50 protein-coding genes and 1 tRNA gene (2 of these 51 cut by a window edge) are annotated in these 57460 nt (G+C 64.2%); 27 read left to right on the top strand and 24 right to left on the bottom strand.

The genetic code is table 11. The annotated features are described in order from the left end of the window. The 3 genes from rplJ to GVM20_RS03760 all read left to right on the top strand — a co-directional run. Window positions 1–70: the 3' portion of a 50S ribosomal protein L10 gene (gene rplJ / locus GVM20_RS03770; protein WP_166545968.1), read on the top strand. The gene continues 443 nt to the left of window position 1, outside the view; the window shows 70 of its 513 coding nt (coding positions 444–513); its start codon lies off the left edge, out of view; it ends in the stop codon at window positions 68–70. Window positions 71–141: 71 nt separating this feature from the next. After that, window positions 142–513 carry a 50S ribosomal protein L7/L12 gene (gene rplL / locus GVM20_RS03765; RefSeq protein ID WP_101794661.1) on the top strand — a complete coding sequence of 124 codons (372 nt, stop codon included), beginning with the start codon at window positions 142–144 and terminating at the stop codon, window positions 511–513. A 220-nt stretch (window positions 514–733) separates the two neighbouring features. After that, the gene (locus GVM20_RS03760; protein ID WP_166545967.1) at window positions 734–2131 is read left to right on the top strand and encodes an MATE family efflux transporter; all 1398 of its coding nucleotides are present in this window, start codon (window positions 734–736) and stop codon (window positions 2129–2131) included. On the opposite strand, the gene GVM20_RS03755 is transcribed toward GVM20_RS03760, so the two are convergent. Continuing rightward, window positions 2128–2988 (bottom strand): mechanosensitive ion channel family protein, encoded by an 861-nt coding sequence (locus GVM20_RS03755; RefSeq protein ID WP_166545966.1) that lies wholly within the window; start codon window positions 2986–2988, stop codon window positions 2128–2130. The genes GVM20_RS03760 and GVM20_RS03755 overlap by 4 nt on opposite strands. Window positions 2989–3233: 245 nt before the next feature. Here GVM20_RS03755 and groES point away from each other — a divergent pair, with 245 nt between their 5' ends. The 3 genes from groES (at window position 3234) to GVM20_RS03740 (ending at window position 6565) form a co-directional block, all read left to right on the top strand. Then, window positions 3234–3521, top strand: a complete 288-nt coding sequence (gene groES, locus GVM20_RS03750) for a co-chaperone GroES (RefSeq protein WP_166545965.1) — start codon at window positions 3234–3236, stop codon at window positions 3519–3521. Between the two features lie 57 nt (window positions 3522–3578). After that, the gene (gene groL / locus GVM20_RS03745) at window positions 3579–5210 is read left to right on the top strand and encodes a chaperonin GroEL (protein WP_166545964.1); all 1632 of its coding nucleotides are present in this window, start codon (window positions 3579–3581) and stop codon (window positions 5208–5210) included. A 209-nt stretch (window positions 5211–5419) separates the two neighbouring features. Further along, complete coding sequence (locus GVM20_RS03740) at window positions 5420–6565, top strand: phytanoyl-CoA dioxygenase family protein (RefSeq protein ID WP_166545963.1); 1146 nt, start codon at window positions 5420–5422, stop codon at window positions 6563–6565. Window positions 6566–6571: 6 nt separating this feature from the next. On the opposite strand, the gene glpX is transcribed toward GVM20_RS03740, so the two are convergent. Further along, window positions 6572–7588: a class II fructose-bisphosphatase gene (glpX, locus tag GVM20_RS03735; protein ID WP_166545962.1), complete on the bottom strand. Its 1017-nt coding sequence runs from the start codon at window positions 7586–7588 to the stop codon at window positions 6572–6574. A gap of 262 nt (window positions 7589–7850) precedes the next feature. Between glpX and GVM20_RS03730 the strand changes: the two genes are divergently transcribed. Then, window positions 7851–8300, top strand: a complete 450-nt coding sequence (locus GVM20_RS03730) for a hypothetical protein (protein WP_166545961.1) — start codon at window positions 7851–7853, stop codon at window positions 8298–8300. Between the two features lie 11 nt (window positions 8301–8311). Continuing rightward, window positions 8312–8953: a hypothetical protein gene (locus tag GVM20_RS03725; RefSeq protein WP_166545823.1), complete on the top strand. Its 642-nt coding sequence runs from the start codon at window positions 8312–8314 to the stop codon at window positions 8951–8953. Window positions 8954–9020: 67 nt separating this feature from the next. On the opposite strand, the gene GVM20_RS03720 is transcribed toward GVM20_RS03725, so the two are convergent. Then, window positions 9021–10367 carry a homoserine dehydrogenase gene (locus GVM20_RS03720; protein WP_166545960.1) on the bottom strand — a complete coding sequence of 449 codons (1347 nt, stop codon included), beginning with the start codon at window positions 10365–10367 and terminating at the stop codon, window positions 9021–9023. A gap of 60 nt (window positions 10368–10427) precedes the next feature. Then, the gene (locus GVM20_RS03715; protein WP_234031831.1) at window positions 10428–11294 is read right to left on the bottom strand and encodes a hypothetical protein; all 867 of its coding nucleotides are present in this window, start codon (window positions 11292–11294) and stop codon (window positions 10428–10430) included. Between the two features lie 395 nt (window positions 11295–11689). Here GVM20_RS03715 and GVM20_RS03710 point away from each other — a divergent pair, with 395 nt between their 5' ends. The 5 genes from GVM20_RS03710 to GVM20_RS03690 all read left to right on the top strand — a co-directional run bounded on the left by GVM20_RS03710 (window position 11690) and on the right by GVM20_RS03690 (window position 15065). Continuing rightward, a complete protein-coding gene (locus GVM20_RS03710; RefSeq protein ID WP_166545959.1) occupies window positions 11690–12373 on the top strand; it encodes an energy transducer TonB in 684 nt (227 codons plus the stop codon). Between the two features lie 66 nt (window positions 12374–12439). Then, on the top strand, window positions 12440–13213 hold the full coding sequence (locus GVM20_RS03705; protein WP_166545958.1) for a MotA/TolQ/ExbB proton channel family protein: 774 nt from the start codon (window positions 12440–12442) through the stop codon (window positions 13211–13213). A 130-nt stretch (window positions 13214–13343) separates the two neighbouring features. Next, a complete protein-coding gene (locus GVM20_RS03700) occupies window positions 13344–13874 on the top strand; it encodes an ExbD/TolR family protein (RefSeq protein WP_199799442.1) in 531 nt (176 codons plus the stop codon). A 29-nt stretch (window positions 13875–13903) separates the two neighbouring features. After that, window positions 13904–14335 carry an ExbD/TolR family protein gene (locus tag GVM20_RS03695; protein ID WP_166545957.1) on the top strand — a complete coding sequence of 144 codons (432 nt, stop codon included), beginning with the start codon at window positions 13904–13906 and terminating at the stop codon, window positions 14333–14335. Between the two features lie 295 nt (window positions 14336–14630). Next, a complete protein-coding gene (locus GVM20_RS03690; protein WP_234031830.1) occupies window positions 14631–15065 on the top strand; it encodes an ExbD/TolR family protein in 435 nt (144 codons plus the stop codon). Window positions 15066–15086: 21 nt separating this feature from the next. Here GVM20_RS03690 and GVM20_RS03685 read toward each other — a convergent pair whose 3' ends face one another. The 5 genes from GVM20_RS03685 to GVM20_RS03665 all read right to left on the bottom strand — a co-directional run bounded on the left by GVM20_RS03685 (window position 15087) and on the right by GVM20_RS03665 (window position 21311). After that, entirely contained in the window at window positions 15087–17573 is a 2487-nt protein-coding gene (locus GVM20_RS03685; RefSeq protein ID WP_353653097.1) for a ligase-associated DNA damage response DEXH box helicase, read from the bottom strand. A 1-nt stretch (window position 17574) separates the two neighbouring features. Further along, on the bottom strand, window positions 17575–18441 hold the full coding sequence (locus GVM20_RS03680; RefSeq protein WP_166545956.1) for a DUF2059 domain-containing protein: 867 nt from the start codon (window positions 18439–18441) through the stop codon (window positions 17575–17577). A 119-nt stretch (window positions 18442–18560) separates the two neighbouring features. Further along, the gene (pgmG, locus tag GVM20_RS03675) at window positions 18561–19976 is read right to left on the bottom strand and encodes a phosphoglucomutase/phosphomannomutase PgmG (RefSeq protein WP_166545955.1); all 1416 of its coding nucleotides are present in this window, start codon (window positions 19974–19976) and stop codon (window positions 18561–18563) included. A gap of 157 nt (window positions 19977–20133) precedes the next feature. Next, on the bottom strand, window positions 20134–20448 hold the full coding sequence (locus tag GVM20_RS03670; protein WP_166545954.1) for a J domain-containing protein: 315 nt from the start codon (window positions 20446–20448) through the stop codon (window positions 20134–20136). Next, window positions 20445–21311 (bottom strand): division plane positioning ATPase MipZ, encoded by an 867-nt coding sequence (locus tag GVM20_RS03665; RefSeq protein ID WP_166545953.1) that lies wholly within the window; start codon window positions 21309–21311, stop codon window positions 20445–20447. The genes GVM20_RS03670 and GVM20_RS03665 overlap by 4 nt, the downstream gene beginning before the upstream one ends. A 98-nt stretch (window positions 21312–21409) precedes the next feature. Here GVM20_RS03665 and panC point away from each other — a divergent pair, with 98 nt between their 5' ends. Next, the gene (gene panC / locus GVM20_RS03660; protein ID WP_166545952.1) at window positions 21410–22285 is read left to right on the top strand and encodes a pantoate--beta-alanine ligase; all 876 of its coding nucleotides are present in this window, start codon (window positions 21410–21412) and stop codon (window positions 22283–22285) included. Between the two features lie 58 nt (window positions 22286–22343). After that, window positions 22344–22417: transfer RNA gene (locus GVM20_RS03655), tRNA-Gly, on the top strand. A 179-nt stretch (window positions 22418–22596) separates the two neighbouring features. Here the strand turns inward: GVM20_RS03655 and GVM20_RS03650 are convergent. The 6 genes from GVM20_RS03650 to GVM20_RS03625 form a co-directional block, all read right to left on the bottom strand. Next, on the bottom strand, window positions 22597–23337 hold the full coding sequence (locus GVM20_RS03650) for a copper resistance CopC family protein (protein ID WP_166545951.1): 741 nt from the start codon (window positions 23335–23337) through the stop codon (window positions 22597–22599). A 162-nt stretch (window positions 23338–23499) separates the two neighbouring features. Further along, complete coding sequence (locus tag GVM20_RS03645) at window positions 23500–24369, bottom strand: hypothetical protein (protein WP_166545950.1); 870 nt, start codon at window positions 24367–24369, stop codon at window positions 23500–23502. A gap of 116 nt (window positions 24370–24485) precedes the next feature. Next, complete coding sequence (locus GVM20_RS03640) at window positions 24486–25355, bottom strand: hypothetical protein (RefSeq protein WP_166545949.1); 870 nt, start codon at window positions 25353–25355, stop codon at window positions 24486–24488. A 44-nt stretch (window positions 25356–25399) separates the two neighbouring features. After that, entirely contained in the window at window positions 25400–25717 is a 318-nt protein-coding gene (locus tag GVM20_RS03635) for a hypothetical protein (RefSeq protein ID WP_166545948.1), read from the bottom strand. A gap of 118 nt (window positions 25718–25835) precedes the next feature. After that, window positions 25836–26858, bottom strand: coding sequence for a DUF4424 family protein (locus GVM20_RS03630; RefSeq protein ID WP_166545947.1), 1023 nt, complete (start codon window positions 26856–26858; stop codon window positions 25836–25838). After that, entirely contained in the window at window positions 26855–27256 is a 402-nt protein-coding gene (locus GVM20_RS03625) for a lysozyme inhibitor LprI family protein (RefSeq protein WP_166545946.1), read from the bottom strand. The genes GVM20_RS03630 and GVM20_RS03625 overlap by 4 nt, the downstream gene beginning before the upstream one ends. A 164-nt stretch (window positions 27257–27420) precedes the next feature. Between GVM20_RS03625 and GVM20_RS16500 the strand changes: the two genes are divergently transcribed. The 3 genes from GVM20_RS16500 (at window position 27421) to GVM20_RS03610 (ending at window position 33623) form a co-directional block, all read left to right on the top strand. Then, the gene (locus GVM20_RS16500; protein WP_166545945.1) at window positions 27421–29322 is read left to right on the top strand and encodes a sensor histidine kinase; all 1902 of its coding nucleotides are present in this window, start codon (window positions 27421–27423) and stop codon (window positions 29320–29322) included. Window positions 29323–29374: 52 nt separating this feature from the next. Beyond that, window positions 29375–30031, top strand: a complete 657-nt coding sequence (locus GVM20_RS03615) for a response regulator (RefSeq protein ID WP_166545944.1) — start codon at window positions 29375–29377, stop codon at window positions 30029–30031. Window positions 30032–30293: 262 nt separating this feature from the next. Further along, complete coding sequence (locus GVM20_RS03610) at window positions 30294–33623, top strand: S41 family peptidase (protein ID WP_166545943.1); 3330 nt, start codon at window positions 30294–30296, stop codon at window positions 33621–33623. A 189-nt stretch (window positions 33624–33812) separates the two neighbouring features. On the opposite strand, the gene GVM20_RS03605 is transcribed toward GVM20_RS03610, so the two are convergent. Both GVM20_RS03605 and GVM20_RS03600 read right to left on the bottom strand, forming a co-directional pair. Further along, window positions 33813–36131, bottom strand: a complete 2319-nt coding sequence (locus GVM20_RS03605; protein WP_166545942.1) for a putative bifunctional diguanylate cyclase/phosphodiesterase — start codon at window positions 36129–36131, stop codon at window positions 33813–33815. Beyond that, complete coding sequence (locus GVM20_RS03600; protein WP_166545941.1) at window positions 36128–36742, bottom strand: cupredoxin domain-containing protein; 615 nt, start codon at window positions 36740–36742, stop codon at window positions 36128–36130. The genes GVM20_RS03605 and GVM20_RS03600 overlap by 4 nt, the downstream gene beginning before the upstream one ends. A 172-nt stretch (window positions 36743–36914) precedes the next feature. On the opposite strand from GVM20_RS03600, the gene GVM20_RS03595 reads away from it, so the two are divergent. Together GVM20_RS03595 and GVM20_RS03590 are read left to right on the top strand one after the other, a co-directional pair. Further along, window positions 36915–37868, top strand: coding sequence for a DUF3034 family protein (locus GVM20_RS03595; protein WP_353653096.1), 954 nt, complete (start codon window positions 36915–36917; stop codon window positions 37866–37868). Between the two features lie 22 nt (window positions 37869–37890). Then, window positions 37891–38427: a group I truncated hemoglobin gene (locus GVM20_RS03590; RefSeq protein WP_234031828.1), complete on the top strand. Its 537-nt coding sequence runs from the start codon at window positions 37891–37893 to the stop codon at window positions 38425–38427. Between the two features lie 166 nt (window positions 38428–38593). Here the strand turns inward: GVM20_RS03590 and GVM20_RS03585 are convergent, their stop codons facing one another. Together GVM20_RS03585 and GVM20_RS03580 are read right to left on the bottom strand one after the other, a co-directional pair. Beyond that, entirely contained in the window at window positions 38594–39205 is a 612-nt protein-coding gene (locus GVM20_RS03585) for a response regulator (protein WP_166545939.1), read from the bottom strand. Further along, a complete protein-coding gene (locus GVM20_RS03580) occupies window positions 39193–41667 on the bottom strand; it encodes a hybrid sensor histidine kinase/response regulator (protein ID WP_166545938.1) in 2475 nt (824 codons plus the stop codon). The genes GVM20_RS03585 and GVM20_RS03580 overlap by 13 nt, the downstream gene beginning before the upstream one ends. A 283-nt stretch (window positions 41668–41950) precedes the next feature. Here GVM20_RS03580 and GVM20_RS03575 point away from each other — a divergent pair, with 283 nt between their 5' ends. From GVM20_RS03575 to GVM20_RS03555, 5 genes are all read left to right on the top strand, one after another. Beyond that, complete coding sequence (locus tag GVM20_RS03575; protein ID WP_166545937.1) at window positions 41951–42442, top strand: DUF4402 domain-containing protein; 492 nt, start codon at window positions 41951–41953, stop codon at window positions 42440–42442. A gap of 106 nt (window positions 42443–42548) precedes the next feature. Next, window positions 42549–43370: a fimbrial biogenesis chaperone gene (locus GVM20_RS03570; protein WP_166545936.1), complete on the top strand. Its 822-nt coding sequence runs from the start codon at window positions 42549–42551 to the stop codon at window positions 43368–43370. Between the two features lie 27 nt (window positions 43371–43397). Next, window positions 43398–45992 (top strand): MSCRAMM family protein, encoded by a 2595-nt coding sequence (locus tag GVM20_RS03565; RefSeq protein WP_166545935.1) that lies wholly within the window; start codon window positions 43398–43400, stop codon window positions 45990–45992. A gap of 233 nt (window positions 45993–46225) precedes the next feature. Further along, complete coding sequence (locus GVM20_RS03560; protein WP_166545934.1) at window positions 46226–47833, top strand: FAD-NAD(P)-binding protein; 1608 nt, start codon at window positions 46226–46228, stop codon at window positions 47831–47833. Window positions 47834–47920: 87 nt separating this feature from the next. Then, window positions 47921–48070, top strand: coding sequence for a hypothetical protein (locus tag GVM20_RS03555; RefSeq protein WP_166545933.1), 150 nt, complete (start codon window positions 47921–47923; stop codon window positions 48068–48070). Between the two features lie 9 nt (window positions 48071–48079). Here the strand turns inward: GVM20_RS03555 and GVM20_RS03550 are convergent, their stop codons facing one another. Both GVM20_RS03550 and GVM20_RS03545 read right to left on the bottom strand, forming a co-directional pair. Beyond that, the gene (locus GVM20_RS03550; protein ID WP_166545932.1) at window positions 48080–49774 is read right to left on the bottom strand and encodes a DUF885 family protein; all 1695 of its coding nucleotides are present in this window, start codon (window positions 49772–49774) and stop codon (window positions 48080–48082) included. A gap of 303 nt (window positions 49775–50077) precedes the next feature. Continuing rightward, window positions 50078–50701: a response regulator transcription factor gene (locus tag GVM20_RS03545; protein ID WP_166545931.1), complete on the bottom strand. Its 624-nt coding sequence runs from the start codon at window positions 50699–50701 to the stop codon at window positions 50078–50080. A gap of 294 nt (window positions 50702–50995) precedes the next feature. On the opposite strand from GVM20_RS03545, the gene GVM20_RS03540 reads away from it, so the two are divergent. Next, window positions 50996–51613: a PilZ domain-containing protein gene (locus GVM20_RS03540; protein ID WP_166545930.1), complete on the top strand. Its 618-nt coding sequence runs from the start codon at window positions 50996–50998 to the stop codon at window positions 51611–51613. A 748-nt stretch (window positions 51614–52361) separates the two neighbouring features. Next, window positions 52362–52754, top strand: a complete 393-nt coding sequence (locus GVM20_RS03535; protein ID WP_166545929.1) for a hypothetical protein — start codon at window positions 52362–52364, stop codon at window positions 52752–52754. Between the two features lie 25 nt (window positions 52755–52779). On the opposite strand, the gene GVM20_RS03530 is transcribed toward GVM20_RS03535, so the two are convergent. The 3 genes from GVM20_RS03530 to GVM20_RS03520 all read right to left on the bottom strand — a co-directional run. Beyond that, window positions 52780–53706 (bottom strand): GGDEF domain-containing protein, encoded by a 927-nt coding sequence (locus GVM20_RS03530; RefSeq protein ID WP_166545928.1) that lies wholly within the window; start codon window positions 53704–53706, stop codon window positions 52780–52782. Window positions 53707–53990: 284 nt separating this feature from the next. Further along, the gene (locus GVM20_RS03525) at window positions 53991–56657 is read right to left on the bottom strand and encodes a PAS domain-containing hybrid sensor histidine kinase/response regulator (RefSeq protein ID WP_166545927.1); all 2667 of its coding nucleotides are present in this window, start codon (window positions 56655–56657) and stop codon (window positions 53991–53993) included. 267 nt (window positions 56658–56924) lie between these two features. Then, window positions 56925–57460: the 3' portion of a hypothetical protein gene (locus GVM20_RS03520; RefSeq protein ID WP_234031827.1), read on the bottom strand. Its footprint extends 457 nt past the window's final position; only the last 536 of its 993 coding nucleotides appear in the window; its start codon lies off the right edge, out of view — the gene reads right to left on this strand; its stop codon occupies window positions 56925–56927.

Here is a 57460-nt window from a genome sequence, read left to right as displayed (position 1 = left end):
CCAGGTCGTTACCGCACCCGCCGCCAAGGTCGCTCGTGTGTTTGCCGCTTACGCGGACAAGGCAGCCTAAGAGACGTTTTTCGTTTTACGAAACAATCTATTGGGGCGCATTTGCCCCGCCACAATTTGGAGTGAACCATCATGGCCGATATCGCCAAGCTTGTTGAAGAACTTTCGAAGCTGACCGTCCTCGAGGCGGCTGATCTTGCCAAGGCCCTCGAAGAAGCATGGGGCGTGAGCGCCGCTGCTGCTGTCGCGGTTGCCGCTGGCCCCGCCGCTGCTGCCGAAGCTGTCGAAGAGCAGACCGAATTCGACGTCATCCTGACCGGCGACGGCGGGAAGAAGATCCAGGTCATCAAGGAAGTCCGCGCCATCACCGGCCTGGGCCTGACCGAAGCCAAGACCCTCGTGGAATCGGCTCCGAAGGCCATCAAGGAAGGCGTCAACAAGGCGGAAGCCGAAGACATCAAGAAGAAGATCGAAGAAGCCGGCGGCACCGTCGAACTCAAGTAATCTTCATCGCAAGTTTTGCGGGTGTCTTGAAGCACTCGCAGATAGGAGGGCGGCGCCAGCGATGGTGTCGCCCTTTTTGCGGCCCTCGGTGCGCACCGCCTGCCCCCCCCGCATTCCAGCCGCGCTGACGCCCTTCGGCCGGCGGCGGTATTTGCACTTCCCCCGAATCGCCGCCGCGCCTATCCGGGCCGGCTCGCCAGCTGCGGGCAATGAACCGATCATGCAACAGACACACACCCTTCAAACGCCCAGCTGGGGGCAGGAACTGCGCGCGACGCTGGGGCTGGCCGTGCCGCTTGCCGCCACGAACCTGTTGCAGATGCTGATCCACGCGGTCGACGTGGTGTTCATCGCCCGGCTCGGCGATCAGCCGCTGGCCGCCTCCAGCCTCGCCATCGCCATCTTCGGCCTGACGGTCTGGGCCATGACCGGACTGATCGGCGCCTGCGCGCCGCTGATCGCGGCCGAGCGCGGGCGCAAGCTGCATTCGGTGCGCGAAGTTCGCCGCACGGTCCGCATGGGAATGTGGGCCGCGGTCGGCTTCGGGCTGGTCGGCATGGCCGTCTGCTTCAGCGGCGAGGCACTCTTGCTGGCCAGCGGGCAGGACCCGCAGATCGCGGCTATGGCGGGCGATTTCCTCGCGGTCCTGTCATGGGCGATGATCCCCATGGTGCTGGCAGGCGTGTTCCGCATCTTCGTCGCCGCGCTGGGCAAGCCGGGCTATGCCACCACGATCACGCTGCTGGCGCTGGGGACGAATGTGCTCGGCAACTGGACGCTGGTGTTCGGCAATCTCGGACTGCCCGCGCTCGACCTTATGGGCTCCGCGCTGTCGAGCGTGATCACCGCGCTCGCCATGCTGATCGCCTATGTTGTTGTGATCCGACGCGACCGGAGTTTGCGACGCTACCGCATTTTCGGCCGCTGGTGGCGACCCGAATGGACGCGGCTCAAGCAGATCATGGTGATCGGCACGCCGATTGCCTTGACCGTGATGGCCGAGGCGGGGCTGTTCAGCGGGGCAGCGCTTTTGATGGGCCGGATCGGCGAGACCGAGCTCGCCGCGCACACGCTGGCGCTCAATCTGGCAGCACTGGCGTTCCAGATCCCGTTCGGCACCGCGCAGGCGGCGACCATCCGGGTCGGCTATCATCACGGGGCGGGCGACCGCATCGCCGCCGGGCGCGCGGGCTGGGTGGCGATTGGCATCGGCACGGGCTTCATGACCACCACCGCGCTGGCGATGGTGGTGATGCCGACCCTACTCCTGACGATCTATATCGACCCGGCCCTGCCCGCCAACGCGGCTCTGGTCGCCTTCGCGCTGCAATATCTGACGCTGGCCGCGATCTTCCAGCTGGCGGACGGCGTGCAGGCGGTGGCGGCGGGCGCGCTGCGCGGGCTTCAGGACACCCGCGTGCCGATGTGGATCGCGATCTTCAGCTATTGGGTGCCGGGGTTCGGCTGCGCGATCGGGCTCGGGTTCTACACCGCCCTCGAAGGGACGGGCGTATGGATCGGGCTGGCGACCGGATTGTTCTTCGCCGCAGCGGGCCTGCTGTGGCGCTGGGCGCGGCGCGACGCCCTGGGGCTGACGCGCTACGAGGCAGCAGCCTAGCGCGGCGGAGCGGCCGCCGCCGGGGCAACACCGGTCGGGATCGTCAGCCCAAGCTCGTCGAATTTCAGCTTCACGCCTTCGTTCAAGGCCCATGACAGGGCGAGATAATCGCCAGCTTTGCACCACACCCGCAGGCCGACGCGCACCGAGTTATCGGCAAGCCCCGCGACAAAGGCGACCGGTGCAGGCTCGGCCAGCGCCCGCGGATCGGCGGTTGCCAGCTCCAGCATCGCGGCGCGCGCGGCGCGCAGGTCGTCCTCGTAGTTGATCGGCACCACAAGCTCGAACCGCCGCGTCGGCAGGCGCGAATAATTGACCACTGCCTTGTTCCACAGCTCGTTGTTGGGGACCATGACATAAAGCCCGTCGAGCTGAAGCATCTCGGTGGTGAACAGGCCGATCGCCTGCACCGTACCTGCCACCGGACCGGCGGTGATGTATTCGCCGACGCGGAACGGGCGCTGGATCAAGATCATGACGCCGGCCGCGACATTGCTGAGCGTGCCTTGCAGCGCGAGGCCCACCGCCAGCGCGAGGCCGCCCAAGGCCGCGATGATGCTGGTGGTTTGCACCCCGAACTGGGTCAGCACGGTAACGGCAACCACCACCCACAGAGCATACTTGATGATGTTGCTGAGGAACTTGGCGACCGTCGGCTCGATTCTGCCCGACCGGGTCAAGGCGCGGTCCGCGCCGCGCGACAGCAGCCGCGCCAGGATCACGCCGATGACCAGCACCGCGATTGCGCCCGCGATCTGCGGGATGCTGTCCATCAACCACTGCCAGGCGCGGGTGGCCATATCGATCTCGTCGCCGAGACGGGTGGCAATCTTGGGCGGAAGCTTGGGGGCACTCATCGGGCGAACAGGCTCCAGGTGACGGGTCCGCGCAGGGGACGCGGCGGGAACGGAAGGGGCGAAGCCGGTTCGATAACGAAGCAAGCTGGCGCTGGCCACCCCGGCGGCCAATTCGCCCGCCGAGTGAAATTTTTTGCGGGCCGAGGGGTTGATTCATTCGCCCCCCACGACCAAATGCCTCCCCGTTGGCACTCTCAGAGGGAGAGTGCCAAGCAACCTCACCCATTTAAGGAAAGGTCATAACAATGGCATTTCGTCCGCTGCACGACCGCGTTGTGGTCCGTCGCATCGAAGCCGACCAGAAGACCGCTGGCGGCATCATCATCCCCGATAGCGCCCAGGAAAAGCCGAGCGAAGGTGAAGTCATCGCCGTTGGCGAAGGCAACCGCGACGATTCCGGCGCGCGCATCGCGCTCGACGTCAAGGTCGGCGACCGCGTCCTGTTCGGCAAGTGGTCGGGCACCGAAGTCAAGATCGGCGGCGAAGACCTGCTGATCATGAAGGAAAGCGACATCATGGGGATCATGGGCTGAAGCCCCTGATTATCATCGCTTCTTTCAACTCGTAACCTCATCTCAGGAGAAACAATCATGGCAGCCAAGGACGTAAAGTTCGGCCGCGAAGCCCGCGAAGGCATTCTTCGCGGCGTCGATATCCTCGCCAATGCCGTCAAGGTGACCTTGGGCCCCAAGGGCCGCAATGTCGTCATCGACAAGAGCTTCGGCGCACCCCGCATCACCAAGGACGGCGTCACCGTCGCCAAGGAAATCGAACTCAAGGACAAGTTCGAGAACATGGGCGCCCAGATGCTGCGCGAAGTCGCCAGCAAGGCGAACGACAGCGCCGGTGACGGCACCACCACCGCCACCGTGCTCGCTCAGGCCATCGTCACCGAAGGCATGAAGTCGGTTGCTGCCGGGATGAACCCGATGGATCTCAAGCGCGGGATCGATCAGGCCGTGCTCGCCGTGGTCGAAAACCTCAAGAGCCGTTCGAAGGACGTCTCGGATTCGTCGGAAATCGCGCAGGTCGGCATCATTTCGGCCAATGGCGACCGTGAAGTCGGCGAGAAGATCGCCGAAGCCATGGAAAAGGTCGGCAAGGAAGGCGTGATCACCGTCGAGGAAGCCAAGGGCCTCGAATTCGAACTCGATGTCGTCGAAGGCATGCAGTTCGACCGTGGTTACCTGTCGCCCTACTTCATCACCAACCCCGACAAGATGACCGTGGAACTGGATAACCCCTATATCCTGATCCACGAAAAGAAGCTGTCGAACCTCCAGGCGATGCTGCCGATCCTCGAAGCTGTGGTGCAGTCGGGCCGTCCGCTGCTGATCATCGCTGAAGACATCGAAGGCGAAGCGCTGGCGACCCTGGTGGTCAACAAGCTGCGCGGCGGCCTGAAGGTTGCGGCCGTCAAGGCTCCGGGCTTCGGCGATCGTCGCAAGGCGATGCTGCAGGACATCGCGATCCTCACCAAGGGCGAGATGATCAGCGAAGACCTCGGCATCAAGCTGGAGAACGTCACCGTCGGCATGCTCGGTCAGGCCAAGAAGGTCTCGATCGACAAGGACAACACCACCATCGTCGATGGCGCCGGCGCTGCCGATGACATCAAGGCGCGCGTGGCCGAAATCCGCACCCAGATCGACAACACCTCGAGCGATTACGACCGTGAGAAGCTGCAAGAGCGTCTCGCCAAGCTCGCTGGCGGTGTGGCCGTGATCAAGGTTGGCGGCGCGACCGAAGTCGAAGTGAAGGAGCGCAAGGACCGCGTCGATGACGCGCTTCATGCAACCCGCGCTGCGGTGGAAGAAGGCATCGTCCCCGGCGGCGGTACGGCTCTGCTGTACGCCACCAAGGCTCTCGAAGGCCTCAAGGGTGCGAACGAAGACCAGACCCGCGGCATCGACATCATCCGCAAGGCGATCACCGCCCCGATCAAGCAGATCGCCCAGAACGCCGGCCATGATGGCGCCGTCGTTGCAGGCAACCTGCTGCGCGAGAATGACGAAACGCAGGGCTTCAATGCGTCGACCGACGTCTACGAAAACCTGGTGAAGGCCGGCGTGATCGACCCGACCAAGGTCGTCCGCACCGCGCTGCAGGACGCAGCCTCGGTTGCTGGCCTGCTGATCACCACGGAAGCGGCGATCGTCGAGCGTCCAGAAGACAAGCCGGCCTCGCCCCCGATGCCCGACATGGGCGGCATGGGGTTCTAAGCCGCTAGGGCGGGCGGAGCGAGCCACGCTCGCACCGCCTCGCCCGCGGCCGGCCAGCGGGGCCACCGGCCCCGTCTGACGACTCCGGCTCCGCCGGAGTCGGCCCAAGCACCAGACAAGAAAACCCCGGCGGAGCGATCCGCCGGGGTTTTTCTGTGCGTGGCCCAGACAGGGAAGCCAAGCCCCGTGTCTGGCACGGGCTGACGGAGATGAGGTCAGTCGCCCCCGTTTACCTGATGGTGAACTTCCCCTGCCATACCAGCAGCATGGATGGATTGCGCATCTCCAACGACACCTCGGCCTATGAAGTCTCCGCCGCTCTCGACGGTGAGGGGCGGCTGACCGATGCTTGCGTCCAGCAGGCGCTCACCATGATGGACACGCATGGTCTCGTCGTCATCACCGGGCTGCTGTCCAACAGCGAGGCCGAGGCGGGGCTTGAGCTGGTGCGGCAGACCATCGCCGATCCCGATCGCGCCCGCAGCGCCTTCGCCAGCGAGACTGACAATCTTTATGTCCGGCGCGATTTCTGCTCGCTGCCGTCAAATCCCGGGGTCACGCGCTTTGCCGCCACGCTGGCGCAGCGGCTGGCGGGCGTGCTGACGGAGTATTGCGGCCGGACGCGCCCCGTGCTCGAGATCGCGACCTTCACCAGCTATCTCGGATCCTCGCACCAATATATTCACCGCGATCCGGCAGGCGTGATCAGCATGTTTGCGGCGCTCGAGGATGTGTCACCCGAGCAGGGGGGCACGGTGTTCGTGCCGGGGACGCACCAGTATGGCGGGGCCGATTACCAGCATGGCGGAGGGGCTTACGGCCTGATGGAGTTGTTCCGCACGCGCGCCAATGCCGCGATCTTCCGGCACAATCTGGCCAAGCTGTGGCGGATGCGCGGATCGTCCGATGCGCCGCTGGCTCCGGGAGAATTCCGCGACCGGGTGTTTTCGCGCCTATGGGATCAGCACCAGCCCAACATCCTGCGCTTTCTGCTGGGCAAGAATTCGCAGTTCAGCCTGCGCCATTGCAGCCCCGGCACTCTGTGGCGGCTGCAGCGCGAGCGCGCGGTGCTCGACGAGAGGTTCCGGCTGGTGCAGGTCGCACCGCGCAAGGGGACGGTGATCCTCTATCGCAGCGACTTGTTGCATGCAGGGCCGGACAACCGCTCCACCCGGCCGCGGCGGTTCTTCGGGATGAGTATCGCGCGCGACATCATCGACACCAAATACTGGCACGATGGCTATTCCCCGCACCCGAGCCTGATCGCCGCGCCGCTGACCCTTGGCGACCTGCTCATCGCGCCCGCAGCCGCACCCAGCGTGCCGGAGCCCCGCCAACGCGCGCTGGCAGAATAGGCGTGCTTACCCGATCCGGTGCTCGCCCTTGATCCACCGGACGGTCCCAGAGCTAGCCCGCATCACCACGCTTTCGGTCGTCAGGATCATCTCGCCAGTGTGCTTGCGGCGGCGCTTCACCCCGCTCAGCAGCGAACCGTCTGTCACGCCGGTCGCGGCGAAGATGCAGTCACCCTTGGCGAGGTCTTCAAGCTTGTAGATCCGGTTCAGATCCTCGATCCCCCACTTGCGGGCGCGGGCCTTTTCGTCGTCGTTGCGGAACACCAGTCGGCCATTGAACTGCCCGCCGACGCAGCGCAGCGCCGCTGCCGCCAGCACGCCTTCGGGCGCGCCGCCCTGGCCCATGTAGAGGTCGATCGTGGTTTCCTCGTCGGTCACCGCGATCACACCGGCAACGTCGCCGTCACCGATCAGCACCACGCCGCAGCCCAGCGCGCGCAGTTCCGCGATCAGCTCCGCATGGCGGGGACGGTCGAGCACGCAGACATTGATCTCGCTGGGCTTCACGCCCTTGGCCGAAGCCACCGCCATGACGTTCTCGGTCGGCGATTTGGCAAGGTCGATGATGCCTTCGGGATAGCCGGGGCCAACCGCGAGCTTGTCCATGTACACATCCGGCGCGTTGAGCAGGCAGCCTTCTTCCGCCGCCGCCAGCACCGCCAGCGCATTGGGGCCGGCCTTCGCCGTGATGGTGGTGCCTTCGAGCGGGTCGAGCGCGATGTCGATCTTCGGACCTTTGCCCATGCCGACCTTTTCACCGATGAACAGCATCGGGGCCTCGTCCCGCTCGCCCTCACCGATCACCACGGTGCCGTCCATATAGAGGTTGTCGAAGGCGCGGCGCATGGCTTCCACGGCTGCGGCATCGGCCGCCTTTTCATCACCGCGTCCGATCAATTGCGCCGCCGCGATGGCGGCCGCTTCGGTGACGCGCACCATTTCCAGAACCAGCACGCGCTGGATGGCATTGTCCGCTGCGGCTTGCTCGGCAATGGTGAGGTCGGTATCGGTGGCGGAGTTCATGCGCAATTCAGCCCTTTATTGCTTTTGTTGCAGCTACCTTTGGAATGCCTTGGCGCTTAAGCGGATGGAGACGGGTTTGTCGAGCAATGCAACACCTGTCGGTCCCCGTTTTCGCTTCGGCCTGACGGCTTTCGCGGCAATCGTCGCCGCGCCTTTGGCCGCGCAGGATGACAGGGCAGCGACAAATGCCCCCTCTGCTGAGCCGACTCCGGCCCCGACGCCTGCGGCAGAGGGCCCGCCAGCCCCCCCGCGCGTCAACCTGATGGTCACGGTCCCGCGCGGTGAGGTCAATCAGGCGCAGCTTCAGGAATGCCGCGATGATGCCGATGCGGGCACGATCAGCGGCGAAATCGTGGTGTGCCGCGAAACCGGCAATAATGGCGAAAGCCCGCTGACCGGGGATCGCGACGCGACGCAGAAGCGCTACGCGCAGGAGACCATGCTGAAGGGCGCTCCGCGTGCGCCTGAAGCTTTCGGGATTCCCGACAATGGCAAGGGCATCGGGTTCGGCAAGCCACCGCCGGTGGCGATCACGGTCGATTTCGACGCCCTGCCCACCGCGCCCGCCGGATCGGACGCGGATCGCATGGCGCGCGGCCTCCCGCCGCTGGGCGAGGAGCGCGAATTGACCGAGGAAGAGGAACGGGCCCGGCGCGAAGCTGCGGGGATCAAGACCAGCACCCCGCCGCGCCCGAAGAAGAAGGGCGGTTAGGGCGCCGCGCGGTGGTGTGGGCAAGCCTTGTCGCGGCGGTGCTGATGGCCGCCAGCGCGCAACCCCAGGCTCAGGGGCAAGCCTCCCGCCTGCCGCCCCGATCTCCGCCGCCAACCACAGCCGAATCGCCGCCCGAACGTATTCCGATTGATCTGGGTGAGGATGAGTGGGTGAGCGATCCGCCGCAGACGATCGACATTCTCGCCCCGCCCACCCAATCTGAAGCGGCCAATGCTGCCGAACTGAAGGACTGCGAGAACCAGCGCGAAGCGGGGGTGGTCGCGGGCGAGATCGTGGTGTGCCGCGAGCTGCCCGCCGACACCAGCCAGCTCTACAGCGGGAGCCGTGAGGCGTGGCTGAGGGACTATGCCGGGCGGACAAAAGGACCGAGCACCCCCGATGTGGCGGGACCGGGCATCTTTCGCGGAGAGCCGACCATCAGCGGGCTATGCTTCATACCCCCCTGCCCCAAAGACCCGGCGCTGATCATCGACGTGGAAGCGATCCCGCCACCGCCCGAGGGCTCGGACGCGGAGCGCGTGGCGCAGGGGTTGGCCCCGGTCGATGGAGACGATGCCCCGCTCTCCGCCGAGGAGCGCCGCCGCAAGGAGGCGGCGTTGGGGTTGCCGGAGGCGCGAATCCCCGAGGAATGACGTCCCTGTCTCCCCTCCCCTCAAGGGAAGGGGCTTTGTTCGCGCGCAATTGCAGACAGCCTGAGCCCTATAGCGGCAGGATCGGCAGCACCAGCGGCTCGCCCGTGAGGCTGTCCGAGCCTTCGAGCAGCGCCAACGCCTTTGTCACGCAGCGCTCGGGCCCTTCGTGCGTGACCATCGCCACCATCACCTCGCCCCCGCTCTGCGAGCGGCCTTGCTGGATCAGACTCTCGATCGACACGTCCCCGTCCCGCAGCGCAGCCGTGAGTTCGGCCAGCACGCCGGGGCGGTCCTTGACCATGAAGCGGATATAGGTGCGCTCGGTGCGGTGACCCGGCTCGGCAGGCGGCATCGCGGCCAGCTGCGCGCTGGGGATCGAGAAAGGCGCGCCCACCTCGTCGCGGGCAATGTCGATGAGGTCGGCGGCGACAGCGCTCGCGGTCGGCCCGTCGCCTGCACCGGCGCCCTGGAACAGCAGGCGACCGGAGAAATTGCCCTCGGCCACGACCGCGTTGGTCGGCCCGTCGACGGCGCTGAGGGGGTGGCCCCGCGCGACCAGACAGGGACGCACGCGCTGAAGCAGGCGGGGGCCGTCAGGCGTCTCTTCCACATCGGCTTCACCGATCAGACGGATGACGAAGCCAAGCGCCGCTGCCTGCGCAATATCGGCGGCGCGCACCTGCGTGATGCCATTGACCCGCACGCCGGCGAAATCGACCCGTGTTCCAAACCCGATGGCGGCGAGGATCGCCAGCTTGTGCGCCGCGTCCACGCCTTCGATATCGAATGCGGGGTCAGCTTCGGCAAAGCCGAGCCGCTGCGCATCGGCGAGCACATTGGCAAAGTCCGCCCCGGTCGCTTCCATCTCCGACAGGATATAATTGCAGGTGCCGTTGAGGATGCCGTAAACCTTGGTGAGCGCGTTGGCAGAGGTGCCTTCGCGCAATCCCTTGATCACCGGGATGCCCCCGCCGACGGCGGCCTCAAACTTCAACGCGGCGTCATGCGCCTCGGCGAGTTCGGCCAGCTCCAGCCCGTGATGCGCGATCATCGCCTTGTTGGCGGTGACGAGGCCCTTGCCCGCCCCCAAGGCCGCGCGCGACAGCGCCAGCGCGGGCCCATCCGAGCCGCCGACCAGTTCCACCACCACGTCCACATCTTCGCGCCGGGCGAGCGCGGTCATGTCGTCTTCCCACGCGAAGCGGGCGATATCAACGCCGCGATCCTTGCCGCGGTCCCGCGCGCTCACCGCCACGACCTCGATCCCGCGGCCCGCGCGCGCGGCGATCAGGGCGCGGTTGGTGTCGAGCAACCGGATGACGCCCGCACCCACAGTGCCGAGTCCGGCAATAGCAATGCGCAGCGGATTCGGGCGGGGCGGTTGAGCGGCGGTATCGGCCAAGCGGTCCTCCATCAGTGACTGAGGGCGGCGCTTAACCGTGCAAATCGCGCGGTCAAGCGCGGATGCTCGCCATCAGCCCTTGGTGATCCGCCGCACACACGGCCCGAGTGCTTCCCGGACGAAGGCATAATCCGCTGCCGCAAGCCGTCGCTCCTCGGGCTCGCGCGCGAGGTTGGCGTTGCTCGGCAGCTGCGCAGGGAGGGCGCAGGCGAGGCGATACCAGCGCAGGGTCTCCGGCGCAGGCGGACGCGCCGCCGAATCGATGATCTCGCCCCACGACACACCCCATTGCGGACGCTGGCCCGGGCGGCGCAGCACGGTGATCGACACGGGCGAGCGGTTTTCGGTTGCCAGAAAGATCTGCGTCTCCGATTCGCCGGTCAAGGTGCCCTGCACCGCCAAGGCATCACTGATTCCAGTGATACGGGGGGGCGTGCTGGCCCCGGCGTAAAGTTCGGTCAGGATCGGACGCAGGCGGGCTTCCAGCTCCGGCGTATAGGTCAGCTGCGCGCCGGGAGAGACGAGCTGCACTTCCCCTGCGCGGCCCGGGACACTGCGCGCAAACAACAGGACTTCGCGCTTTTTCAGCTTGGGAACCTTGCCCTTGGCATCCAGCGGAACGTCAACCAGATAGGCCAGCGTGCCGCCCACCGTGCTGCGACCAGCAATCAGCGCAAGCGTGTTGGCTTCAATATACAACCGTGCGAATCCCGGTGCGAGACCGGGCGCGCGGTCAGGCTTGAGCGTCGTCTGGCGGCGAATCTGCGCCCGAATGACCAGTTCCGCAGCGTCAGAAAAGGTCGCCAGATCGGCATATGTCGGCCCATCAGAGGCCGATGCAGCAATTGGCGCAGGCACCTGTGCGTGTGTCGCAACCGGCACCAGCGCAAGCCATGCGGTGGCCATGATCGATACCTTCAGCGTATTGAAAAACGGCATTAATTTACCCTTAACTTATGGCCCTGCGACAGCCCCTGACTAACGACCGCTTGACCGCCATTTAGCAGCGCTTGTTGCACATGGCTCGCAGTGAATTGTCTATGAACCGCAAAAGGGTTTGATCGGCTAGGGGATGCCCGTTAAAGCCCGAGAGACTGATTGCGCGGGACTGGGGACATTGCCGCGGGAACAGTTCAGGTTGCAGACTGGGTTGTTTTGCTCAGAATGTACCAGCCGGGGAAGGTTTCGGGCCATGCGTGTTGCGCTGGCCCGTATTTCTTGTCCCGGCGTGGGAGGACCGAAATGACCGGGATCCGCCAACCTGCCGTTATGGCCGGGAGGTGGGGAGTTTGCCGATCCTCGTGATCGGCTAGTATTTGGAGAGAAAGCGCTGGATGTCCTACGCTAGCCAACAACAAGGGTTGACCGGCCCCAAGCTTGTCGCACTGATCATCGCACTCGCGATCGTCGGTAGTGTCGGTCTGGGCATGGTCGTCTTTCTTGCCGTCGACGCCGTCAAGGAGGCGATCGAACGTGTGACCACTGTGGAAGTCAAGGAAGAGGAGCCGCCGCCAGAGCCGGATGAGCCGCCGCCGCCGGAGCCTGATACCCCCGATCCGGTCTCGCCTCCGCCGCCCAACGCGCCGGAATCGCTGATCGAAATGCCGCGGGAATCGCCGATCACGACCACGCAGCGCGAAACGCCTCAAGAGGTATTCCGCAGGCCTGACGTGACGCCGGAACCGGTGCGACCGGCCGAGCCGGTTGCGAGGCCTCCGTCCAAGGCGCGTGGTGTGCAGCCCAAGAACCAGCGCAGCTGGGCCGCCCGTATCCAGGACAACTACCCGCGCCGTGCTGCGCAGGAAGAAATCGAAGGCACCGTGGGCGTACGCGTCACCGTGACGGCTGACGGCAAGGCCACTGGCTGTTCGGTGACCTCGTCGAGCGGATCGGACATCCTTGATGCTGCGGCCTGCAAGGATCTCGAACGTTACGGACGGTTCGACCCGGCTCTCAACGATGCCGGTGACCCGATCAGCGCCAGCTGGTCCACGCGCATTACCTACAAGCTGAACTGACGGATCAATCCGGCATTCGGCACGCGCCGTCTGCCAACGGACAACTTTTCAAAAGGACTTTTCGCAATGAACCTTTACCTTCTCGCCGCCGCCGCTGATGCAGCGCCCGAAAGCAAGTTTGGCTTCGTCGAAGCCATGCGTGAGGGCGGCCCGGTTGCCTGGTCGATCCTCGCCATCATGGTGATCATGTCGGTCGGCTCGTTCTACATCATGTTCACCAAGCTGTTCGAACAGAACAAGGTGATGAAGCAGTACAACGCCGTGCAGACCCAGTTCTGGCGCGCGTCGAGCCTCAAGGAAGGCGCGGCCAAGCTGGACAAGGACGGCCCGTGGCGCCAGCTCGCCGACGATGCGGTGAAGGCCCAGGACGAACACGGCAAGATGACCGACGCTCTGGAATCGCATGACTACATGCATGGTTCGCTGCAGCGTTCGGAAGATTCGATCAACGCGGTGCTCGCGGGCGGCCTGCCGTTCCTCGCCACCGTGGGTGCGACCGCCCCGTTCGTGGGTCTGCTCGGCACCGTGATCGGGATCTACCGCGCGCTGATCAACATCGGCATCGCCGGTAACGCCTCGATCGACAAGGTCGCCGGCCCCGTCGGTGAAGCGCTGATCATGACCGCCATCGGTCTTCTGGTCGCTGTGCCTGCCGTGTTCGCGTTCAACTGGCTGCAGTCGCGCAACCGCAAGATCGCGGCCATGCTCAGCACCTTCTCGACCGATCTGCTGGCCTATATGAACTCGAACGGCGCCGTGAAGCCGGCGGTGGTTGCGGCTGCTCCGGCTGCCAAGCCCGCTGCCAAGCCGGCCGCCAACCCGACGCTCAACAAGTCCTGATCGTCATGGCCGACAGTCGGTGGAAGCGTCCCTCGTGGCCGCTCCCACCACTGCCCGGCTCACGGCCTGCCACGGCCGCGGAACCGGGTAGGCGTTTCAAGTCAATGTTTTGACAGGCTAGGAATTCACAATGGCGATTTCTACGGGAGGCGGGGTCGATACCCCCATGTCCGACATCAACACCACGCCGCTGGTGGACGTGATGCTGGTGCTCCTGATCATCTTCCTCATCGCGGTTCCGGTTGCGATCCAGACTATCGAAAAGCTGGAAATTCCGGTCTTCGAGTCGCTGGAATCGAAGGACAAGGTCGAAAACCTGCTCGTCACCGTCAGCGCGACTGACGATGCTGGTATCAGCGCCGGGCAACCGGGCTTTGCTGGCGCTTCGCGCAATGGCCAATGCCGGGTCTACATCAACAACATCACCCCGGTGACGTCCGATGAGTTGCAGGAGCAGGCGTTCAAGAAGCTTGACGCCATCGTCAAGCGGGCTGGCGGCGCCGAAGCGCTGATGGCCAATCCTGAGGATATCCCGCAGGTTCACATCCGCGGCGACGTCAACGCCCCGTGGCAGTGCGTTGCAGGCACGATCTACAACATCCAGCGCGCCGGCTATCCGGTCGTCGGGTTCATTTCGAACCCCGTCGATCCGAACGGCTGACCTGCCAGCGAACTTAAGGAGTAACTGACATGGGAATGTCTGGAGGCAAGCTTGACGGCGAGCCGATGATGGAAATGAACATGACGCCGCTGATCGACGTTTTGCTCGTTCTGCTGATCATGTTCATCATCACCATCCCGGTGGCGACCCACTCGGTCGACATCGATCTGCCGACGCCGCAACCGCCAACCAATCCGCCGCCGATCGATCCGGTCAAGAACAAGGTGGTGCTGACGGTCAACGACCAGATCCTGTGGAACGGCACCCCGCTGACCGAAGGCGAACTGGTCGCGACGCTGCAACAGAGCCTGACCCTGGCGGTTGAGCCCGAATTGCAGTTCGAGCCGGAGCCGCTGGCCAGCTATGCGCTGTCGGCCCGGGTGTTGAACGACATCAAGGGATCGGGCGTGACCAAGTTCGGCTTCGTCGGCAACGACAAGTATCGCAACTTCGGCAAGTAAGGTCTTGGGCCGGTGGTTGACCGGTCATAGGCCAGTCGTCGCCCGCTCGTGCAGCGGTTAGACAATCATCAAAGGGGGCGCTGCGGCAGGTTCGCGGCGCCCCTTTTGCTTTGGGGGCCCCTCCGCCCGTGGCAATGTTTCACGTGAAACATTTCAGGAACATCGTGTCCGCAGGGAGGATGGGTTGCTGACGCCGTACCGGTACGCGTTAGGCAACCTGTTCTTTTTGCGATATTCTCCGCCCAGTCAGAGCGGGTGCCATCCCGCAGGCCCGCTCTGCATCAGGAGAGCGAACATGCCGCACATCGTGACCCGTGCCAACCTCTACGCCCCCCGCCCCCGCCCGATCAGCGAGATGAATGTCACCCCCTTCATCGACGTGCTGCTGGTGCTGCTGATCGTGATGATCCTCGCCATGCCGGTGCAGGTGAACGTCACCCCGGTCGATCTGCCGGGTGAGCGCCGCGAACCGAGCCTGCCGGTGCTGGATCAGAACACCATCACCATCGATGCGGCGGATCGCCTTGCGTGGAACGGCACGACCGTCTCGGCCGAGGCCCTGCGTGCACAAGTGGCCGCCGCAGCCGCGCTGACAACACCGGCAATACTGCGCTTCGCCCCGGACAAGCAGGCCAGCTACAGCACCGCCGCCCGCACCATCGCTCTGATCCGCGAGGAAGGCGCCAAAGGCTTCACCTTCGTCGGCAATGAACGGTATCAGGATTTCTGAGCCGATTGCGCCGCCGGAGGGCTAATCCCCCTCCAGCGGCAAGTCGAGCCTCATGGCTGCGGCGATCAGCCCCTCGGCCTCCAGCAGCAGTTCATCATCCACCGCCCCCTGCGGCACCGCCTCGCGGCCAATCATCGTCATCACCGGCACCGCCAGCGGGGACACCCGGTCGAGGGTGACGTGGACCAGCTCGCGCTCCGAGCGTTCGAGCAGCGCCGCCAGCCGGCCGACGTCCGTCATCCGCGCCCGCGCATCCGCCCAGGCGGCTTCGATCAGCACGTGATCAGGCTCGTATTTCTTGAGCACATCGTAGATCAGATCGGTCGAGAACGTGACCTGCTTGCCGGTCTTCTTCTGGCCGGGATGCTGGCGCTCGACGAGCCCGCTGATCACCGCGACCTCGCGAAACGCGCGGCGCAGCAGGTGGCTTTCGGTGACCCATTCGACAAACTCATCGGTCAGAATGTCGGGCGAGAGCAAAGGCACCGGATCGGTGACCGGCTTCAATCCCCATACGGCGAGGCAATAGTCGTTCGCCACGAACCCGCCGGGGAGCAGGCCGCGATCCTCCATCCGCCGGGTGATCAGCATCCCGAGGCTCTGGTTCGCGTTCCAGCCCTCGAACGTATAATAGGCGGTGTAATGCTTGCCCCCATGCGGGAAGCTTTCGACCAGCAGTTCCCCCGGCGCGGGCAGGCGCGAGCGATAGTCCTGCATTTCCAGCCATTCGCGCACATCATCGGGGAACTGCCCCCACCCCGCCCTGTCGGAAAGCAGTGCCTGGACGCGGGTGGAAAGGTGCGTGGTGAGCGGCAGGCGCAGCCCGCCGTAGCTCGGGATGGTGGCGGATTTCTTCGCCGCGCGCACCACCACGTCCATGTCCTTCACGCCCTCGACCTCAAGGCTCATGCCCGCAAAGAAGAAGGTGTCGCCGGGGGAAAGCTGGGCAGCAAAGCGTTCCTCGACCTTGCCGAGGCTGCGTCCGTTCTTGAACCGCACGGTGAGCATCTCGCTATCGACGATGATCCCGGCGTTCATCCGGTGGCGTTGCGCCTGATTGGGGTGGGCAAGCCGCCAGGTACCGTCCTTCGCGCGGACGATCCTCTGGAACCGGTCATAGGCCTTCAGGGCATAGCCGCCGTTGGAAACGAAGCTCAGGACGCGGGCGAAGGTCGCCTCTTCCACCCAGCTATAGGCCAAGGCGCTTCTGATCTCGGCCAGCAGCGCGTCTTCGTGGAATGGCGCGGCGCAGGCGCAGGCCATCACGTGCTGGGCGAGCACATCGAGGCTGCCCGGTCGGAACGCCTCGCCATCGCGCTGGCCTTCGTCGACCGCCTGTTTGGCCGCGGTGGCTTCGAGGAATTCGAAGCGGTTGCCCGGCACCAGCACCGCGCGGCTCGGCGTGTCGAGCCGGTGCCCCGCCCGCCCGATCCGTTGCAGCAGGCGCGAGGACCCCTTCGGCGCGCCCATCTGGACGACGAGGTCGATATCCCCCCAGTCGATCCCCAGATCGAGGCTCGCCGTGCACACCAGCGCGCGCAACTCCCCCCGCGCCATCGCCTCCTCCACCTTGCGCCGCGCTTCGGTGCTGAGCGAGCCGTGGTGGATGCCGATGGGGAGGTGATCCTCGTTTTCCTCCCACAGGCATTGGAAGATGAACTCGGCCAGAAAGCGCGTGTTGGTGAAGACCAGCGTGGTGCGGTTGGCCTTGATCGCTGCGTAAAGCTGCGGCACCGCCCAGCGCCCGGCATGGCCGCCCCACGGCACCCGCTCCTCAATGGGGAGCAGGATTTCGACCTCGGGATCGGCCCCCTCCTCGCCGAGCACCAGCGCAGCGGCAGCGATTTCACCAGCGTCGCCAGTTTGCGGAGCGAGCCATTCCTGAAAGTCGCGGGGATTGGCGAGCGTTGCCGATAGCGCGACCCGCTGGGCGTCCGGCGCAAGGGCGTGCAGCCGCGCAAGACTGAGCGCCAGCAGATCGCCGCGCTTGTCGGTGGCGAAGGCGTGAACCTCGTCGATTACGATCCGCTTCAGCCCCGCGAACAGGTCGGCGCTTTCGGGATAGGAGAGCAGCAACGAAAGGCTTTCCGGCGTGGTCAGCAGGATATGCGGCGGGCGTTCGCGCTGGCGCTTCTTGCGGTCGGACGGGGTATCCCCGCTGCGGGTCTCGACCCGGATGGGGAGCCCAATCTCCTCGATCGGCGTCAGCAGGTTGCGCTTCACATCCTGCGCCAGCGCCTTCAACGGCGAGACGTAGAGCGTGTGCAACCCGTCTCCCGGCACCGTCCCGGCCGAGGGCGCAAAGTCGCACAAGGTCGGCAGGAACCCGGCCAGCGTCTTGCCGGCCCCGGTATCGGCGACGAGCAGCGCATGGGCACCCTCGCGCGCCTTGGCCAGCATCTCCCACTGATGCCGCCGCACCCGCCAACCCCGCGCGGCAAACCACCCCGCGATCTCCGGCGGCAGCGGCGGGACGGCGGGGTCGGGCCCAAGGTCGGGCGGGTTCACGTCACTCGTCGGGCTGCTCGGCAGCCGTTGCCATGGCATCGAGCGCGGCGTCATCGCTTTGCCGCACCGCGATGCTCTGTTTGATCTCATCGATGCTGTAGCCGGTCAGCTCGGCGACCTTCGCCTGCTCCGCCGCAGACAGCGCATCGAAGCTGCGTACCGCGGGCAAATCGGCGGTGCGCTCTGCCATGCGCTGCTCCATGCCGCCGAGCATGCCCATCATGGCCGGCATCGCCTCCATCGAGGCTGAGGCGATCCGCGGATCGCTCGCCATCAGGAAGGATTCGCGGGCATATTTGGTCCCCGTCGCCGTGGCGAAGAAGCCGTCGATCTCGGCCAATTCGCTGTCGGTGAAGCGGATCGCGTAAAGCTCCGACATCGCCTTGCGCATGGTCGGCTCCATCGTCGCCATCATGTCGCGCATCATTTCGGGAAACAGCGCCGCCTCGCGCTTCTGACGCTCCTGCCAGGCGGGATCGAACAGGCTGGCAAGCTCACCCGCCTTGGCCTCGTCGAGATCGAGCGCATAGCTCTCCACCCCGATCTGCCGGGCGATGGTGGTTGCGGCGCCGTCAGGACCCAGCTCCATGATCGGGCCAAGAACCCCGCCCATCATCTTGTCGATCATCTCGGCCATTGTGCCTTCGGGCATGATCCGCGCGATCAGACGCTCGGCGGCGGGAAGGCGGGCCTGCTGCTCGGCAGTAAGGGGCTCTGTCGGGAACATGCCGCTCAGCTTCGCCATCGCTTCGCCCATGCCGTCGCTGTCTGCGGTGCTTGCGGCGGCCGCCTCAGGCGCGGTGTCCTGCGCAGCCAGCGCGCCCGGCAGGGCGATCAGAGCAGCGGCGGCCAACATCAGGTGCTTCATCGAATCTCTCCTGTTTCCCGATACATCACTGCCGCACCAGCCCGGCGTGCGCCAGTCCGGCGTCTCATACGCCTCTGAGCATCGCCCTTCCGACCGTGCAAGCGGGCTTCAAAACCACATCAGTGCCCGACCGATTCCCCGCGTTCCAGCCCCGATGCCGCCAGCTGCGCGTCGATCTGCGCGAGCAGGCGTTCGAGCCCCTCGGGCGTCTCGCTCTCCGCGCGGGCGACCAGCACATCCTGCGTGTTCGATGCGCGCAGCAGCCACCAGCCGTCAGCCGTATTGACCCGCACGCCATCGGTGGCGTTGACGCTTTCGACCTCCGGGCCGGGGTTGGTGGTAAGCCGCCCGGCGATTTCGGCCATGGCGGCAAACTTCCGGACTTCATCGACCTGGAACCGCAATTCGGGCGTGTTGAGCATCGGCGGGATCGCCCCGCGCAGTTCCGTCACCGATTTACCGAGCCGGGCCGAGGCCGCGAGCAACCGTATTCCTGCGTAGAGCGCGTCATCAAAGCCGTAATATTCGTCCGCGAAAAATACGTGGCCGCTCATCTCCCCCGCGAGCGGCGCGCCCGTTTCCTTCATTTTGGACTTAATGAGCGAATGGCCCGTCTTCCACATCAAGGGCTCGCCGCCCAGTTCCGCCACCCGGTCAAACAGTGCGCGGCTGGCCTTCACATCGGCGATAATCGTGGATCCGGGCCGTTTCCGCAGCAGATCCTCGGCGTAGATCATCAAGAGCTGATCGCCCCAGATCACCCGGCCTGTGCCGTCGATTGCACCGATCCGGTCGCCATCGCCGTCGAAAGCGACCCCGAAATCGAGGTTCTTGTCCGCGACGAGGGCGCGCAGATCGACCAGATTGGCCTCCACGGTCGGATCGGGATGGTGGTTGGGAAAATGTCCATCAACGTCAGTGAAGAGCAGGTGATGTTCCCCCGGCAGCCGGGCCGCCAGCGCTTCGAGCGCGGGGCCGGCCGCGCCATTCCCGGCATCCCAGCCGACGCGCAGCCCTTCGAGCTTGGCGGGATCGATCCCGGCGAGGCCTTCGAGCAGGCGCTCGACATATTCGTCAAGGATGTCGCGCATCGTGACATTGCCCGTGCCGCAGGCGAACGCCCCGTCTGCTGCCAATTCCCCGAGCTTCTGGATATCGGCGCCGAAGAACGGACGCCCCTGAAACACCATCTTGAAGCCATTGTAATTGGGGGGGTTGTGGCTGCCAGTTATCTGAATGCCGCCATCCACCTCTTCGTCTGACGCTTCGGCGTAATAGAGCATCGGGGTGGCCCCCATGCCGATCCGCACCACATCGCAGCCGCTCGCAGTCAGGCCCTCAACCAGCGCATGTTCGAGCATCGGCGAGCTGACCCGGCCGTCATAACCCACCGCCACGGTGGTGCCGCCGGCTTCGCGCAGCAAGGTGCCGAACGCCCGGCCAATCGCGCGCGCATCATCCGCGCCCAGCGTTTCGCCGATAATCCCGCGAATGTCGTATTCGCGCAGCACGGTCGGGTGAAATTGGTGTTTCATGGCAAGATGTACTCCATTGCCGCTGTGTCAGCGCCACTTAGAATGGCTGCTGCTCGAATTGAAGGCTGTGGTCTCGCGGCATAGCGCGGATTCGTGTCCGATCAACGGATTAGCCAGCACAAATATTCCGGCCAGGCCGGATCAGTGGGGTCGCCGATTAGCGGGGCAGGTCATCGTCCGGCGAAATGGCCGGCGGGTCCGGCAGTTCAGCGAGCAGCAGATCGCGCGCGGCATTGGCTTCCTGCATCGCGGCGGTGGTGCCGCCTTTGTCGGGATGCACCAGCGTGGTCAGGCGGCGGTGCGCGAGGATGATTGCGTCACGATCCGCCCCCGCTTCGACCCCGAGCAGCTTGCGCGCCCGGAAGACGGCCTGACTGCGGGTGGAGGGCGCGCGCAGGAATTCCCACGGCCACTTGCCCAGCGCCCAGCGGCAGAACACGCAAGCGACAACAATCAGCAGAATGTACTTCATGCCATCTCCAGCTCACCCTGCTCACGATCAAAAGCAGGCAGGCTCAGCGCCTTGACCAGCGCGCGCAGTTCCTGCCGCGCGATGAGGTGGCTGGTGCCGAGCTCGCCCAGATGCCCCTTGTCGAGCAGTGTCAGCCCGGACGGGAACAGCTCGCGATAGATCACGCGCTCCGAAAGGCCCTGCGTCACCCGGAAGCCGACCCGCTTGGCCATCTCGCTCAGCGCCTTGTGCAGACGCGCCTGGTTGCGCGCTTCGACGTGGCCGGTGCGGTTCCTGACCACGATCCAGTCCATTTCGGGGCGCTGCTGTTCGATGGTCATGCGGCTGCGCTTCATCCGCGCCTCCCAGATCAGCTCGGCAAAAAAGGACAGCTTCTTGACCTTGAAGGTCTCCGCATCGACCTGCCCGATCAGATCGAAATCGACGAAACTGTCGTTCATCGGCGTGACCAGCGTATCGGCCTGCTCGACCGCAATCCGCGCATAGGGATCATCGCGCCCCGGATTGTCGATGATCAGGAAATCGCAGCTCGCCTCCAACCGCCGGATCATGCCGAGCAGGTCGCCGGTGTTATTGCCGCGAAACACCTCGCAATCGGGGGTCGGCAGCGTGAGCCCGCGCCGTTCGAGCGTAGTCAGCCGGTTCTCGATATAGCGGTGCATGGTGCGTTGCCGCGGATCGAGATCGATCGAAGCCACCCGCGCGCCGAGATAGGACAGCGCGACGGCAACATGGACCGCCGTGGTCGATTTGCCGGTGCCCCCTTTCTCGTTGGCGAACACGATCCGGTGAGCCTGCCCCTTGCGCAGACGGCGGCCCGCGAGCACGGGTTCGGAAGGTTGAGCGCGCGAGGCGGGCGGCATGGTCGGTCTCTTCGCGGGGCCCGAGGGCGGATCGGCTTGAAATGGGACAGCTTGCGCCGCTAGGGCACGAGCGTTGGTGTAGTCTTGGAGGCGCACAGGTGCAAACGGTCAAGTCGCTGCAAATGTTGAGAACCGCTTTGGCACAGTTGCGGGCGTCCGATGGACACGGCGGGGCGACGGTTGCGCTGGTGCCGACCATGGGCGCGCTGCACGAAGGTCACCTCACGCTGGTCCGCCGCGCGCGGGCCGCGGCCGATCATGTGGTCGCCTCGATCTTCGTCAATCCCAAGCAGTTCGGCGTGAACGAGGATCTGGACGCCTATCCCCGCCAACTTGCGCAAGACGCTGCGATGCTGGAGGCCGAAGGTGTCGCCCTGCTGTGGGCGCCGGATGTGGAGGCGATGTATCCCTCCGGCTTCGCCACCAATATCAGCGTTGCCGGCGTCAGCGACGGGCTGTGCGGTGCGGCCCGGCCGGGGCATTTCGACGGCGTCGCGACCGTGGTGTGCAAGCTGTTCAATCAGGTGCAGCCCGACATGGCGTTCTTCGGTGAGAAGGATTTCCAGCAGCTCGCCGTGATCCGCACCATGGCCCGCGACCTCGACCTCACCCGACCGCACGTGGACGCCATCATCGGCGTGCCGACGGTGCGCGAGGCGGACGGCTTGGCGATGAGCAGCCGCAACCGCTATCTTTCGCCCGATGATCGCCGCGCCGCCGCAGCCCTGCCCCGCGCGATGCGGGCCGCCATCACCGCAATCGAACGCGGCGCTGATGTGGCCAACGTGTTGGCGGGATTGCAGGCCGACATCCTCGCGGCAGGCTTCGCCCGCGTCGATTATGCCGCCTTGGCCGACAGCCGCTCACTGGCCCCGCTCAGCGCTTTGGGCCAAACCCCCGCTCGCCTGCTCGTCGCCGCCCGGATCGGCAACACGCGCCTCATCGACAATATGGCCGTGAACGCGCCCGCCTGACGCAGCCCGATATTGACGCACCGCGCTATTCAATGGCATGGGCACCGCCGAAACCCGAGCGGGTATAGCTTAGTGGTAAAGCTCCAGCCTTCCAAGCTGGCTATGCGGGTTCGATTCCCGCTACCCGCTCCATTTCCCCACAATCCCATGAAATAGCTGAAAAAACCGTCTCTGAGCAGGGCGAATTGCGCGCGTGTGGCATCGAGGGTCGGTTGCGTCCGGCGCCGTCAGCGCCTGTGACAGGTAAGGCGACGATCTGAGAGAGTCCACGAAGACGATCGGCCCGACGGTCGCCCAAGCGGGTCACTCGCTCACCGGATGGTGAAGTTGGCCATATCGGTGACGGATGACAGGCTGCCGTCCGGGTTGGTCACGGTGTAGCCATAGGCGACCGAATAGTCGCCCGGCGCGGTGAGCGGCTCGGCCAGCGTGAAACTGAACCGTGTGTCGGTGCGGATCGCGGTTTCGGGGGTCTGATCGTCGATGAAGGACTGGATCGTGGTGATCGCCACTTCATCGCCATTGGCTTCGACCCGTTGCAGATCGAACATCACAAGGTCCGCAGGGCGTTCCAGCTCCAGCGTCAGTTCTGTCAGCGGCGCGGCGATTTCATCGCCCGGGCCCGGTGTGATCGCGACCACTTTGGGCGCGGGGAAGCGGGGTTCGATGGTGAAACTGATGAACCCGTTCAGTGAAGAAATGCCCTTGGTCTTGAGCAGATAGCTGAGGGTGTAGGTGCCGGGCTGGGTCATTGGCTCGGCCAGAGTGAAGGCGAAATCCTTGCCGGTGAGCCTGGGCGTGCCGGGGGCGTAGTCGGTCTGATAGACCGGCACTTCGCGGCCATCGGGCGCGGTGATCGCAACGCTGAACAGCTCGACCTTGGCCGCGAAGGCGAGTGTGACTTCGCTGACCGGCTCGGTGCCGCTGCCATCACGCGCGGGCGACGAGCTGACGAGCAGCGTGGCCGCGTTGCCATCCTGCGCGGCGACGGGTGCCAGCGGGTTCATGGTGGCAGGGACCGCTATCAGCAGAGCGTAGGCGAGCAGACGCATCGGATTTGCCTCTCGAAAGGTGAAAAGGGGGCGCAGAGTCGCGTCCGCGCCCCGAGTTGAACGCGCAGGTCCGGGTCGCAATGAACCAGCGCGCTTCGAGCCCTTCGTGACGATTCCGGCGCCCCGCATGCAAAGGCTCACCCGGAATGGTCGCAAAGTTCTCTAGCAGGTCTTCTTCTTCTTCTTGCCGAGCCCGCCGAGCATCCCGCCCAGCACGGCCCCGGCATCGCCGCCCACGGCGCCGCCGATGGCCGCACCTGTGGCCGAGCCGCTGTCGGTGGTGCATTGCGCGGTCTTTGGGGCAGCGGCGGCCTGATCGTCAGAGGACGCGGCGCCAGACGCGCCATTGGCGCTCGGCGCGGCACCTTCCGGGCCGAAGATCGCAACAATGCCCGGCGTGTTTTTGTAATCCGGCCCCTGATTGCCGCCTTTCCCGTCACGCGGGAACAGGTGGTTCACATCGGCGACCGCTTCCTGTTCGGCCTCGTTCCGGGTGAGCTGGGTGACCTTGGAGGTGCACCACAGGCCCCATTCATCCACCTCGTCGGCAGCGCAGGGCTTGCCCTTCTTGGCGCGGGTCAGGGGCTGCTTTCCGGCGGCGTAATCATATGAGACGCATTCCATCACATCGGGTTCGGAGGTGTGATAGCCGACCGGGCACCGATCGAAGGCACTGGCCTTCTTGATCGAACCATAGGTGGGCGGTGTGTAGACCGCGCCGCTGGAGCTGCTCGACGATGACGAACGCGAAGACTCGTCGTCTTCCTTCACGCAGAAGTTGCTCTGCTGTTCATAGCCGTCCGCGCATCTGGTCGAGCCTTCCTTGGGGTAGGCAGGTTTCGAATCCTTGGTCGGATAGCAATAGAAAGTGGTGTCGGATCCCCGCTTGGACTTCTGCCACCCTTTCGGGCAGCTGCTGTATTCGGGCAATGCCATTTTCGCCACGGTGCCCTGCGCCGCTACCGGGCTGGCGAAGGGAATGGTGGCAAGAGCCATCGCCGCGCTCGCGGCGGCCATGCTGATGATTTTCATGTCAATTCTCTCCTGAAAGCAGGGTCCGTGGGGAGCGCCAGATGGCCAGCCTTGTGACCACCAGCTGGCAAAGCAGCCCCCGGCCGCCCTGCCCGCTCGCTGCGAGGCATCCCGCCTCAGCAGCCCTTCTTTTTCTTCTTCTTGCCGAGCCCGCCGAGCATGCCGCCCAGTGCCGCCCCGGCATCACCGCCCACGGCGCCGCCAATCGCTGCGCCCGTGGCCGAGCCATTATCGGTGGTGCATTGCGCGGTCTGCTGGGTGGCGGGAGCAGCGGCCTGATCGCCGGTGCTGTTGGACGCAGCCGATGCAGACGCAGCGCCGTTCTTCGGGCCATAGGCGGCAACCATCGAGGGATAATCCTCGGTATCGCTGCCTTGCGCGGGGTAGTTCGCGCCATTGGCCGAATAGATCGCATTGAAATCGCGCGTGGCCTCCTGTTCGGCCTGTTCGCGAGTAATGACGTTCGCGTCAGCGGTGCAGTAGAGGCCCCACTCGTCGATCTCGTTGCTGTTGCACGCCCCGTCCTTCACGCGGCTCTTCGGTGCGGGCGAGAGGCGGGTGGTGCAGATCGTCATGTCCGACTTGGAGAAATACCCCAGCGGGCAGCGGTCGAGCTTGTTGGCCTTGGTGATCGTGCCGTAGGATACCAGGCGGTCAGCCGCGGGGCCTTCGTAGCTCGATCCGCCGGATGCCGACGATGACGAAGACTTGGCCACTATCCCCACGCACCAGTTGCCTTCGTCGTCATAGCCCTCGGCGCATCTTACATGAACCTCTCTGGGATAGATCGGCGGCGAGTCCTTCTTCGGATAGCAGTACCAGATGGTGTCAGATCCCCGTTTGGATTTTTGCCACGTTTTCGGGCAGCCACCGTTTTTGGGCTCTGGCTGTTTCGCCACGGCCCCCTGCGCCGCCGCCGGGGCGGGCAGTGCAAAGGCGGCCAAGGCCATCGCCGCGCTGGCGGCGGCCATGCTGATGATTTTCATGGTGTGATACTCCTGAACGTCGAAGGACTGCGGTCAGCGCCGCATCACGGCTTCTTGGTGGAGCACCACAGGCGGTAGACCTCGTAGTACCCGTCCGCGCAGGTTTCCTTTTCCTTCTTGGCGTAGATTTTCGGGGCGAGCGTGCCCATCGGCTCGCACAGCGATGTGTCGCCATCGGGGGTGCGCCAGCCCGAGGGGCAGGCCACCGCGCGGGTCGGCTTTACGATGGTTTCCTTGTTCTGGCCCTGCGCATGGACAGGCGCGCCAAGCCCGGCGAGCGCCAGACTGCCCACCAGCGCGAGGTTGGCGATGCTTAGCGTGCCAGCGATCAGCAGGCGGCTACGGCTCTCATTCTTTGGCATGGTTCATTCCCCCTGTTGCAATCAGACTTGCTGGCAACAGCGGTAGGCGAGCGGTCGGCCGTGCGGCATCCCATGCGCCATGTCTCCCATATCATGGGATGCCGCACGGGGCGGGTGGCTATTGCCCCCCTTCGATCGGCGTAAGCGCCACGAACAGCACGTCGAGATCGCGGTCAGGTTCGTAATCGGTCTTGATCACCTCGAACCGGGTCGGGCTCACCTTCCTCAGCCCATCCATGCACAGGCTGACGAGGCGGTCCGTGTAGCCCTTGTCCACCGTCAGCCGGAACCGCTTGATCGGCCCGCGCCAGTTGGCCCCGGGCGAAAGCGTGTAACCGATCCAGTTTTCGACCGGAAAGACCAGATCGTTCACACTGCCATCGGCACGGTAACGCTTGCGGTCATAGCCGCGCACGAAGGCTTCATCGACGCAGAAGCGGGTGACATATTCGCTATCCGGGTCAAGCGCCTCGCCCCGGATGTCGCGATCGAGCGCGCTGGCAACCGAGCCGCCCTGCATCGGGGTGTAGCGATGCTCGACCGTGATCGGCACGCCCGGCGGGAAGGTCTGGGTGCGCACGAAGCTGGTCTCGACGCTCCAGAACGGGCGGACGCGGCCGGGCTCGTGCTCGTCCATGGCGAGCAGGCCTTCGGCGGTGAGCGCGGATCTTTCCACCTCGGGCAGGGCGTTGATCCGCGCGAGGAAATCGGGGTCTTCCCAGTGGCGCGCCGGCCAGCCAAGGTCCTTGAGCCGCTTGTCGACATCCACGCCTGCAACCTTAGCGATATCGATCCGCATCAGGCCCACCGGCTTGCCATCGACGCGGGTTTCCATGCTGATATCGTTCCAATCGGGATAGGACGCCTCAGTCCAGTCGGGATCGCGCCCCTCCAGCGGCACGGCCGGCAGCGGGAAGGCGACCAGCAGCGTGATCGGCGCCGACGAATGGTTGGTGTAGGTGTAGCGCACCCGCACCAGATCGAGACTGAGGAACAGGTCTTCGGCGTCCATGCTGATCTGATCGTTTTTCTCGAAGATCAGCCCTCCAAACGCAATGTTCGCTTCGGTGTCGTTGCCGAGCGCTGGAGCAGGCGCGGCGGCAAGCGCGGCGGCCAGCGTGATGATTGCGACGCGCATCATTCGCCGCTCCATGCCGAACGGTCGATCCATTCGCCGAGCCGCTGGATGCGCGATTCATAGGCGAAGGCGATGCAGGCCTGCCGCTCGGCCTTGCGCTTCATGCACAGGTTGCGATTGGCAATGAAGGCGCGCTGTTCGCGCAGCAGATTGGCCTGTTCGACCGGCGGGGTCTGGAGCTTGGCGCGCTCGTAGTCGAGGCCCATGGTGCGGTCGAGGATCGACAGCTCGCGGTCCTTGCAGATGACCTGATCGATGGTGCCCTTCCTTGCCTTGGCGCAATCGAAGCTCGGGGCGACATGGCGGGGCGGGATCGCCTGCACCTGCGCCGCACAAGGCGCGAACGCGTTCCCCATCAACGCGCAGGCCAGCGCCAGCCTGCCAATGCCCCTGTGCCCCATTGCTCTTCTCCCCTCGCCGGAATGGCTGAACAACGACCTTAGCCTTGTGTGTCAATCGTGGGCAGCGACTATTTCATGGTGCCATAACGCGGGCCCCCGACCCAATTCGACTCTTTTCAAACCCGTGCGATTGCGGCAACCACGGCCCGCAACCGGGGGGATGTGTGACAGGGAATTTGCTGCGGTTTCGATGGCGTCAGCTGGCGATCTTCATCGCCGCGCTGATTGCGATCCAGCTTGCCTTTTGGCTGGTGATCCAGCCGCTGAGCGGGGCTGACCGCGGGTCGCTACCGGTACAGACGGAGATTGTCGGTGCGTCGATTGCCCGGCTCGACACGCCCAGCTTCGCGGCCGCCGCCGCCGCTGCGCACAAGCCCATCGATCTGCCCTTCACCCATTGCTGCGATACAGCGATCTTCAGCGTGAAGATGCAGTTCAAGCTGGACACAGTCCCCGCCGAGGGCCTCGGCCTCATTTCCACCTTGCAGGTCGACAACTACCGGCTCGCGGTGAATGGATCGACGCTGTTTGCGGAAGGGAGCCTCACGCCCGGCCGTGTGACCTACGATGGGCAGCGCACCTTCCTGACCCGCATACCGGCAGGCGTGCTGCGGACGGGCATCAACGAGTTGCACTACATCACCGTGCGCGATGGCTTTCCCTACACTGATATCCTGCCGCCGCTGATCGCCGATTACGACGCGCTCGACGCTTACAGCGCCACGCGCCTCTACATGATCCGCGATTTCTACATTCCCTGTGCGGCGGTGCTGGGGATGCTCGGGCTGCTGGCGGCGATCATGACCTTCCGGTCGGACGACTGGCGCTTTGCTGCCTGGCTCAGCGCGCTGTGTGCGGGCTTTGTGGCCTATATGGTCTACACCTTGTGGCTCACCCCGCCGCTGGATGGCGCGGGGCGGATGGTGGCCTTCTTCGCGATCTACACCTTCGTGCCGACCGCACTCCTGTGCTTCATCGACAGCTGGACGGGGGCGCCGGTGCGTGGGCTGCAAGCCGGCGCGATGGCGATCTATGCCGGCCTGCTCGCCGTGATCGCATGGCATATCTATGCTGTCCCGATGCCCGAAGGCTATGATCGCCCTGCCACGATGTGGGTCTGGTATCTGATGGGCTTTGCCGTGCTGGCGGCGGGCCGTCTGGTCTGGCACTTTGCGCGCCAGCGGGAGACCCGCTGGATCGAAAGCGCGATGCTGACGGTCCTGACCACCGCGCTGGTGCTAGATGCGCTGTCCCAGTGGTTCCCCGAATGGCGTCTGCGCGAAGGTAACCTGCTCAACGCGGCGCCCTTCCTGCTGCTGGCGATGACGGCGGCGTTCCTTGCGCACAATTTCCGGCTGTTCCAGTCGCAGGGGGCGCTCAACGCGATGTTGCAGGCCAAGGTCACCCAGCGCGAGGCCGAACTGGTCGAAGCCGCGGTGCGCGAACAGGCGCTGGTGCGCGCGCAGGCGCATGACGAGGAACGCCGCCGGATCATGCGCGATCTGCATGATGGGCTTGGCAGCCAGCTGATGACGATGATGCTGACCGCAAGGTTGGGTGAGGCCGATCCGCCCAAGGTCGCCGAAGGGCTGCAAGGCGTGATCGACGAAATGCGCCTGATGGTGGATTCGATGGATTCGGTGGGCGAATCGCTCGAATCCGCCCTCGCCACCTTCCGCGCCCGGATCCAGCCGCGGGTTGAGGCTGCGGGCTTTGCCTTCCATTGGCGACAGGACGAGACACTCCCAGCACCCGATCTTGGCCCGCGCGATGTGTTGCAAGTGTTTCGCATCATGCAGGAAGCGGTCACCAACGCGCTCCGGCATTCGGGCGGCAGCGCGATCGCGGTTGAGGTGGCCGCAGCCGGGGCGGATGGCGTCGCCATCACCATCGCCGACAATGGGAAGGGCGGTGCGCAAAGCGGAGAGGCCGGTCGCGGGCTCGCCAACATGAAGAACCGCGCGCGGGCGCTGGGGGCAGACTATGCGCTCACATCCACCAGTGGCGAAGGCACCCGGGTCACGCTGACCCTGCGCCAGCCCGCGCTTGCCGCGCATCCCATGTAATCGCGCATTTCATGGGATACGCATCGCCAGGTCGTCGCGCTATCATTGCCACATGGTAGCCACCCCATCCGCCCCCGTCCGCATCGCGATCGTCGAGGACGAGCCTGCCGTGCGCCGCTATTTCATGCAGATCATGGCGCAGGCCGAAGGCTATGACGTGGTGGCAATGGCCCCCGATCTCGCAACGGCGCGCGGCCTGATTGCGCTCCAGCCCGATCTGTTCCTGATGGATATCGGTCTGCCTGACGGCAATGGCTATGACCTTGTCCCCGACATCAAGCAGGGATGCAGCGCCAAGGTGCTGATCATCAGTTCCTTCGGCGACCGCGAGACGGTGGTGAGAGCGCTGGCCGCCGGGGCAGATGGCTACCTGCTCAAGGACAGCTCGCCGGCGCAGATCCTTGATGGCATCGCGATCACGCTGGAGGGCGGCGCGCCAGTCAGCCCGGCAGCAGCGGTCTATCTGCTCGATCTCCTCCGCGCGCCCACCTCGCCGCCGCGCGAACCGGTGACAGGCGCAAGCGACGATCGCCTGACCCAGCGCGAAACCGAACTTCTGCGCGCCTTTGCCGAAGGCAAGAGCTACAAGGAAGCCGCACGGGCGCTCGACATTTCGCCCCACACCGTCGGCACCCACGTCAAGGCGATCTACCGCAAGCTTGAGGTCAATTCCCGCAGCGAAGCCATCCGGCAGGCATTCGGAAGCTAGTCGCTGAGGGGCCTTGGCCGACACAGTGCATCATGAGTGCCGCTCACCGGAATGAGCGACATGGGGTCGGTAGCAATCCGCTCACATCAACGCTTCGTGCTATAGGCCATCGCTTGCCGATCATCGGGCCGGATAGGCCAGTTGCCGATAACTGGATGAATCAAGCTTCAGGCAGAGCATTGACTATCTAGCGCCGCAGCGCCTGGGCTGGCACACGATGTGATCGGCAATGGGCGCGCATGGGACGCAGGGGACATACACAATGAGACTATTCGGGGCGTTGATCGCGGGCGTGTGCGCTCTGGCTGTGGTGCCTGCGGCAGCCGAAGAAGGCTTCTACCAATTCCCGGCCGCCCGCGGCGACGTGCTGGTCTTCGCGAGCGAGGGCGACTTGTGGCGCACCGGACGCGGCGGCGGAACGGCTGTGCGCCTGACCAACCACCCCGCCGAGGAGAGCGAAGTCCATATCTCGCCCGACGGCACGATGGTCGCCTTCAGTGCGAGCTATGACAGCGAACGCGATGTCTATGTCATGCCCGTCGCTGGCGGCACACCGCGGCGCCTGACTTTCGAGGGCGGCTTCGTGCAGACCGTCGGCTGGACACCCGATGGCCGCGTGATCTTCGCCTCACGTCTTGCGGGCGGTGGACAGGGCGAGATTCTCTACACCGTCTCGCCGCAAGGCGGGGAGGCGACACCGATCCCGCTTTGGCGCGCCACCGGTGCGACCTTCGGCAGAGACGGGCGCACGCTGTTTTTCTCCCGCCGTGGCCTCTATGCCCGCGCCCGCGACAATGCGGTGCTCTATCGCGGGGGCGGGATGGAGCAATTGTGGCGCTGGACGATGAATTCGGACGCCGAGGCCGAGCGCCTGCTCGCTGATTTCGGCGCGCCGATCCGACAACCGATGGCATCGGGCGGGCGCATCTGGTTTCTGTCCGACAAGAGCGGCAAGGACGCCTTGTGGTCGGCTGCCGAGGACGGCAGCGATGTCCGGCAGGTTTCGCCCGACCTGCTCTTCCCGGTGCTTCAGGCAAGCATCGACGGCAACGAAGCCTTCCTTCAGAACGGTGCCGACCTGCACGTCGTCTCGCTGGCGACCGGTGCGGTCCGCAAGCTTTCCATCGACCTCGTCACCGACCGCGAGCAGACGCGCGCCCGCGCGCTTGGCGAACCGCTCAAGCAGCTTGAGGCGGCGCGCATCTCGCCCTCTGGTGAGACGGTCGCGGTCACCGCGCGCGGACGGGTCGCGCTCGCTGCGCCCAAGCAGCTGCGCCGTGTCGAATTCGCTGTCCCGATGGAGTCGCGCGCCCGGCAGGCGGTGCTGGGACCGAAGGACGGCAAGGCCTTCATGATCCTCGACCAGGGGGATCGCGGCGATATCTTCGCGATGGCAGCCGACGGGACCGGCGCGCCGGTTGCCATCACAAAGGGTTATGACGCGCATATCTGGTCCTTCGCGGTGGCGCCCGACGGGAAGACGTTGGTGGTCTGGGACAAGCTTGCGCGGCTCCAGAAGGTCGATGTCGCGACCGGACGCGTCACCCTGCTGGCAAAGAACGCCACCGGCGACGATGCTCCATTCCGCGATCTCGCCTTCTCGCCCGACGGCAAAATGATCGCCTATGCCGAGACATCCTCCGCAAACGGCGGCAACACTTCGGACCTTTACATCCAGAACCTCGCGACCGGCGAGCGGGTCAAGGCGACCTCTGGCAAGTACAACGATTACGCCCCGGCCTTCGCGCATGACGGGGCGTGGCTCTATTTCCTGTCGGACCGCAACTTCGAACCCACGCCCGGCAGCCCGTGGGGCGACCGCAACATGGGCGTCGCCTTCCCCGACCGCGGCGAGATCTATGCCCTCCAGCTCGACCCCAAAGCGAAGTTCCGCTTCCGTGAGGACAACGAGCTCACGATGAGCGACGAGGATCGCGAGAAGCGCGAGGCCGAAGCGGTCGAGGCGGTGGCCGATAAGGGCAAGGACAAGGACGAGAAGGCGAAGACGGCCGAAAAGCCCGTTACCATGATTCTCGCCGGAATTGCCGAGCGCCTCTACAAGGTTCCCGCCAAGCCCGGTGTCGGCGGGCAACTCTTCGCCAACGAGAAGTTCCTCTACACCCGCCGCGGTGAGGACGTGGTCGCGATTGCCATCGACAAGAGCGATGCGAAGGAGGAGGTCTTCGCCAAGGGCGCGCTCGACTTCGCGCTCGCTGCTGACGGCAAGACCGCGATGGTCGCCTCCGGTTCTCCGGCCAAGCCGGCGCTGGCACTGGTTCCTGCCGAGGCCAAGATGCCCGAAAAGCTCGCGCCGCACCTGCTAAGGCTCGACGACTGGCGGCTGATCGTCGATCCCAAGGCCGAATGGCGGCAGATGTTCGTCGATGCCTGGCGGATGCACCGCGACTTTGCCTATGATCCGGAGCTTCGCGGGGTCAACTGGAACGCGGTGCGTGCCGCCCATGAACCGATGCTCGATCGGATCGGCCACCGGGCGGAACTCAACTCCATCCTCGGGTTGATGGCCGCTCAGCTCGGCATCCTCCACAGCCAGGTGCGCGCCGGGGACCTGCCAGGCGACAGCGAGAATCCCGAGATGGCGTTCCTCGGCGCAAGCTACACCCCGGTCGCACAGGGCCTCCGCATCGACCGGATCCTTCGCTCCGAGGACGATCTCGTCTCTCTCCGACCGACGTTGCGCCGTCCTGGCGTCGACGTGCGCGAAGGTGACGTGATCCGCTTGGTCGATGGCCGTCCGGTCGCTTCGGTCGCCGACCTGCAACTCGCGCTATCGGGCAAGGCCGGGCAGCAGGTGCGGCTCGACCTTTCCCGCGGCACGCGCACTTTCAGCACCATCGTCGAACCGATGACGCTACAGGGCATCCAGACCGCCAGCTACCTCGATCATGTCGAGCTCAAGCGCGCTGCCACAGCGGAGCTATCCGATGGACAGATCGGTTATGTCAGCTTGCGCGCCATGGGTTCGGACGATGTTGCCAGCTTCGCGCGCGACTGGTTTCCGCAGCTCGGCAAGCAGGGGCTGATCATCGACGTGCGAAACAACAACGGTGGGAACATCGACAGCATCGTGGTGGACATGCTGATGCGCCGTGCCTGGGCATTCTGGGCACGGCCCGACGGCACCGGCATCCCCACCACGAACATGCAGAACGCTTATCGCGGCCATGTCGCCGTGCTGATCGACGAGCGCACCTATTCGGACGGCGAGACCTTTGCGGGCGCGGTCAAGGCGCTGGGGCTCGCCCCGCTGATCGGACAGCGCACGGCCGGAGCGGGCATCTGGCTGTCGGATCGCAACCGCCTTGCCGACAATGGTGGGGTGCGGATCGCCGAAAACCCGCAATATAGTCTCGACGGGCGCTGGATCGTTGAGGGCTACGGCATCGCGCCGGATTACGAGATCGACAATCCGCCTGCTGCGAGCTTCAAGGGTGAAGATGCGCAATTGAGCGCCGCCGTTTCTCTTCTGAAGGAAAAGATCGCGCGTGAACCCATGCCGGCGCTGGTGCCGCAGCCCTTGCCGGGGCTCGGCACGCCGGGAGGCGACGTCTCACCGCTTCCGCAGAGGTGACCCTTCGCAACTGGCTCAACGCCTTGACGATGCACGAAGGGAACAGAAGCTCCTGATCAGGCGGCGACTTGCCTGCTGGACTGGACGGGCCGTCTACGCTCGCTGATTGGGGTGGCGCCGAGAGTTGAACCGGTTACCGGGCCAAGCTGGCTGCGTGATCCCGGGCGACGGACCCGACCTGCTGCGCTCTCATGCCTGCAATTGGCGCTGATACCCTGCCCCGTCGCGCAGCAACCCGGCGACCGCATTGGCCGCCACCGGCCGCGAGAACAGGTAGCCCTGAATGTTCTGGCAACCCTCGCGTTCGAGCACTTCGTATTGCGCGATATCCTCCACGCCTTCCGCCAGCGTCTCCATCCCCAGCGCATTCGCCAGCGTGGTGATCGCCCGGATCATCGCGTGGCCGTTGCTGCTGGTGCCCAGATCTTCAACGAAGCTCTTGTCGATCTTGACCTTGTCGAACGGGAAGGAGCGCAGATAGCTCAGCGAGGAATAGCCCGTCCCGAAATCGTCGAGCGCGATCTTTACGCCCAGATTGCGCAAGGAATGCAGCGTCGCCAGCGTCGCATCGACATCGGCGATGAAGATGCTTTCGGTGATCTCCAGCTCCAGCCGCTGCGGCGGCAACCCGCTGGCTGACAGGGCGGACAGCACGGTGCTGGCAATGCCGGTTGCGGCGAACTGCTTGGGAGACACATTGACCGCGACGGAGACGTCGGCTGGCCAAATGCTCGCCTGATGGCAAGCCTCGCGCAGCACCCATTCGCCGATCGGGATGATCAGGCCGGTTTCTTCGGCCAGCGGAATGAACTCGGCCGGATTGACGCGCCCGCGCGTGGGATGGTTCCAGCGGATTAGCGCCTCGAACCCGGTCAGGCGGCGTTCGGCGAGGCTGTAGAGCGGCTGGAAATTGAGCTCGAACCCGCCCTCCTTGATCGCGGCGCGCAGGTCGAGCTCCAACTGGCGGCGCTGTCTTGCGGCTTCATCCAAGGCGGGCTCGAAGAAGTGGTAGGTCGACTTACCCTCGTGCTTGGCGCGGTAGAGCGCGAGGTCAGCGTTCTTCATTAGCGTGTTGCCGTCCTCGCCATCACCGGGCGCCATTGCGATCCCGATGCTGGCTCCGCAGGAGACCTGCTGGTCGTTGATCGACAGCGGCCGGTCAAAGCAGCGCTGCAAGGCATCGGCAATATTGCCAAGGCTCGCCTTGTCGTCGATCCCGTCGATCAGGATCGCAAATTCATCGCCCCCCAGTCGCGCAAGCAGCGCATCAGGCAAGTCTTCGCGCAGTTGATCAGCAATGATCCGCAGCAAGGCATCGCCCGCCGGATGGCCGAGCGTGTCGTTGACCATCTTGAAGTCATCAAGGTCGACATAGGCGACCATCACCTGCTCCCCCACCCGGCGACGCGACAGGGTGTTGGCGAGCTGTTCGGTGAACAGCTTGCGGTTGGGAAGGCCAGTCAGGCCGTCATGCAGGCCGACATGGATGATCTGGCGCTCCCGCTCCTCGATCGCGGCGACCATCTGGTTGAAGCTCTCTGCCAGTCGCCCGATTTCGTCATCGGTCTCGACCTTGAGGCTGACTTCGCGGCCTTCGCCGATCAGGCGGGTCGCCTCATCCAGCTGCTGGAGCGGCTCGGTCACGCTGCGGGCGACCTTCCAGCTCAAGCCCAGCACCAGCACGATCCCGCCGCTCGCCAGAATGATCAGCCACGCCTTGAGACTGGCGTAGGCCGCAAGCGATTCCGCCAGCGAGTGGCGCAGAACCAGCCGCGGGGCGATGCCATCTTGCAGCACGGCAAGATCGGAAACGTGGTAGAGGAAGCGGCTTTGTTCCTCGCGCTCGAACACCGCATCGGCGCTGGCCTCGCGCAGCCAAGCGGGCTGGCGCGCGGCATCGACCACCGAGGCTTCGACAGAAATCGGCGCCAGTTCGACCAGCCGGTCAAGCTCATCACGGTCAAGCGGCTGGGCGATAACCAGCCAGCCAATCAGATCGGGCGCTTCGACCGGCGCGGCGGCGGCGAGCGCAAAGCCCTGCTCTGACCGGATGATCCCGCGCTTGCCGCCCTTGTCGAGCTGCGTCCACAGCGTCTCGGGCGCAGGCACGCCGGTTGCATCGGCGGCGAGCACCTCGCCTTCGAGTGTCAGGACGAATGCCATGTCGCTGCGCACCCGGCTTTCGAGACTGGTCAGCGCGCTGGCGATAGTCGGCGCATCGCCGGTCGCCACCGCCTCGCGGAAGCCAAAATCATGTGCGAGGACATTGGCCTGGTCGCCCATCTGGCGAGCGCGCGCGGCAAGGATTTCGTCGAACACGCGGGCATTGGCAGCAAGGTCACGCGCCGCACTCGCCTCGCCGAAGCGCGCCAGGGCGCCCACCGCCAGCGTAACGACCAGTCCCAACACCAGCGCAAAGAGCGCCGCGTAGAGCAGCGCAATGCGCGTGCTTAAGGTGCCGAAGCACAAGGTCGTCAGTCGCGCGAGCATGTCCTGTGCCCTGCTCATCGCACCGCCACCTTGAGCTTCTGGCTCTGCGCACCTCCGGTGATGGTAATCGCCGACTTGCTCTCCCCCGTGGGTGAGCGCAGTTGCGGATGCCAAATGGTCAGCCTAGCCGGGCCGCTCGCCATGCCGGACAGCGTGACATAGCCGTTGTGATCAGTTTTCGCCGCATAGGGCGTGTCGGTCACGCGGATATAGCCGCGCATCTGATCGTGGATGTTGCAGCCCAGCTTGACGCTGCCGGTGATAGGGAAGCTCTGGGTGCGAGTCTGGTCGCGGCCGTAAAGATCAATCTCGAACCGGGCGGGCTTGGAGAAGCTGTAGATCGAGTGGCGAACATTATCGAGATTCGGAAAGGCCACTGTGCTGCCCTTGGCGACCACCAATGTGCCGGGAGTGAATTGCTGATTCTTCTGCGCGATGCCCATTTTCCAAGCGAAGCGGATTGGCCCAGGCACGCCTTTGGCGCTGTGTAGCTCGACCACCGCATCGCGCACAGGCAAGCCTGCCTCATCAACCACTTGCACCCGCAAGCTAGCGGGCGTCGCAGCCTGAACCAGGGCCGCACCGCCAGCCAGACTGACGGCGGTGACAAGACTGGTAGCGAGGGCCATCAGGGCGGAGCGGGGTGAGAAAGAAGATCGCATAACAGGCGGCCCCATTAAGGGCCCATCCCTTAAGAAAGCTTCGCCGTTTGGTTTAGGCGGCGTTTACCAAGTGTCGTTAACTGGTCCGGGGATGACTTCGATCCCCTCTTGCCTACTAGCGCTCGCGCAAGCAGCGGCGGTGCCAGTCGCGCCGCTGCCCGCCGAACCGCCGCAAATCGCCTATGCTCCGGTGCTCGATGCCGAGGTTGAGACCGCGCCAACCCAGCGTGCGCTGCAACCGGTGCGCACCGCCACAGCCTTTGACGAGGACGGCGTTCAGACGGGAAAGCCGCGCCTGTTCAAGGGCGGTAAGTTGCTTCTGACAAACGGAATTTCCACCGTCGAGGGTTCGTCGGGTGGCGGGATCGCGCGTTGGGCGACGATTGCAGGGCGCCAGATGCCGGGCGGCGTCGGACTCTCGGCCCATGCCACCGCGGTCGAATTGCCGGACTATGGCTGGCGGTCCTACGGCGTCGCTGTGGGCTTTGGCGACCGGCTAGAGCTGAGCGTATCGCGCGCCGATTTCGACACCCGTGATGTCGGCGCGGCGTTGGGAATCGGGCAAGGCTATACCTTCAACATGGACACCTTCGGCGCGAAACTGCGGGTCGCCGGCGATGTCGTCTATGGCGCGTCATGGCTGCCGCAGATCGCCGTCGGCCTTGAGCACAAGCGCAGCCGCGATGGCGCGCTGGTCCGCGCGCTCGGCGCTGCGGATAACGAGAGCACGGATTTCACGCTAAGCGCGACCAAACTGGTGCTGGCGAGGAGCGTGCTGGTCAATGCGACGCTGCGCTATACCGAGGCGAACGAGCTAGGCCTGCTCGGCTTCGGGACGGCTGCGGGGGCGGGCTACGACCTGCAATTCGAAGGATCATTGGGCTACCAGCTCTCGCGCCGCGCGGTGGTGGGAGCGGAATATCGCTCCAAGCCCGACAATCTCGGGCTGGGGGATGATGACTGGATGGACATCTTCGCAGCCTACGCCCTGACCGATCACCTGACCTTGACGGCGGCCTATGTCGATCTCGGCTCGATCGCCACATTCTCCGATCAGCGCGGCGGGTTCCTGTCCGCGCAGGTCGCCTTCTGATCCTGCTTCGGGAGTTCTCACGATGCTGCTGACCGCCACTGCTTCTGCCGTCCTGATGCTGCTGCAACAGGCCCCCGCTGAAGGGACTGACTGGGACGCCGAATTCGGGGTCGAGGTGAAGGAGCGCGATCCTGTCACCGGGGAGATTCCCGTCGAACCCTATGCGCAGTCCAACGCCAATGCCGGGGCGACGCCCTATGATAGCGCCGGGCTGGCGCGTGATTTCGGCGGGCGGGAAGGCATTGCCCGAATCGCTGCACGCACGGTCGATCTCAGCGAGGCCGACCCGCGCATCGCCGCGATCTTCGCCGCGCATGACATGGTCCGCCTCAAGCGCACCTTGGGCGAACAGTTCTGCTACCTGCTCGGCGCGGGCTGCGATTATTCCGGCCGCGACATGCGTACCGCTCACGCCGAGATGGGCGTCACCAAGGCCGACATGAACGCACTGGTCGAAAACCTGCAAACCGCCATGCGCGAAGCAGGCGTGCCGTTTGCAGCGCAAAATCGCCTGCTGGCGAAGCTCGCACCGATGTCAGGCCAAGTGGTCGAGCGATAGTGCCGCCGTTGGTGGATGGGCGGCTGCCAACCTGACCAAACGGGGCGCTGCAAGGTGGAGGGCGCCCCGGTCATCGCCGAGGATATCCGCACGTCTGCGCAGCTGTGATCAGAACGGCGGCGGTATTGTCTTGGTCACGGCAGGTGCCCTGCCCAAGTGATGGTGGCTAGCACAGCGCCCGTTCGCGCGCGATCATCGCTGCGTGGGTGCGATTCTTGGCGCCGAGTTTGCGGCAGATCAGCTTGACGTGGAGCTTGATGGTCGGCTCGCGCAGGTCGAGGTCGCGGGCGATTTCCTTGTTGGCGTGACCAGCACACAGGCCGGCAAGCACCTGCCGTTCGCGCGGGGACAGGCCTGAGGCTTGCTCGACCGGGGCCTGCGAGGGACGGTGGAGGTCGATCGGCATATAAGTCTCGCCCGCTGCCATGAAACGGATCGCGTTGACGAGCGAGCGCGCGGGCAGGGTCTTGGGGAGGTATCCCGCCGCGCCGGAGGCCAGCACTCGCTCGGCCACGCCCGGCGGGGCGAGACCGCTCATCAGCGCTACCGGCCGTCCGAAGCTGGCTGCCAGCGCGCGGTCGAGCCCCTCATAGCCGTCCATCCCCGGCATCCCGTAATCGAGCACCACCAGATCATAGGGCGGCGCGGCTTCGGCGATGTTCACCAGCGCCGCGGGCAGATCGGCGACCGTGTCGACCGCGAACCCGCCCTCGGCTTCGAGGTAGGAGCGCAGCACATCGCGTAGCAATTCGTGATCGTCAGCAATCAGGATACGCATGCATTTCTCCGTTCGCGTGCCGCCGCTATGGCCGCTGCTGCCGAACTGGCCAGCCGCGCGGCGCTGGTGGGCTTGCCCAGCACGCCATCAAAAACCCCGTCGGGCCCCTGGTGCAACTGGTGCACCCGCGGCAGGGCGGTCAAAAGCAGGATCGGCAAGTCGTTGCGGTGCTTGCGCAAGGTCTTGGCCAGCTGCGCGCCGTTCATGCCGGGCATGTCGTAATCGGTAATCACGAGATCCCAGCCGGTTGGATCATCGCAGATCACCGCGATCGCGTCGGCCGGATCAAGGCAGGGGCCGACTTCGACGCCGAGCTGTTCGAGCATCTCCGCCAGAGTATCGACAACAGCAGGGTTATCATCGACCACCAACACCGCCTTCCCCAAGAGGCCCGGGCCAGCGCGCAACGGGGCATCGCTGCCCACAGCCGGACCTCTGACGCCGCCCGGTTCGAGCGGCCACCAGATTTCAAACACGGTGCCGCAGCTCGGCCAGCTCTGGATCGCGAGCGCGCCGTTGTTGCTGGCGATGATCCCGGCCACCACAGCCAGTCCCAGCCCGGTCCCTGCCTCGCCCTTGTGAGTGAAGAAGGGCTCGAACACCTGTTCCAGTTCCTCGGGCCTGATGCCGATGCCGGTATCACTGACCCGGATCAGCGCAGCGGGAACTTCGGGCACCGTGCCAAGAATCAACTTGCCGGTGGGCTGGATGCCATCAGCACTGAGCACTTCGAGCTTGATCCGCGCCGTCTCGCCCGGGCGCAGGGCGTCGCGGGCGTTGAGCACAAGGTTCAGCACCACCTGATTGAGCTCGGTATCATCGGTCAGCGCCATCAGCGGCGCGGACGGCAGCTCCAGCTCGATCCGGTGAAGCGGATCGGTCAGGCTAGGTGAGACGAGATCGCGCACATCCCACACGGTGCGGCGCAGATCGACCAGCTTGGGGTGCGGCGTGCGGCGGCCCAGCGTCAGCAGCTTTTCGACCAGACCCGCGGCCGTGGTCGCCGCCGACTGGATGCGCAGCGCATGGTGGCGCACGCGGTTGTCATCGATATGGCGCAGCAGTTCGGCGGTGCCGGAAATCGCGGCGATCAGATTGTTGAAATCATGCGCGATGCCGCTCGCGAGCTGACCGACGACTTCCTGCCGCTGAGCCAGCATCAGCTGTTCGCGCAGGCGGGCCTTCTCGCGCTCCATGCCGCGCCGGTCGCCGACATCCCGCGTGACGCAGACGATCCCGCCCTCGGGTGCGAGGGAGAGAGCGATTTCCTGTTCGATCGGGGTGCCATCGGCCTTCAGCCCCTGCGTCTCGCCGCGCCATTGGCCTTGCGCAAACAGGATCGGCATCGCTTCATCATTGATACGTTGGGCTTCAAGCGGATCATAGAGCGTGGTCCACGGACGGCCCACCAGCGCCGCCGGATCGGCGTAGCCGAACATCGCCGCGTGGGCGCTGTTCATGAAGATGAAGTCGCCCGCCGCGTCGGTGAGCGCGATCCCGTCATCCGAGGCCTGGATCGCCGCCACCTGCCGGGCCAGCCGGGCTTCGGTCGCGACGCGATCAGCCTCGGCCGCCTTGCGCGCCGAAATGTCGCGGATGATCGCGGCAAAGCCCGCCGGGGTCCGGTCATCGCTGCCTTCCTCGGGCCACATCGCCAGCGAGAGTTCGACCGGGATTTCATGGCCCGCCTTGCACAGCGCAGGCACTTCGACTGTCTGTCCCACCAACTTTGACGGTTCTCTGGCGCGCATCCGCGCGACGCCGGCATGATGCCCTTTGCGGTGCACCTGCGGAATGATGAGATCGAGGCTCTGGCCCAACGCTTCGGCTGCGGACCAGCCGAACATCGCCTCCGCCGCGCGGTTCCACAAGGTGATGCGGCTGTGCGCATCGGCGCAGACAAAGGCATCCGTGGTGGTCTGAGCGATCAGCTGGGCGATGCGCCGCTCCTGCCGGGCATTGCGTCCTTCAAGCAGGCTGACCACCTGGCGGGCCATAAGCTGAAGGATCTCAGCCTCGCGTTCTGACAGGCCTGCGCGTGGTTCCGTGTCGATCACGCACAGCGTGCCAACCTTGTGCCCATCGGCCAGCATCAGCGGTGCGCCGGCATAAAAGCGGATATGCGGTGCGCCGGTCACCAGCGGGTTTTTGGCAAAGCGTGGATCGGCGGTCGCATCGGGCACCACCATGACGCCCTCACCCGCGATCGTATGCCCGCAGAAGCTATCGTTGCGACAGGTCTCCGATGCCTCCAGCCCATAGCGCGACTTGAACCACTGGCGGGTCGCATCAACCAGGCTGATCAGCGCCGTCGGCGTATCAAAGCGGTCAGCGGCCAGCCGGGTGATGACATCGAGCTCAGCCTCGGGCGGTGTGTCCAGCACATCAAGGCGATGCAGCGCGGCCAGCCGATCGGGCTCGTCATAGGGAATCGGCGGAAGGGTGAAATCAGGCTCAAGCATGGCGGGTGCAGTCCGGTCAGAAGGGTTGCATCAATCAGGAGCCTTGAGTGGGTGACGCGCGTAGCCCGCGCAATCCGGCCTTATGGGGCACAAACCTTATCCTTTCGTATAGGTGACCCTGTTCCTTCGCAGATTCCGCTATCCCTTGGGTGCACGCGGTTAACCCTTCCGCGCCGCCAATTATCCCCTCGCGACAATGACAGGCCGGGTCCGGATCGGCATTTGGGGTTCAGCCACGGCACGACGCCGCTGGACATGACCAAGACCAAAAAGGACCAATGAAATGAACAAGATGTTTGCTATTGCCACTGTGCTCGCTTCGTTCGCCGCTGCCACTTCGGCTCAGGCTCAGTCGGCTGATGCCGGCGCTGGCGCGAAGATCATCGCTCCGCTCGAAATCAGCAACGTGACCGACCTTTACTTCGGCACCATCGCGCCTTCGACGACCGTCGCTGACAGCGTTGTCGTGCTGGCCGACGGCAGCCGCAAGTGCGGCCCGGCGCTGACCTGCCTGACCGCCGACCACACCGCTGCCGCTTTTGCGGTGACCGGTGAAGCCGACGCCTTCTATACGATCGCCCTCCCCAAGGAGATCAAGATCGTCAACGACAAGGGCACCGCGATGCGCGTTTCGGACTTCAACGGTTCGAAGGACGGCGGCCAGCTGCTCAAGGGCGAAGACAGCTTCACCGTCGGCGGCACGCTCGACGTTGGCGTCCGTCAGGAAGCCGGCAAGTACACCGGTAGCTTCACCGTCGCGGTGGAATACCAGTAAGCCCTCCGTGGCAGGGGGGACGGGAGCCGCGCATTCCCCCGCGCGGCTCCCGGATCCCCTGATCCACGAACAAGACCAACCCCTGCCCATGTAAGGTCTTCATCCCATGATCCGCTTTCCCATTGCCGCCTCGCTGATTGCGGCGATTGCCGCCCCTGTGCCTGCCGCTGCCGAACTGCTGGTCGCCCCCACCCGTGTGGTGCTGACCCCCGAGGCGCGCTCGACCGAGCTGGTGCTGGTCAACAAGGGCACCGAAACCGCTGCCTTCCGTATCAACATCGAAAACCGCCGGATGCGGGAAGATGGCAGCCTTGAAGACGCAGGCGAGGCCCGTCCTGGCGAACAATTCGCCGACGACAAGCTGCGCTATTCCCCCCGCCAGCTGGTGCTGGAACCCGGTGCGCGCCAGGTGGTGCGGATCATGGCGAGCGCGCCGGGCGAACTCGCGCCGGGTGAATACCGCTCGCACCTGCGTCTGATGTCCGCGCCTGTCAGCGCCGGGACCACCCAGATTGCGGGCGAGCCTGCCGCCGACAACAGCCTTTCGATCGAACTCGTAGCGATCCGCTCGATCACCATTCCCGTGATCCTGCGCGTTGGCGCACTCGACGCGAGTGTCACGATGGACGCCGCCGCGATGGCAGATAATGCGCCCGATCAACTGGTGGTGCGCCTCAATCGTTCGGGCACCCGCTCGACCTATGGCGATGTCAGCCTGACCGTTGCGGGCGAAAAAGCCCCCGCCTGGCTGGTGCGCGGCGTTGCGATCTACACCCCCAACACCAGCCGCGATGTGATCGTCCCGCTGCCCGCCGATGTGCGCGCCAAGCTGGCCGGCAAGACAGTGCGGATTGACTACACTTCGACTGACGCGGGTGATCCGGCCAATGCCGGAAAGCTGCTCGCCAGCCTGACCGCGGCGCTCTGAGCACATGACCTGGCTCGGTAAGCACCCATGTCCCGCCGCCCCCTCTGGCCACTGCGATGGCTGGCGCTCCAGCTGCTGTGCGCAGTCGGACTGGCAGGCGCAGTCGCTGCCCCAGTTCGGGCGCAAGAGATTGGCCTGTTCGACCGGCTGTTCGGCAGCGACCCCGCGGCCGAGCGCGCCGGTCAGGCCGCTGACGGGCTCGCCCTTCCGGCCTTATTCGCCGATGGCAAGCTGATCGTCGATGCCATAGCCCTGCATGATCTGGGCGCAGATGGCGGGGCCTGCGTCGCGATCCTCCCGCTGCTCGATGCGCTGGAACTGGCGCATGAACCGGCTGGCGAGCATATCATTCTGACCCTGCCCGAGCCGCGCCGCACAGTCACAATCCCCGCCGCCGCGCTGCTTCCCAGCCCGAGCGGCGCGTGCCTACCGCTGACCGATGTGGCGGCTTACCTCCCGATGAGCCTCAGCCATGACACAGTCAGCCAGCGACTGCTGATCGCCTCCACGGCCGCGCTGCCGGTGCTGATGCGCCTCGCACGCGAAGAACGGCAAGCGCGGCTGCGGCCCGAGAGCTCCCGCCCCCGTTACGCGCTGCTCGCCCGCCCGGAGGGCGCAGTGAAGCTGTGGAGCGCCGATCTTGGCGCCGGGATCGCCATGACTCCTCAAGGCCAGCAGGTCTCCGCCAATCTGCTTGCCAGCGGCGCGCTGTTCGGGCTTGCCGGACGGGTCGGTGTTGCAGTCACCAACGACGGCCGCATCACCCCCGGTTTCACGCTCTCCGACGCGCGCGACACGCCTGACCTGCTGGGCCCGCTCGGCGCGCGCAGCTTGGCGCTTGGCGATATTGCCGCGCCTGCCCAGCCGTTGATCGCCGACGCGCTATCGGGACGCGGGCTCGTCATTTCATCACGCGCGCCGTGGCGGGCGGATCTGGTCGACACCATCACCCTCACCGGCCCGCTCCCGCAAGGCTGGGAGGCCGAGCTGTGGCATGAGGAACGCCTTGTCGCGGTCACCCGCGAACCTGACGCCGCCGGGCAATGGCAGTTCGGCGACATCCCCGTTCGCATCGGTGAGAACCGCTGGGTGGTGCGCCTCTACGGCCCCAATGGCGAGATGAGCGAAGAGGTCTTCACCCGGCTCGTCGGCACCGAAATGAACGCCGAGAACGAGATCGGTTACAGCTTCGGCCTTGTTGACGGCGGAAAGCCGCTGCTTGGCGAAACGCTGGCGGACGAGCCCGCTGGTCCGACCGCCTTTGCCAGCCTCGACTGGGGCATGGCGCCGGATGTGACCGCACGGCTTGATGTGCGCGCGGGTACGCAGGGGCAACCGGCCGTCGCACTCGGCTTCAACGGGGCGCTGGGCGGCGGGCTCTGGGCTGTGACCGGCGCGCGTGACCGGGCGGGCGGCTATGGCGGCGCCCTGCGGCTCGCGCGGCGGATCGGGTCGCAGGATCTGGTGCTCGACCTCGCCCAGCATGGCCGCGACGATGGCCCCGGCCTGCCGCCGCAGGTGCGCGAATTTGCGCAGGTGATGACAGTGAGCGGACAGGGCCGGATCGGTCTTGGCCGCCTCAGCCTGCCCTGGCAGGCGCGGGTGCAGACCGGCGCACTGCGGCGCGGCGGCGAACGTCACATCGCTGTGGCGCGGATGGTGCTGCCGATGGCCGACTGGCAGGCAAACCTCGCGCTGGGCGCGGTTCGCGAAGGCAGTGCGCCGTGGCAAGGCACGGCCGCGCTCGGCGTGACCGCGCGCCGGGGTGACTGGCGGCTGCGGAGCGGCATCACCGCCTCGGACCGGAACGGCTGGCGGATCGACGGTGCCAACCTCAGCGCGGCGCGCAAGCTGGGCGCAGGCAATCTCGCGCTCGATCTCGATTGGCAGGCGGACAGCGGCACAATCGGCGGCGGGGCAACCTTCAGCCAGCAGTTCGGCCCGCTCGGCCTCAGCGCTTCGGCGGGGCGCGAAGGCGAAGGTTGGCGCGCTGGCATCGGGTTGACGCTCGGCCTGTGGCGCGGGCCAAACCGCTGGCGCACGGCCCCGGCCGGGATTGCTCGCAGCGGCGCGATCATGGCGGAGATGTTTGTCGACGAAGATGGTGACGGTGCACGCGGAGCTGCGGAAGAAGGCGTCTCCGGCGGTCGCTTCATCGTAGGCGCGGCGCTGCGGCGCGAGGAAACGGCTGCGGACGGCACAGTCCTGATCGGCGGGATCGCGCCGGGGCCGGATGTCGATATCGAGACGCAGATGTCCTCGCTCACCGACTTTACCTTGCGACCCGCGCGCGTTGGCGACCGCCTTGCCCTGCGCCCGGGCGAGATCCGCCACGTGCCCGTCGCGCTATCTCCGACCGGGAGCATCGAGGTGCAGGTGCTGCTCGTCGCCAATGACCGGCAGACCCCGCGCTCGGGCGTCCCGGTGGTGCTGCGCAATTCTGCTGGCGATGAGGTCGCGCGCGCGATCACCGATTTTGACGGTTACGCCCTGTTCGATGGGTTAGGGTTTGGAAGCTGGCAGGTCGAAGCAGGTACGCAGTCGTCAGCCCCGATTACCCTGTCGCGCGCCGATCCCGATGCACGCCGAAGCCTTCTGATCTCGCCCGCACCTGTCAGCTGAAACATTGCCGGGCCACCCCCACCATGCTTGTGCCTTACGGCGGCTATCAGAGGTTCGCTTTGCGAAACCCACGCTCCGAGAACAACGCTGAGGCGGGATTTTTCCTCGCTGGCTCGTGATCAACCAACGCGTTGCTTGCTTATTCCTGAAAGCAGGCAGATGCTCAGTTCGGTCCATGTAAGGAATGCGGTCACCGATGACGGCGCATTTCCCTAGTCTAAAGAGCGATTTCTATGAACGACATGGCCGTTGTTGGCTCTGGGCCTACGGGGATTTACACCGTCGCGGCCTTGGTGGCCAAAGGAGATCCGATCGAAATCACGGTGTTCGAGCAGGGTGAGCAGGCCGGTGTCGGGATGCCTTACGACGATGACGCGAACACGCGGTTGATGCTTGCCAATATCGCGAGCATCGAAATCCCGCCCATCGGCGCCACCTATCTTGAATGGCTGAGCGCCCAATCCGCAGATTGGCTCGGCCGCTACGGCGTCGACAAAGGCAAGCTGCATGACCGGCAGTTTCTCCCTCGGATTTTGCTGGGCCAATACTTCCGGGATCAGCTCCTTTGGCTTGTTGAGCAGGGCCGAGAGCGTGGCATCACCATCAACATCAGGGAGAACTGCCGCGTCATCGATCTTGAGGCACGCACAGACAGCGTTGCCCTATGGACCGAGACCGATCAGGCGCCGCTATGTTTTGATCGCGTCGCCATTGCGACAGGCCACGTCTGGCCCGATGCGGACGAGGCGACGCGGGCCTATTACCCCAGCCCGTGGTCTGGTCTGGTCAATGACAGCATTCCCCCATGCGACATTGGGATCATGGGGACATCACTCAGCGCAATTGACGCGGCCATGGCCGTGGTGTCGCAACACGGGGATTTTGGCGAAAGCGAGGATCAGAGCGTCACCTTCGCGTTGCACCCTGACAGCGCCGATCTGACAATCACGCTGATGTCGCGTACCGGCATTTTGCCTGAAGCCGACTTCTATTGCCCGATCCCGTACGAGCCGCTCGTTCGCGCCACACCCGATGCCGTCAAGGCGGAAATCGACAAAGGCAGCGCGGGATTGCTGGACCGGTGCTTTGCGCTGTTTGCGGAAGAAATTGCTCTGGCCGATCCGTGGTGGGCCGCGCGCGTTTCACTCAGCGAGCGCAGCCCCGACGATATCGCCGACGCCTATTTCGCCGATCGCGTTGCGCATGACGCGCTTCGCTGGGCGCAGTTCAATCTCGCCGAAGTCGAGCACAACAAGCGCAATCGCATCACGGTCCCTTGGCGCTATGCGATCCTGCGGATGCATGAGGTCTTTCAGGACATCGTCCCCTTCCTCGATGATGCGGATAGGGACCGCTTCGATTCCGGCCTGAGCCGGGTCTTCATGGACAATTATGCCGCGATCCCATCCGAGTCTGTCCGCAGGATCCTGGCGTTGCACAAGGCTGGCGTACTGACGCTCCTGGAGCTTGGACCGGATTACGACAAGGAGGTCACCGATCACGGCACGACGATCAGTGTCGGCGGCACCCATCACGAGTTCGACATATTCATCGACGCCAGAGGGCAAAAACCGCTGGAATCGAAGGACTTGCCATTTCCTCGGCTAAGGGATCAACTGCTTGCTGCCGGAGAGGAGATTCCGTCGGTCGGGAGCGATTACAGCCTTACCCTGCCTGCCGAGGCGCGTGGGCGGATCGCATTGGGGGCCATACCTTACCTCTTGCACGACCAGCCATTTGTTCAAGGCATCACGGCTGCCGCAGAGATCGGGCCGAAGATGGCGCAAATGTCCCCGACCCTCGCGTCTCGTTTGCGCAGAATGCTTTTTCCGGCGTTTTGAGGCTGCAGCGTTGAGCGAGTGCGGCCGCCAGACCGGAGTGGCGGGGATGGTATGGCTGCCGCCGAAATGTGATCGCGGCTCACGGGCGTGGGCTGTGCGGTCACGCTCGACGGGGCAGTGCTTCAGCACGGCGCGCTGTTCGAGGCCAGCTGGCGCGAGATATTAAGCTGGCCCGCGGCTGAAGACGGAAAAGACGTCGCCGGCTTTTCGATCTTCAACGTCCTGCGGCGAATCTGAGGCGAACACCTATTCTTGCGGGATTGGCGGGGTCTTCCAGAACAGCGCGACTTCGTCATCCAGCCCCGTCATTTCGTAGCGAATGAGGGCGATGGGTAGCCTTCCAGCGGCCAGAAAGGTGTCGTGGAATTCCCTCAGCGAAAACCGCTCGCCCAGCTGCTGCGACCGGTCGGCCAGCAGCGCGTCCATCTGTAGCTTGCCGATCGTATAGGCGATCCCGTAGCCCGGCGGGCGGCGCAGGTAGATTTCCGCGTCGACGCGCGCCACGTCCTCGTCAAGCCAGGGCGTCTTTGCGCGCATATAGTCCACCGCCTCGCGCACGTTCCAGCGATTGTGCTGCATGGCGATGTCGGCAGGAACGCGGGCCGCGCGGAAGATGCCGAACAGCTCCATGAACTCGTCAGCGCGCGGCGTGTGCTGCGTGGCCCCTGCCAGCATCAGCGCCTCCTCAAGATAGGTTGCCCAGCCCTCGGCCCGCGCGCCGTCACTATAGCGGCCCCGGATCGGACGCTTATCGCGTTCGCCAAGGACAGCGTCAAAGCGGTGACCGGGAATGACCGCGTGGAGATGGTCAGGGATCGGATCGCGAAACTGGATCTGCTCCCAGAAATTCGGGCCGGTTGGCCGCTCGATCCAGGGCGTATTGCTGCCCAGCTCGCCCACGAATTCAGGGATCGTGATGATGTCCTCACGCACAAGGAACTCACGCACCAGCTGGTCGGTTCGGCGAACCTTCTCCTGCTGCTCTTGCGCGCTTGTGGAGAGGTCAAGCTGCGGCAGGTCGCGATTGCGGTGACGCAGGATGGCGAGCGCGGCGGTCATGCGCTCGTGCTCACGTTCGGCGAGCGTCAGCATTTCCTCCGAGGAGAGGGGGATCATCCGCACATGGCGGATGTACCAGTCGTAGCGCTCCGCACCGACGCCCGCCGGGGCCGTCATGCGTCCGCGCTCGGCCCGCAGCCAGTCGCGAAACGCCATGATCGCGGTCCGCGCCGCCATGACCTGCGGCTCAAGCTCGGGGGCATCGGCCCGGCTGCGCGCCAAGAGGTCATCATACCAGCCAATGATACCGGGCGGCGGAACGGCGCGGTAGGGGTGGTAATGATTGACCCCGTCGCTGTTCTCAAGGTTGAAGACCGCAAGGTCAGCATAGTCGCCCGCCACCTCGGTCAGGTTGGCGCGTGCCGCCGCCAGCATCGGTGGAATGGCGGCGAGCTGTGCCGATAGCCGCGCGCGCACCGGCGCACCTCCTCCCAGATCGGTGAAGGCGACCCGCATCAGGGGATCCAGATAGAAGCCGGGGTCGCGCATCCACGGCCGCAGCACCTCCAGATTGAAGCGGTAGCCGTTCAGCAGCGATTTTACAGCGAGGAAGTCAGCCTGCTGATCACGCGGCCAGCTATCGACCGCCATGCCGGCGAGGCGTTCCTCGAAGCGCGTCAGACCAGCGCGCTTTTCCGCCATGAGCGGGTCAGCATAAATCACGCCGACCCGGGCTCCTGAATCGAGCACCACGCTCGGTGTGAAGGCGGGCACCATGTAGGCTTGGAGTTCCTCATGCACGGCGAGAAGCTCGTCGTAGGTGCCTCTCGGCGCGGCTTGTGCATTCGCCACCGACGCCCAGGCCACGAGGAAAAGAAACGTCAGGAAGTGCCGCATGATTGCCTCCGGTTGCTGGCGGCAGGGTGCGAAGGCGATTGCCATTTGTCCAGTGGGCAAATTGGGCGTGCCAAGAACCGCGCGGCTCTGGTTCCAGCTGGGGAAATTGCGGTCACATCAGACACCATGGCGCTGTCTCGGCCCGTAACAGCCGCAAGGCATCGCCCAAATGCGTTCCGAAGCGTTGCAAAGCGGCCATTTCGGCTAAGAGCGTTTTGTGCTGGTCAAGCGGGGTTTCGCCGAGGGTCGCCGCGTAAGGGACACGGCGGGGGCGTGACTACGCCGCGCGATTTGAGCGTGCTGGCGGCAAGATGATCATCTCGCCTGAAGAAATCCCGCCTATCAGCTTCAGCTGCTCTGCGCGGACTGAAAAATCTTTGCGATGTTGATGAGCTTGCTTTCGCCGAGCTTCTGGATGGCCTGGTGTCGGTAGGATTCGACGGTCCGCACACCCAAGTTGAGCGTGTCTGCGATCTCTTTGTTTCGCATGCCGTCACACGCCAGGCGCATGACTTCGTGCTCGCGTTTGGTCAGGCTTGCGATCAAATCGCGCGCCTCGGAAGCCGAATGCGACTTTTCAACCAAAGGTTTGCTGGAAATCAGCGCGGCTTCAATCTTGGCGATAATGGTTGCGAATGTTCCCGGCTTTTCAATAAAGTCGCGCGCACCATTTTGCATGGCCTCGACGGCGAGGGCCACGTCGCCATGCGAGGTAAAAAAGATCACGGGAATATGCCGACAATGGGGGGGGATCGCCTTCATGGTCGCCATGCCGTCCAGCACCGGCATCCGGAAGTCGAGCAGAATGCAATCCGGCTCCAAGTATTCGAGAGCCTCAAGAAGGTCTGCCCCGCTCGCAAAGGGATGGATACGGTAACCGTGCCGTTCCAGCCCCTTGCTGATGGTCGTCCGGACATCGCGCTGATCATCGACGATCGCGATTAAAGCCCCACTACCCGCCTGATTTTGCATCAGATTTACTTTCAAAGTTCGCGGGAAAATTCCACCATCGCAATATCGTTTGCGCAGTGGGCAATCGAGCGAGGCAAAGCTATAACGCAAATTATAGAATACACCTCTCGCGCGTATGCGCCAAGGCGTAACGAGCAAGTTCGTCCAGATCGACCATTTACGTGGTAAATTATTGATCAATGGCTCCGACAAGGCATTACTGGGTTGGGAGCAAACTTTCTGGTTTTCCTTTGTAAATAAACGTTTGCTGGGCAGAGGAGTTGCCCGGAACGCTTGGATTGGAAAGGACGAAAGATGCTGGACAGGCGGCACGAACCTCGCGCGACGTCGACGTTTAAAAGCGCCTATGTGCGGACCCAGTCGGGCCTGTTTTATGTGACCTTGCGGAATGTGTCCGACTCGGGGGTCTGCCTTGACGCCTATCCGGGTGCCGCTGAGGGCGATGAAATCCAATACTGCTTTGACTCGGCGGGGCCGCGGACCGGGGTTGTGAAGTGGGTGAAGGAGGGGCGCTTTGGCGTGAGTGCGGAACCGGATAGCTTGGTGAACAGCAGTCCCCAAATCTTCCCGCCGCGATCGGTCCGTCTGCCTCTCTCGTTCTCCGCACACCTGTTCGTGAATGGTCGTCAGGAGGGTGTGACGATCAGCAATCTCTCAATTCGGGGCGCGTGCATCAGCAGCCCTTACGAGTTTCGAGCAGGACAATTGGTCTCACTCAAGATTGCGGATCGCTGTTTTGAACTGGCTACAATCCGCTGGGCCCGGCAGGGGTGCGCGGGCGTGCGTTTTGCAGAGCCAATGCATCCCGGTGAGTTTCGTAGTCTCGTCGAAAGGCTGCAACAGCCACCGGTTCATTCGCGGCCACACGCCAGTCCGGCGCAGCAACCGGCCCTCAGTGGCATGACCACGTAATCCTGAGCAGGAAGGCCGCCGCTCGGGTCTCGGCGGCGGTCATGGACGCAGTGAACTGCCGCTACGGAAACCCGTAGTCTTACGGGGTTCGCCCTCACCGTTTTTTTCCGAGCCGACACTATTAACGGTAATGCCTCAACAGCTGGAGCCTCGCCGTTGCGATCTCTCATGATGGCAAATGGCAAGTTACGGGATACCTGAAGTCGAGGCGTAGTAACAAACTGAGTCACGATTTGGTCAAGGTTTCCAGGCGCGTGATGGCTTGGTCTCCACCTGCGCCTGGCGCCTTGACCACCACTCCATCATGCATGGTAGCCCTTTCGGCTCAAATTCCCCTGCTGGTGGCGGGGCGCGCCCTGGCGAGCCGATGAGCTCCCTAGTCTAGACAAAGGCTCGCATCAGGGCGAAGCCCTTATCACATCCTAAAGCCGGGGTAGCAGGGGCCGCGAATTGCAGCGCTGCGCGCCAGTTGCTGATCCTCAACGACGACCCGGCCGACGTGCGGATCGTGGAGATGATGGCGCGTCGGATCGCGCCGTTTTGCCAACCCACTTTTCCTGCCCACGGACGCGGGTCAAAAAGCAATTGGCGCTCTTGCACGTCTACGGGCCGGTCGCTGCCCGCTCTTTGGTTAACCTGCAGTTGCGGCATTTTCCCGTACCAGTCATTGGGTCACAGGCTACGCTTTCCGAGGTAAAACCACGTAGTCTTCCCAGTCTATCGCATAGGCATGGTGAAGGGACAGGGCGTGAAGCGTTGGGCGGAATCCTCTCTAAGCGGGCTCGGAGCGCTCACCGCGCTCATCGTCTTTTCTGAGGCAGCCAAGGCCGGATCGCGGTTCGAGACGACCCCGATAGCCAGCACGAAAGCGTCAGCACAGCTGGATTTCACCATCGTGATCCCCGAGACGATTTATGTAGGCTCGGCATCGGCGGCTGGTGACAAGGACACACCAAAGCCGTTGGCGGGAAGATCTCCTGAGGGCGTAAAGCCCGGCGCGCCATATGTCGTTCTAACAAATGGCGGAACACTTGCTTTCGCGCCAGCAGGCATGGGTGTGGCGCGTTCCGCAGAAATGGGCAGCCAAAGCGAGCCTTCCGAAACGCCGGCGACCCGGGCATATCTTGTGGCCATGCCCTGAGTTCAGAACCGTTTCAAAGCCACTCTCAAGCCGCTAAAGTGCCTTCAGGCGTATCATCACTTCTTGCAAGTCCGGTGGCGCGCCGGGCCGAACGCACAGCGGCTCGCTGTTGACCATCGGAACTGGTGCTCGAAGCGGGAGGTGCGAACGCTTGCATGTCGCCCTCAATCGAAATTGCCATCATCATGCCAACCTGAGCCTTCTTGGCATGATACATCAACGTGTCCGCTTGCTTGAGTTCGGCGTCGATAGACTTTGAACCCTGCGGCAAAACCAGCACACCCAAGCTGCAGCGTATATCAACCTCTCCCTTGAGAGGATCGAGATTGAGTGCGTCATTCAGCCGCTTTGCCACCAATTCCGCGGCATGAGCGTCCCGCACTTTCAGAATGATCGCGAATTCATCGCCACCTATTCGGGCGAAGATATCGTCCTTCCTGATTGCGCTCTTAATGCGATGTGCCAAGCCGCCAAGCGCGCGGTCTCCGGCATCATGGCCAAACTGATCGTTGATCAGCTTGAGGCCATCGACATCGGCATACACCAAGACAGTCAGGCCTGTTCGGCTTCCTCCGCTCTCGATGGCCTCGAAGAATGCCTTCCGATTGAGGGCTCCGGTCAATTGGTCAACTCTCGCGTAGCGCCACTCGAGTTCAAGCGCGGCACGGGCCACGCCCAGCATCAAGACGACCGCCAGCACACTCAGAAATTTCAATACCATGATCAGGGGACTGCCCTCGAGAGCGGGGGCATGACCGTTAAGTATCTGAGTTGAGGCAACAAATAAGCTGAGCAAGAGCGCAAATCTGTTGCCCAAGAACCAAGCGCCAAAGGCGCAAATGACCAATAAAAATGGGCCAAAGGAAACTTCAGAAGCGACGTTGCTCAAGATGATGATGATCAGGGCACAGGCTGTCAGCACGGGCTCGGCAACTGCTTTTGGGACGTGCATGAATAGGGGTTGCCCAAGCCGGATGGCTTGGGGCTGCGCTTTACGCCGGTCGATGTTTCTTCCGGTTCCCATAGGCGAGAGATACCTGAAGCAAGCAAAATTTCTATTAACTTCAGGATGTAATTTCGCTCTTGCAGTCGCGTTCGTGAGTTGACTGCTGCTTGAGCTCAATATCCCGGAACACCGCGCATTTTCGTTGCCAGAAATGACTTACGACTGACAGGAAAAGCGCAAATACGCGCTCCCTGATTTGAGAGGCGCGGCCCAATACCCCGCGAAATCAATCAGTCAGAGATCGCTTTGGCGATGGCATCCTCAAGCTCCTTGGCCCTGTAAGGTTTGCGGAGGATATTGATACTGCTCTGGTCTTCGATACCCAGGTGCTCGAACGCAGCGGCCGGATAACCGGAGGTGAAAAGCACTCTCATCCGCGGGGCGATTTGCTTGGCAGCCTTGCTGAGTTCCTGGCCGTTCATTCCGCCAGGCATGATGATATCAGTATAGAGCAGATCAAACGTCTGCCCTTCCTTCAGGATCGCAAGCGCCGAAACGGCATCGCTCGCCGCAACAACCGCGTATCCGAGCCGCGAAAGCAATCTTTCGACATGCGAGCGCACGTCTGGCTGGTCTTCCACTACCAGAATGCGATGATGCCGGGGCGCAGGGTTGTGCCGCGCCTCAGCAGCGTCATGGGTATCGTGCAAATCGCACCCCGTGCCGGCGGTCAGATAGAGATTGACCGTGGTGCCGACACCCTCCTCGCTATGGATCGTTAAACTGCCGCCCGACTGGGTGATAAAGCCATAGACCGTGCTCAGGCCCAGTCCGGTACCTTTGCCGAACTCCTTGGTCGTGAAATAGGGTTCGACGGCCTTGCTCAAGACATCCGCCGACATACCGCTGCCGGTGTCTGAGAAGGACAAGAGCACATAGCGCCCTGCTGCCAAACCCGATGCATTGGGCACCATGTCATCTGTCACCACATGGTTCTCGCAAAGGATCGAGATTTCTCCGCCATTCGGCATGGCGTCCTTCGCATTCATGGCAAGATTGATGATCGCCTGCTCAAGGCTGTTGGCATCGACATTCGGCTCCCAGATGTTTTCATCAATGCTCCGGGTCACGGAAATACTTTCCGGCAGCCCAGCGCGCAGGAGAGGCCACATGTTATCGAGCAATGCCGCCATATCGACGCGACTTGCCTTCAGCCGGTTTTGTCCGGAAAATGCCAGCAAGCGCTTGGTCAAGGTAGCGGCGTTTTCCGCCGCATGACCGATCAAGGCGACACTTTCGGCATCCGGATCACTGAGGTTGCTCATGCCTAGCAATTCGGCATTGCCGAGGATGATCATCAGCAGATTGTTGAAGTCATGCGCGATGCCGCCGGTCAGCTGCCCGACAGCTTCAAGTGCGCGGGCGCGGCTGTAGCCTTCCTGCTGGCGCTTCAGATTGGTGACGTCGCGCACGCTGCCCAAGACGCGGTAAGCCTTGCCATCGGGACGACGCAGGATGCACGCCTTTACCGCCACATCAATCTTGCGCTGATCCGCGCCCACCACCTGGTATTCTCTCTCCCACTGCGTCGCATTCGATTTCAAGGCTTCGCGATAGGATTGGAGCGTTGCTTCAAGATCCGCCGGATCGATCAGGTCTACCCAGCCATCCGTCGTGACAGGCTCCTGCGGTGCCTCCAAGCCCAGCTTGATGTTCCAATCCGGCGTCATCCACAATCGCCCGGTCTCGAAATTGTGATCCCACAGGATGTCACTGACCGTGTCAGCGATGATCCGGAACCGGGTCTCGGATTCCTCCAGTGCAGCAAGCGCGGCGGAAAGTTGACCAATGTCGGTCGCCGTCCCAATTACGCGCAAGGCCTCGCCTTGCGGATTGCGGACAATGAAGGCCCGGATCACGATATGGCCGATCGATCCATCAGGGCGATTGATCATGTGATCGACGGAAAAGCGCTCTTCGCCTGATGCAATGGCCTTCAGCGTGACATCGCGCACCGCGTGCTGATCGGCTTCCACTGTATTGCGGGCGTCGAGATTGCCGGGGCCCATGATTTCCGGCGGTTCATAGCCATAGACGTTCTTGAACGCTTCGTTGGCACTGAAGGCACCTGTTTCGATGTTCCATTCGAAAATCACATCCTGGCTCGCGCGCGCGGCAAGCTCGAAGCGTTCGCGATATGCGTGGGCGGTTTGCTCGCTTTCGATAAGGCGAGAGACATCGGTAAAGCTCACCAGCACCGCTGCCACATCACCCTTGTCATCATTGGCGAGGAACGCGTCGCAGAGCGCCCAAACGATCTTGCCGTCGAATGTCCGCCTGTGCCCCATCAACACACCTCGCACCGTCGCGCGTTCGCGTAGAGCACGGTAGAACGGGAACTCCGCAGGGGGCATCACCGATCCATCAGGGCGAAGGAACTGCCAGCCACGCTCGACAGTAGCCGCGTCAATCGTGGTATCTCCGGTCAGGCCGAGCATTTCCCTCGCCTTGGGGTTGATGTAGCGGACACGGGAGTCCGGATCACGGATGATAATCCCAGCCAGCACATTCTCGAAGATGAACTCGTAATCCCGCTCCAGCTGGGAGAACCGTGTCAGCGTGCTGCGGTTGGCTGTCACATCGCGCGAAATCCCGATAAAATGGGTTACGCTACCGGTCGCGTCGGTCTCCGGCTTGAATGACAAATGGTTCCAGAAGGCTTCGCCGGATTTGCGGTAATTGAGAATTTCGCCATCAAACGACGTGCCGTTGGCAAGCGCCTCATCAATTCTGGCGATTGTTTCACGATCTGTGTCAGCGCCTTGGATAGCCACGCAGAGTCCATGGTCCAGATCGCTGCGATCAAGGCCGGTGATATCAAGAAACGCCTGATTACAATAAATAATCTGTCGGTCCGGGCTGAACGCCACGACCCCGTCGGAGACAGCGTCCAGCATGTTTGTGTAGAAGGTCCCACCCATTCCCGTCCCCACTCTAGCGCTTAGTTGGAGCAACTGAGCCAAAGGTCGTGGCCGCCAACCATGTCACAGATGACAGTGTTAGCGGATGTGCACCGTTCGAGGGAATTGTTTATTGGGCTATGGTGGGGAGATCCGGCGCGGTGTCTCATCCGAAGGGATGGACGGCCCCCGGTCTGACGGGGCTGTCCTTACCGCCAGCGTCGCGGGACTGGCGGTAAGGAGCGCGATCCATCTGCGCCCGCCTCAACGTGCTCCATTCATGGCGGCGGTGAATTGCGCATTGGTGGCGCTCATCAACTCCGACAGGCCGCTGCGCCAAGCGGCGGGATCGGCTGTCATGGTGTACTTTTTCGAGCTGTTCGTGCCGATACCGCCCAGAAAGCCGATGACGTTGGCCGCGGTGTTGAGCGCCTTTTCGCCGCCACTTTGCGTGTCGGCAAACTCGCCAAACGCACCGCCCACCGCGATCGGTTCCCGCAAGGTGGCTGTGCCGATCTGCCCCTTTGGTGCAAAGACCACGAGCTTGCTCGCTTCGGGCACTGTCGCTAGCCCCGCTTTGACGTTGACCGCCGAGACATTGCGGAAAGCGCCGCCGTAGGTTTCGGCCTGGGCGAAATCGACGACATAGAAGACATTGACCACCGCCTGACCGCTGGTTTTGGCGAATTCCTGCCCTTTCATCGTCATCATGATTGCGCTGCGGGCACCGTTGAATCCGCCGGGGCCCATCAGACCCAGAAATTCGCGTGCGATGAGGGGGCCGCCCCAGCCCGACGGAG

Source organism: Porphyrobacter sp. SLTP, assembly GCF_009905735.1.
Lineage (GTDB): Bacteria > Pseudomonadota > Alphaproteobacteria > Sphingomonadales > Sphingomonadaceae > Erythrobacter.
Note: the sequence above shows the minus strand (reverse complement) of the source record. Positions and strands in the feature narration are given on the sequence as shown.

Bases quoted from the DNA above. Each gene is read 5' to 3' on its own strand.
- rplL (WP_101794661.1), top strand. From the start codon at position 142: ATGGCCGATATCGCCAAGCTTGTTGAAGAACTTTCGAAGCTGACCGTC.
- GVM20_RS03760 (WP_166545967.1), top strand. From the start codon at position 734: ATGCAACAGACACACACCCTTCAAACGCCCAGCTGGGGGCAGGAACTG.
- GVM20_RS03755 (WP_166545966.1), bottom strand. From the start codon at position 2,988: ATGAGTGCCCCCAAGCTTCCGCCCAAGATTGCCACCCGTCTCGGCGAC.
- groES (WP_166545965.1), top strand. From the start codon at position 3,234: ATGGCATTTCGTCCGCTGCACGACCGCGTTGTGGTCCGTCGCATCGAA.
- groL (WP_166545964.1), top strand. From the start codon at position 3,579: ATGGCAGCCAAGGACGTAAAGTTCGGCCGCGAAGCCCGCGAAGGCATT.
- GVM20_RS03740 (WP_166545963.1), top strand. From the start codon at position 5,420: ATGAGGTCAGTCGCCCCCGTTTACCTGATGGTGAACTTCCCCTGCCAT.
- glpX (WP_166545962.1), bottom strand. From the start codon at position 7,588: ATGAACTCCGCCACCGATACCGACCTCACCATTGCCGAGCAAGCCGCA.
- GVM20_RS03730 (WP_166545961.1), top strand. From the start codon at position 7,851: ATGGTCACGGTCCCGCGCGGTGAGGTCAATCAGGCGCAGCTTCAGGAA.
- GVM20_RS03720 (WP_166545960.1), bottom strand. From the start codon at position 10,367: ATGGAGGACCGCTTGGCCGATACCGCCGCTCAACCGCCCCGCCCGAAT.
- GVM20_RS03715 (WP_234031831.1), bottom strand. From the start codon at position 11,294: ATGCCGTTTTTCAATACGCTGAAGGTATCGATCATGGCCACCGCATGG.
- GVM20_RS03710 (WP_166545959.1), top strand. From the start codon at position 11,690: ATGTCCTACGCTAGCCAACAACAAGGGTTGACCGGCCCCAAGCTTGTC.
- GVM20_RS03705 (WP_166545958.1), top strand. From the start codon at position 12,440: ATGAACCTTTACCTTCTCGCCGCCGCCGCTGATGCAGCGCCCGAAAGC.
- GVM20_RS03700 (WP_199799442.1), top strand. From the start codon at position 13,344: ATGGCGATTTCTACGGGAGGCGGGGTCGATACCCCCATGTCCGACATC.
- GVM20_RS03695 (WP_166545957.1), top strand. From the start codon at position 13,904: ATGGGAATGTCTGGAGGCAAGCTTGACGGCGAGCCGATGATGGAAATG.
- GVM20_RS03690 (WP_234031830.1), top strand. From the start codon at position 14,631: ATGCCGCACATCGTGACCCGTGCCAACCTCTACGCCCCCCGCCCCCGC.
- GVM20_RS03680 (WP_166545956.1), bottom strand. From the start codon at position 18,441: ATGAAGCACCTGATGTTGGCCGCCGCTGCTCTGATCGCCCTGCCGGGC.
- pgmG (WP_166545955.1), bottom strand. From the start codon at position 19,976: ATGAAACACCAATTTCACCCGACCGTGCTGCGCGAATACGACATTCGC.
- GVM20_RS03670 (WP_166545954.1), bottom strand. From the start codon at position 20,448: ATGAAGTACATTCTGCTGATTGTTGTCGCTTGCGTGTTCTGCCGCTGG.
- GVM20_RS03665 (WP_166545953.1), bottom strand. From the start codon at position 21,311: ATGCCGCCCGCCTCGCGCGCTCAACCTTCCGAACCCGTGCTCGCGGGC.
- GVM20_RS03650 (WP_166545951.1), bottom strand. From the start codon at position 23,337: ATGCGTCTGCTCGCCTACGCTCTGCTGATAGCGGTCCCTGCCACCATG.
- GVM20_RS03645 (WP_166545950.1), bottom strand. From the start codon at position 24,369: ATGAAAATCATCAGCATGGCCGCCGCGAGCGCGGCGATGGCTCTTGCC.
- GVM20_RS03640 (WP_166545949.1), bottom strand. From the start codon at position 25,355: ATGAAAATCATCAGCATGGCCGCCGCCAGCGCGGCGATGGCCTTGGCC.
- GVM20_RS03635 (WP_166545948.1), bottom strand. From the start codon at position 25,717: ATGCCAAAGAATGAGAGCCGTAGCCGCCTGCTGATCGCTGGCACGCTA.
- GVM20_RS03630 (WP_166545947.1), bottom strand. From the start codon at position 26,858: ATGATGCGCGTCGCAATCATCACGCTGGCCGCCGCGCTTGCCGCCGCG.
- GVM20_RS03625 (WP_166545946.1), bottom strand. From the start codon at position 27,256: ATGGGGCACAGGGGCATTGGCAGGCTGGCGCTGGCCTGCGCGTTGATG.
- GVM20_RS03615 (WP_166545944.1), top strand. From the start codon at position 29,375: ATGGTAGCCACCCCATCCGCCCCCGTCCGCATCGCGATCGTCGAGGAC.
- GVM20_RS03610 (WP_166545943.1), top strand. From the start codon at position 30,294: ATGAGACTATTCGGGGCGTTGATCGCGGGCGTGTGCGCTCTGGCTGTG.
- GVM20_RS03605 (WP_166545942.1), bottom strand. From the start codon at position 36,131: ATGAGCAGGGCACAGGACATGCTCGCGCGACTGACGACCTTGTGCTTC.
- GVM20_RS03600 (WP_166545941.1), bottom strand. From the start codon at position 36,742: ATGGCCCTCGCTACCAGTCTTGTCACCGCCGTCAGTCTGGCTGGCGGT.
- GVM20_RS03590 (WP_234031828.1), top strand. From the start codon at position 37,891: ATGCTGCTGACCGCCACTGCTTCTGCCGTCCTGATGCTGCTGCAACAG.
- GVM20_RS03585 (WP_166545939.1), bottom strand. From the start codon at position 39,205: ATGCGTATCCTGATTGCTGACGATCACGAATTGCTACGCGATGTGCTG.
- GVM20_RS03580 (WP_166545938.1), bottom strand. From the start codon at position 41,667: ATGCTTGAGCCTGATTTCACCCTTCCGCCGATTCCCTATGACGAGCCC.
- GVM20_RS03575 (WP_166545937.1), top strand. From the start codon at position 41,951: ATGAACAAGATGTTTGCTATTGCCACTGTGCTCGCTTCGTTCGCCGCT.
- GVM20_RS03570 (WP_166545936.1), top strand. From the start codon at position 42,549: ATGATCCGCTTTCCCATTGCCGCCTCGCTGATTGCGGCGATTGCCGCC.
- GVM20_RS03565 (WP_166545935.1), top strand. From the start codon at position 43,398: ATGTCCCGCCGCCCCCTCTGGCCACTGCGATGGCTGGCGCTCCAGCTG.
- GVM20_RS03560 (WP_166545934.1), top strand. From the start codon at position 46,226: ATGAACGACATGGCCGTTGTTGGCTCTGGGCCTACGGGGATTTACACC.
- GVM20_RS03550 (WP_166545932.1), bottom strand. From the start codon at position 49,774: ATGGCAATCGCCTTCGCACCCTGCCGCCAGCAACCGGAGGCAATCATG.
- GVM20_RS03545 (WP_166545931.1), bottom strand. From the start codon at position 50,701: ATGCAAAATCAGGCGGGTAGTGGGGCTTTAATCGCGATCGTCGATGAT.
- GVM20_RS03540 (WP_166545930.1), top strand. From the start codon at position 50,996: ATGCTGGACAGGCGGCACGAACCTCGCGCGACGTCGACGTTTAAAAGC.
- GVM20_RS03530 (WP_166545928.1), bottom strand. From the start codon at position 53,706: ATGCACGTCCCAAAAGCAGTTGCCGAGCCCGTGCTGACAGCCTGTGCC.
- GVM20_RS03525 (WP_166545927.1), bottom strand. From the start codon at position 56,657: ATGCTGGACGCTGTCTCCGACGGGGTCGTGGCGTTCAGCCCGGACCGA.